Source organism: Gordonia sp. NPDC057258 (assembly GCF_042668985.1).
Classification (GTDB): Bacteria; Actinomycetota; Actinomycetes; order Mycobacteriales; family Mycobacteriaceae; genus Gordonia; species Gordonia hongkongensis.
Genome location: NZ_JBHUXZ010000023.1, coordinates 1 through 57,671, shown reverse-complemented (window position 1 = coordinate 57,671; position 57,671 = coordinate 1). Strand labels below are relative to the sequence as shown.

At 67.8% G+C, this 57,671-nt stretch carries 49 protein-coding genes (1 of these 49 running past the window's edge); 19 read left to right on the top strand and 30 right to left on the bottom strand.

Annotation, left to right across the window (positions count from 1 at the left end; genetic code table 11):
- Positions 1-65 carry the end of an arabinosyltransferase domain-containing protein gene (locus ACFUEJ_RS16345; RefSeq protein ID WP_247450931.1) on the top strand. 3,418 nt of this gene lie to the left of the window's left edge, so the window shows 65 of its 3,483 coding nt (coding positions 3,419-3,483); its start codon lies beyond the left edge, outside the window; the stop codon is at positions 63-65.
- A 263-nt stretch (positions 66-328) separates the two neighbouring features.
- Here ACFUEJ_RS16345 and ACFUEJ_RS16340 read toward each other — a convergent pair whose 3' ends face one another.
- The 13 genes from ACFUEJ_RS16340 to glf form a co-directional block, all read right to left on the bottom strand.
- Positions 329-1,879: an acyl-CoA carboxylase subunit beta gene (locus tag ACFUEJ_RS16340; protein WP_068970990.1), complete on the bottom strand. Its 1,551-nt coding sequence runs from the start codon at positions 1,877-1,879 to the stop codon at positions 329-331.
- A gap of 50 nt (positions 1,880-1,929) precedes the next feature.
- Positions 1,930-7,263: a polyketide synthase Pks13 gene (gene pks13, locus ACFUEJ_RS16335; protein WP_247450929.1), complete on the bottom strand. Its 5,334-nt coding sequence runs from the start codon at positions 7,261-7,263 to the stop codon at positions 1,930-1,932.
- A gap of 116 nt (positions 7,264-7,379) precedes the next feature.
- Positions 7,380-9,281: a long-chain-fatty-acid--AMP ligase FadD32 gene (fadD32, locus tag ACFUEJ_RS16330; RefSeq protein WP_058250938.1), complete on the bottom strand. Its 1,902-nt coding sequence runs from the start codon at positions 9,279-9,281 to the stop codon at positions 7,380-7,382.
- Between the two features lie 257 nt (positions 9,282-9,538).
- Entirely contained in the window at positions 9,539-10,549 is a 1,011-nt protein-coding gene (locus tag ACFUEJ_RS16325) for an LLM class F420-dependent oxidoreductase (protein WP_058250937.1), read from the bottom strand.
- A gap of 234 nt (positions 10,550-10,783) precedes the next feature.
- Positions 10,784-11,797, bottom strand: a complete 1,014-nt coding sequence (locus ACFUEJ_RS16320; protein ID WP_058250936.1) for a cutinase family protein — start codon at positions 11,795-11,797, stop codon at positions 10,784-10,786.
- A gap of 1 nt (position 11,798) precedes the next feature.
- Positions 11,799-12,335 (bottom strand): DUF732 domain-containing protein, encoded by a 537-nt coding sequence (locus ACFUEJ_RS16315; protein WP_058251122.1) that lies wholly within the window; start codon positions 12,333-12,335, stop codon positions 11,799-11,801.
- 270 nt (positions 12,336-12,605) lie between these two features.
- Positions 12,606-14,129, bottom strand: coding sequence for an alpha/beta hydrolase-fold protein (locus tag ACFUEJ_RS16310; RefSeq protein WP_265968429.1), 1,524 nt, complete (start codon positions 14,127-14,129; stop codon positions 12,606-12,608).
- 528 nt (positions 14,130-14,657) lie between these two features.
- Entirely contained in the window at positions 14,658-15,647 is a 990-nt protein-coding gene (locus ACFUEJ_RS16305; RefSeq protein ID WP_004021369.1) for an alpha/beta hydrolase family protein, read from the bottom strand.
- A 382-nt stretch (positions 15,648-16,029) separates the two neighbouring features.
- On the bottom strand, positions 16,030-18,117 hold the full coding sequence (zomB, locus tag ACFUEJ_RS16300) for a flagellar motor control protein ZomB (protein ID WP_388030583.1): 2,088 nt from the start codon (positions 18,115-18,117) through the stop codon (positions 16,030-16,032).
- Complete coding sequence (locus tag ACFUEJ_RS16295; RefSeq protein ID WP_058250933.1) at positions 18,104-19,024, bottom strand: decaprenyl-phosphate phosphoribosyltransferase; 921 nt, start codon at positions 19,022-19,024, stop codon at positions 18,104-18,106. Before ACFUEJ_RS16295 ends, zomB begins: the two co-directional genes overlap by 14 nt.
- Complete coding sequence (locus ACFUEJ_RS16290; RefSeq protein ID WP_388030581.1) at positions 19,021-19,806, bottom strand: phosphatase PAP2 family protein; 786 nt, start codon at positions 19,804-19,806, stop codon at positions 19,021-19,023. The genes ACFUEJ_RS16295 and ACFUEJ_RS16290 overlap by 4 nt, the downstream gene beginning before the upstream one ends.
- Positions 19,790-21,730: a glycosyltransferase gene (locus ACFUEJ_RS16285; protein WP_388030578.1), complete on the bottom strand. Its 1,941-nt coding sequence runs from the start codon at positions 21,728-21,730 to the stop codon at positions 19,790-19,792. Before ACFUEJ_RS16285 ends, ACFUEJ_RS16290 begins: the two co-directional genes overlap by 17 nt.
- Positions 21,731-22,939 carry a UDP-galactopyranose mutase gene (gene glf / locus ACFUEJ_RS16280; protein ID WP_388030575.1) on the bottom strand — a complete coding sequence of 403 codons (1,209 nt, stop codon included), beginning with the start codon at positions 22,937-22,939 and terminating at the stop codon, positions 21,731-21,733.
- Between the two features lie 170 nt (positions 22,940-23,109).
- Between glf and ACFUEJ_RS16275 the strand changes: the two genes are divergently transcribed.
- The 5 genes from ACFUEJ_RS16275 to ACFUEJ_RS16255 all read left to right on the top strand — a co-directional run bounded on the left by ACFUEJ_RS16275 (position 23,110) and on the right by ACFUEJ_RS16255 (position 27,088).
- Positions 23,110-23,850 carry a glycosyltransferase family 2 protein gene (locus tag ACFUEJ_RS16275; RefSeq protein ID WP_265968435.1) on the top strand — a complete coding sequence of 247 codons (741 nt, stop codon included), beginning with the start codon at positions 23,110-23,112 and terminating at the stop codon, positions 23,848-23,850.
- Entirely contained in the window at positions 23,847-24,797 is a 951-nt protein-coding gene (locus tag ACFUEJ_RS16270) for an acyl-CoA dehydrogenase family protein (protein ID WP_277244279.1), read from the top strand. Before ACFUEJ_RS16275 ends, ACFUEJ_RS16270 begins: the two co-directional genes overlap by 4 nt.
- Positions 24,794-25,576 carry a PIG-L deacetylase family protein gene (locus tag ACFUEJ_RS16265; protein WP_058250929.1) on the top strand — a complete coding sequence of 261 codons (783 nt, stop codon included), beginning with the start codon at positions 24,794-24,796 and terminating at the stop codon, positions 25,574-25,576. The genes ACFUEJ_RS16270 and ACFUEJ_RS16265 overlap by 4 nt, the downstream gene beginning before the upstream one ends.
- A gap of 78 nt (positions 25,577-25,654) precedes the next feature.
- A complete protein-coding gene (locus ACFUEJ_RS16260) occupies positions 25,655-26,311 on the top strand; it encodes a class I SAM-dependent methyltransferase (protein WP_277244278.1) in 657 nt (218 codons plus the stop codon).
- Positions 26,312-26,404: 93 nt separating this feature from the next.
- Positions 26,405-27,088, top strand: a complete 684-nt coding sequence (locus tag ACFUEJ_RS16255) for a GAF and ANTAR domain-containing protein (RefSeq protein ID WP_082652882.1) — start codon at positions 26,405-26,407, stop codon at positions 27,086-27,088.
- A 4-nt stretch (positions 27,089-27,092) separates the two neighbouring features.
- Here the strand turns inward: ACFUEJ_RS16255 and ACFUEJ_RS16250 are convergent, their stop codons facing one another.
- Positions 27,093-28,676, bottom strand: coding sequence for a SpoIID/LytB domain-containing protein (locus tag ACFUEJ_RS16250; protein WP_249145316.1), 1,584 nt, complete (start codon positions 28,674-28,676; stop codon positions 27,093-27,095).
- Positions 28,677-29,142: 466 nt separating this feature from the next.
- Between ACFUEJ_RS16250 and ACFUEJ_RS16245 the strand changes: the two genes are divergently transcribed.
- Positions 29,143-30,876, top strand: a complete 1,734-nt coding sequence (locus tag ACFUEJ_RS16245; RefSeq protein ID WP_265968437.1) for an N-acetylmuramoyl-L-alanine amidase — start codon at positions 29,143-29,145, stop codon at positions 30,874-30,876.
- Positions 30,877-30,904: 28 nt separating this feature from the next.
- Here the strand turns inward: ACFUEJ_RS16245 and ACFUEJ_RS16240 are convergent, their stop codons facing one another.
- The 3 genes from ACFUEJ_RS16240 to ACFUEJ_RS16230 are packed head-to-tail and all read right to left on the bottom strand — an operon-like array spanning position 30,905 to position 33,365.
- The gene (locus tag ACFUEJ_RS16240; RefSeq protein ID WP_211539283.1) at positions 30,905-31,744 is read right to left on the bottom strand and encodes an HAD family hydrolase; all 840 of its coding nucleotides are present in this window, start codon (positions 31,742-31,744) and stop codon (positions 30,905-30,907) included.
- Positions 31,744-32,556: a lysophospholipid acyltransferase family protein gene (locus ACFUEJ_RS16235; RefSeq protein WP_311277569.1), complete on the bottom strand. Its 813-nt coding sequence runs from the start codon at positions 32,554-32,556 to the stop codon at positions 31,744-31,746. Before ACFUEJ_RS16235 ends, ACFUEJ_RS16240 begins: the two co-directional genes overlap by 1 nt.
- A gap of 38 nt (positions 32,557-32,594) precedes the next feature.
- Positions 32,595-33,365 carry a 1-acyl-sn-glycerol-3-phosphate acyltransferase gene (locus tag ACFUEJ_RS16230; RefSeq protein ID WP_265968440.1) on the bottom strand — a complete coding sequence of 257 codons (771 nt, stop codon included), beginning with the start codon at positions 33,363-33,365 and terminating at the stop codon, positions 32,595-32,597.
- Positions 33,366-33,578: 213 nt separating this feature from the next.
- On the opposite strand from ACFUEJ_RS16230, the gene ACFUEJ_RS16225 reads away from it, so the two are divergent.
- From ACFUEJ_RS16225 to ACFUEJ_RS16200, 6 genes are all read left to right on the top strand, one after another.
- Entirely contained in the window at positions 33,579-35,183 is a 1,605-nt protein-coding gene (locus ACFUEJ_RS16225; RefSeq protein WP_388030565.1) for a Rieske 2Fe-2S domain-containing protein, read from the top strand.
- Positions 35,184-35,199: 16 nt separating this feature from the next.
- A complete protein-coding gene (locus tag ACFUEJ_RS16220) occupies positions 35,200-35,814 on the top strand; it encodes a TetR/AcrR family transcriptional regulator (RefSeq protein ID WP_211539280.1) in 615 nt (204 codons plus the stop codon).
- A gap of 101 nt (positions 35,815-35,915) precedes the next feature.
- Positions 35,916-37,388 carry a lipase family protein gene (locus ACFUEJ_RS16215; protein WP_211539279.1) on the top strand — a complete coding sequence of 491 codons (1,473 nt, stop codon included), beginning with the start codon at positions 35,916-35,918 and terminating at the stop codon, positions 37,386-37,388.
- Between the two features lie 99 nt (positions 37,389-37,487).
- Entirely contained in the window at positions 37,488-37,766 is a 279-nt protein-coding gene (locus tag ACFUEJ_RS16210; RefSeq protein ID WP_211539278.1) for a YrhK family protein, read from the top strand.
- A gap of 54 nt (positions 37,767-37,820) precedes the next feature.
- Positions 37,821-40,289, top strand: coding sequence for a molybdopterin oxidoreductase family protein (locus ACFUEJ_RS16205; protein ID WP_211539277.1), 2,469 nt, complete (start codon positions 37,821-37,823; stop codon positions 40,287-40,289).
- On the top strand, positions 40,286-40,774 hold the full coding sequence (locus ACFUEJ_RS16200) for a hypothetical protein (RefSeq protein ID WP_211539276.1): 489 nt from the start codon (positions 40,286-40,288) through the stop codon (positions 40,772-40,774). Before ACFUEJ_RS16205 ends, ACFUEJ_RS16200 begins: the two co-directional genes overlap by 4 nt.
- A 38-nt stretch (positions 40,775-40,812) precedes the next feature.
- On the opposite strand, the gene ACFUEJ_RS16195 is transcribed toward ACFUEJ_RS16200, so the two are convergent.
- Positions 40,813-41,358 (bottom strand): hypothetical protein, encoded by a 546-nt coding sequence (locus tag ACFUEJ_RS16195; RefSeq protein WP_211539275.1) that lies wholly within the window; start codon positions 41,356-41,358, stop codon positions 40,813-40,815.
- Between the two features lie 324 nt (positions 41,359-41,682).
- On the opposite strand from ACFUEJ_RS16195, the gene ACFUEJ_RS16190 reads away from it, so the two are divergent.
- Entirely contained in the window at positions 41,683-42,057 is a 375-nt protein-coding gene (locus ACFUEJ_RS16190) for a DUF1330 domain-containing protein (RefSeq protein ID WP_211539274.1), read from the top strand.
- Positions 42,058-42,164: 107 nt separating this feature from the next.
- On the opposite strand, the gene ACFUEJ_RS16185 is transcribed toward ACFUEJ_RS16190, so the two are convergent.
- Entirely contained in the window at positions 42,165-43,412 is a 1,248-nt protein-coding gene (locus ACFUEJ_RS16185) for a cation:proton antiporter (protein WP_388030599.1), read from the bottom strand.
- A gap of 222 nt (positions 43,413-43,634) precedes the next feature.
- Here ACFUEJ_RS16185 and ACFUEJ_RS16180 point away from each other — a divergent pair, with 222 nt between their 5' ends.
- Positions 43,635-44,156, top strand: coding sequence for a DUF421 domain-containing protein (locus ACFUEJ_RS16180; RefSeq protein ID WP_211539272.1), 522 nt, complete (start codon positions 43,635-43,637; stop codon positions 44,154-44,156).
- A 137-nt stretch (positions 44,157-44,293) separates the two neighbouring features.
- On the opposite strand, the gene ACFUEJ_RS16175 is transcribed toward ACFUEJ_RS16180, so the two are convergent.
- Both ACFUEJ_RS16175 and ACFUEJ_RS16170 read right to left on the bottom strand, forming a co-directional pair.
- Positions 44,294-45,631, bottom strand: a complete 1,338-nt coding sequence (locus ACFUEJ_RS16175) for an APC family permease (protein WP_249145314.1) — start codon at positions 45,629-45,631, stop codon at positions 44,294-44,296.
- A 113-nt stretch (positions 45,632-45,744) separates the two neighbouring features.
- Positions 45,745-46,623 carry a potassium channel family protein gene (locus tag ACFUEJ_RS16170; RefSeq protein ID WP_388030558.1) on the bottom strand — a complete coding sequence of 293 codons (879 nt, stop codon included), beginning with the start codon at positions 46,621-46,623 and terminating at the stop codon, positions 45,745-45,747.
- Between the two features lie 331 nt (positions 46,624-46,954).
- Between ACFUEJ_RS16170 and ACFUEJ_RS16165 the strand changes: the two genes are divergently transcribed.
- On the top strand, positions 46,955-47,359 hold the full coding sequence (locus tag ACFUEJ_RS16165; RefSeq protein ID WP_211539270.1) for a four-helix bundle copper-binding protein: 405 nt from the start codon (positions 46,955-46,957) through the stop codon (positions 47,357-47,359).
- 191 nt (positions 47,360-47,550) lie between these two features.
- Positions 47,551-47,763 (top strand): hypothetical protein, encoded by a 213-nt coding sequence (locus ACFUEJ_RS16160; protein ID WP_211539269.1) that lies wholly within the window; start codon positions 47,551-47,553, stop codon positions 47,761-47,763.
- Positions 47,764-47,835: 72 nt separating this feature from the next.
- Here ACFUEJ_RS16160 and ACFUEJ_RS16155 read toward each other — a convergent pair whose 3' ends face one another.
- The 4 genes from ACFUEJ_RS16155 to ACFUEJ_RS16140 all read right to left on the bottom strand — a co-directional run bounded on the left by ACFUEJ_RS16155 (position 47,836) and on the right by ACFUEJ_RS16140 (position 51,104).
- On the bottom strand, positions 47,836-48,345 hold the full coding sequence (locus ACFUEJ_RS16155) for a GNAT family N-acetyltransferase (protein ID WP_211539268.1): 510 nt from the start codon (positions 48,343-48,345) through the stop codon (positions 47,836-47,838).
- A gap of 43 nt (positions 48,346-48,388) precedes the next feature.
- Entirely contained in the window at positions 48,389-49,642 is a 1,254-nt protein-coding gene (locus tag ACFUEJ_RS16150) for a lipase family protein (RefSeq protein ID WP_211539267.1), read from the bottom strand.
- Between the two features lie 102 nt (positions 49,643-49,744).
- A complete protein-coding gene (locus ACFUEJ_RS16145) occupies positions 49,745-50,632 on the bottom strand; it encodes a DMT family transporter (RefSeq protein WP_058250918.1) in 888 nt (295 codons plus the stop codon).
- Positions 50,633-50,684: 52 nt separating this feature from the next.
- Positions 50,685-51,104 (bottom strand): VOC family protein, encoded by a 420-nt coding sequence (locus ACFUEJ_RS16140; RefSeq protein WP_078111885.1) that lies wholly within the window; start codon positions 51,102-51,104, stop codon positions 50,685-50,687.
- A gap of 73 nt (positions 51,105-51,177) precedes the next feature.
- On the opposite strand from ACFUEJ_RS16140, the gene ACFUEJ_RS16135 reads away from it, so the two are divergent.
- Positions 51,178-51,753, top strand: a complete 576-nt coding sequence (locus ACFUEJ_RS16135) for a helix-turn-helix domain-containing protein (RefSeq protein WP_078111886.1) — start codon at positions 51,178-51,180, stop codon at positions 51,751-51,753.
- A gap of 76 nt (positions 51,754-51,829) precedes the next feature.
- Here the strand turns inward: ACFUEJ_RS16135 and ACFUEJ_RS16130 are convergent, their stop codons facing one another.
- The 3 genes from ACFUEJ_RS16130 to ACFUEJ_RS16120 form a co-directional block, all read right to left on the bottom strand.
- Entirely contained in the window at positions 51,830-52,765 is a 936-nt protein-coding gene (locus tag ACFUEJ_RS16130; protein ID WP_388030551.1) for an EamA/RhaT family transporter, read from the bottom strand.
- Between the two features lie 14 nt (positions 52,766-52,779).
- Positions 52,780-54,039 carry a serine--tRNA ligase gene (gene serS, locus ACFUEJ_RS16125; RefSeq protein WP_338856512.1) on the bottom strand — a complete coding sequence of 420 codons (1,260 nt, stop codon included), beginning with the start codon at positions 54,037-54,039 and terminating at the stop codon, positions 52,780-52,782.
- A 66-nt stretch (positions 54,040-54,105) separates the two neighbouring features.
- Entirely contained in the window at positions 54,106-54,531 is a 426-nt protein-coding gene (locus ACFUEJ_RS16120) for an ankyrin repeat domain-containing protein (protein WP_388030547.1), read from the bottom strand.
- 81 nt (positions 54,532-54,612) lie between these two features.
- On the opposite strand from ACFUEJ_RS16120, the gene ACFUEJ_RS16115 reads away from it, so the two are divergent.
- Complete coding sequence (locus ACFUEJ_RS16115; RefSeq protein WP_388030545.1) at positions 54,613-55,581, top strand: cation diffusion facilitator family transporter; 969 nt, start codon at positions 54,613-54,615, stop codon at positions 55,579-55,581.
- A gap of 143 nt (positions 55,582-55,724) precedes the next feature.
- Here ACFUEJ_RS16115 and ACFUEJ_RS16110 read toward each other — a convergent pair whose 3' ends face one another.
- Both ACFUEJ_RS16110 and ACFUEJ_RS16105 read right to left on the bottom strand, forming a co-directional pair.
- The gene (locus tag ACFUEJ_RS16110; RefSeq protein WP_259936414.1) at positions 55,725-56,969 is read right to left on the bottom strand and encodes an HNH endonuclease signature motif containing protein; all 1,245 of its coding nucleotides are present in this window, start codon (positions 56,967-56,969) and stop codon (positions 55,725-55,727) included.
- A 416-nt stretch (positions 56,970-57,385) separates the two neighbouring features.
- Positions 57,386-57,671, bottom strand: a 286-nt coding sequence (locus ACFUEJ_RS16105; protein ID WP_388030543.1) for a transposase, incomplete at its 5' end; no start/stop codon positions are given.

Genomic DNA, 57,671 nt, shown 5'->3' with positions numbered 1-57,671 from the left:
CCATCACCACCGACACCCACCACGGACTCTGGACCCCGGGACCCATGCGGGCGGTGAAGAACTAGGCAGTCCTGCTACCCGCGCACTACCACGCACTCTGCTCCCCGAGGAGCGCCCGGACCTTGCGGAGGGCGCGTCGTCACGAAGGGGTCTTCGCGACCCGAGTCACCAAGACCCTTCGTGACGCTCGCAAGCTCGCTCCTCAGGGAGCAGGAGGTTAGCTCGCAAGCTCGCTCCTCAGGGAGCAGGGGATCTGCGACTTTCTCGATCAGGGAGCGGAGGGCGGTACAGGTAGCGCTCGCACCTCAGAGCGGAGCGAGGCCCGTCGCTAGATCGGCATCAGGAAGTGCTTGCGCGGGGTCTTGAGGACCTGCTTGTCGCGCAACTGCGCCAACGCCTTTCGCAACTGGAGCCGGGTCTCGGACGGCTCGATGACCGCGTCGACGTAACCCCGCTCGGCGGCGAGGTACGGGGTCGCCATCATCGTGTTGTAGAAGTCGATGAACTCACGCCGGATCTTGTCGGCTTCGGCGGCCGAGAGACCTTCAGTCTGACGTCGGGTCAGCACCGCGGCCGCCGACTCGGCGCCCATCACCGCGATCTTCGCTGTCGGCCAGGCGAAGTTGACGTCGGCACCGAGGTGCTTGCTGCCCATCACCGCGTAGGCGCCGCCGTAAGCCTTGCGCAGCACGACGGTCACCTTGGGGACATCGGCTTCGACGTAGGCGTACAGGAAGCGGCCGGAGCGTCGGATGGTGCCCTTCTGCTCCTCCGCGAGACCCGGGAGGATGCCCGGGGTGTCTACCAGGAACACCAACGGGATGCTGAAGGCGTTGCAGATGCGCACGAAACGCGTCGCCTTCTCCGACGAGTCGGTGTCGAGCACACCCGACATCACGCTCGGCTGATTGGCGACCACACCCACCGACCGGCCGTCGACCCGTGCGTACCCGGTGATGATGTTGGGCGCGAACAACTCTCCCACCTCGTGGAAGGCGCCGTCGTCGAACAGCTTGATGATGATGTCGTGCATGTCGTACCCGGCGTTGTCGTTGTCGGGCATGAAGTCGTTGAGCGACAGGTCGGACTCGGTGATCTCCGGCTCGAGACCCGGGTTGACGACGGGCGGCCGCTCGTAGGCACTCGACGGCATGTACTGCAGGTACTCACGGACCCAGTCGAACGCGGACTTCTCGTCGGGGGCGACGTGATGGATGTTGCCCCACCGCGCCTGATTGTGCGCGCTGCCGAGGTCCTCGGCCGAGATCTCCTCGCCGTTCACCTGTTTCAGCACATCGGGTCCGGTCACGAACATGTACGACTTGTCCTCGACGGCCACCAGGATGTCGGTGTTGGCGGGGGTGTAGACCGCGCCGCCGGCGCACTTGCCCAGGATCACCGAGATCTGCGGCGCGAGACCGGAGAGCAGATCGTTGCGGCGACCCATCTCGGCGTACCACGCGAGTGAGGTGACGGCATCCTGGATCCGCGCACCGGCCGAGTCGTTGATACCGACCATCGGGCATCCGATCTTGCCCGCCCACTCCATCAGCGAGGCGACCTTGCGGCCGAACATCTCACCGACGGTTCCACCGAAGACCGACTGGTCGTGGGAGAACGCCGCCACCGGACGCCCGTGCACCAGCCCGTGTCCGGTGACCACGCCGTCGCCGTAACCACTCTCGGCCGCACCCGGCATCTTCGCCAGCGCACCGATCTCGACGAAGGTCCCGGGATCGAAGAGCATGCTCAGACGCTCACGCGGAGAACAGATCCCCTTCGCCGCGCGTTTCGCGAGCGCCTTCTCGCCTCCCGGCTCGCGAGCGGCCTCCAACTTCTGACGGAGGTCGGCGAGCTTGCCTGCGGTGGTGTCAGCCACGGTGTCTCACTTTCTACGCGACCACTGATTGACGATGAGCAGCCGTGCCGCTACTGCTCATCGAGCCGTCCGACCCGCGCGGCCAGGTCGTTACCGATCTTGGCTATGTACGGCTCGTCGACGATCGAGAGGTGGTCACCGCCGACATGGATGATCTCCAGATCGTCGACGACCTCACCCCAGCGGCCGTCCTCGTCGATCTCGGCCCACTGCGGTTCGAGTTCGACGGCGCCGGCGTGCATCTTGTCGGCCCGGTACAGCACGACCTTGCCGTCGTAGGGTTCCGGCGCGATGCTGCTCAGCACGCGGTTCTCGATGAACGAGGTCCGCTGGTGTTCGATGATGCCGCCGGGGATCTTGGTGCCCGACATCGACATCATCTCCATGATGATCGCGAACTGCCCCTCGTCGTCGGCCTCCACAAGCCGATCCATCGGGATCGGTACATCGGGGTCGAGGTCGTAGTTGCGGATCGCGAACTCCTTCCACCGCTCGAGCCGCGCCCGCTTGCTGTCCGGCGTCTCGGTCATGTCCGCGCGAGGGCGCACCACGTCGATGAGGCCCACGAAGGCAACTTCTTCCCCGGCCTCACGCAGGAGTTGCGCGACGCCATAGGCGAGCGCACCGCCGAAGGACCAGCCGACCAGCACGTACGGGCCGTTCGGCTGCAGCTCACGCAGGCGCGGAAGGTATTCGCGCACACGGTCTTCGATCGATCCCTCGACTCCACGGTCGAAGCCGATGACGGGCCGGTCCGCCGGCAGACGCTTCAGCAGCGCCTCATAGGCGGAGGTGTTCCCGCCCGCGGGATGGAACAGCAGGATCGGCGTCGGATCGCCGGCGGACGGGTCATAGACCTTCTTGCCGTCCGGGACGAGGCGCAGGTAGCGCAGGAACCCGTCGGTCGACGCGCCGGCATTGAGATGCTCGCGCACGTAGTTCGACATCTCCTCGATCGTCTCGGAGTCGAGGATGTCCTCGACGTCGAGATCCCCGCCGGTGCGCTCGTTGAGGCGATCGGTGAGCTGCTGGGCCACGTCCTCCGACAGCACCGGCAGCTTGTTGAAGATGCCGCCGGCCGAGGCCTTGGTGACCACCGCGTACGTGCCGAAGGTCAAGCGCTCGGCGGCATCCCGCGGCGGCACGTCCGAGCCGGCCGCCTCGGCGACGGCCCGCTGCGAGGTGATGTCGGTGGCCGGCTTCGGGGTTGCCGCGGGAGCGGCCGACTCCTCGACCGCCTCCTCGCGTGACGACACCTCCGGTTCGGGCGAGTTCGCGACCGCCTGCTCGACGTCGGCCAGATCCTCGGCGATGTGCCGCTTCGGCTCCGGCGACTGCTCGCCGGGCTCGTCGGACTGACCGGCCGGTGCGGAGGCTGCCGACTCACCACCGCCGGCGTTCTGCTCGTCGATGTAGGCATTGAGCGCCGCGGTGTCGAGTTCGCCACCGCCGGCGGCATTCTGGGCGAGATCGTCGAGCTGATCGCGATGCGTCACCGCGAAGTCGACGAACTTCTCGACGTCGGCGAGGTTCGCCTGGCGCATCGCCTGCAGTTGCAGCTGCGGGATGTCGAACTCGTACTCGACGCGGTTCTTGATCCGCACCGCCATCAGCGAGTCGAGACCGAGCTCGATCAGCGGAATCTCGCGCGGCAGGTCCTCGGGGTCGTAGCCCATGGACTCGCCGACGATGATCGCGAGCCGATCACCCACCGTCTCACCGGATTCGGGGTTCCATCGGTTGCCGATGTCGTCTACGACGTCGTCCTCGACGACCACCGTGTCATCGGCGAACACCTCGGCACCGGACCGTGCCGGGGCTGCCGGCGCGGCCGTGACCTCACCTGCGGTGTCGTCGAGGTCGCCGGTCACCGCCGCCTCGAACAGCAGCTGGAAGTTCTTGTCCGCCTTGGCGTGCACGGTCACCGCCGCACCGCCGGGATGCGGGCTCAGCGTCGTCGTGAGGGTTCCCGATGCCGGGATGGCGCTGTGCGCGACCGACGCCCCGACAGCCGCATTCGCCAGGACCTGGGCCGCCGCGGCACGCACCAGTTCACGCGGATCGGTGACCGCGGCCGCGTTGACCTCCCAGGCGTGACGGCCGTCGGGCAGTGCCACGTGCGATCCCGGGACCGTGCCGGCCGAGCCGCCCGAGGAGATCTTCGCGGTGAGCCAGAACTCCTTGCGCTCGAAGCGGGTACGCGGAATGGCCGCGTGACCACCGCGACCGAACAGCGACGCGACGTCGACCGGATGTCCGTGCACGTAGAGCTTCATCAGCGCGTTGACGAGTCCGTAGCTCTCGTCCTCCTTACGCCGCAGCGTCTCGATGAGCTCGGCGTCGTGCAGCCCAGCCGAGAAGGTCACCGCGGCAACGGAGATCAGAACGGCCGGGTTCGGCGAGAGCTCCAGGAAGGTGCGGTGGCCGTTCTCCACCGACTTCGCGATCGCCTGGCTGAACCACACGCTGTGGCGCAGGCCCTTGGTGAAGTAGTCGATCGTGTGGACGGGTTCGTGACCGGCGCGGTAGAAGACCTCGCGGTCGACCGAGCTGTAGAACCCGGTGGTGGGCCGCAACGGCGTGATACCGGTGAGTTCGTAGGCCAGCTCACCCAGGAGCGGGTCCATCTGCGAGGTGTGACTGGCGCCCTTGGTCGCCAGTTTGCGTCCGAGCTTGCCCTCCTTCTCGGCACGCTCGACGATGGCGTCGACCTGCGACTCCGGTCCGCCGATGACGGTGTGCGTCGGAGCGGCGTAGACACAGATCTCGAGGTCGGGGTAGTCGGTGAGGACGTCGGTGATGTCCTCGGCGCTGTACTCGACGAGCGCCATCAGGCGGATGTCGTCGCCCTGGAGCATCGACTCGCCCTCGCCCATCAGGCGCGAGCGCTGGCAGATCACCCGGGTCGCGTCTTCGAGCGAGAGACCGCCGCTGATGTACGCGGCCGAGGCCTCGCCCATCGAATGCGGCACGAGCACACCGGGTTCGGCGCCGTGGTGCCGCAGGGTGTCGGCGAGCGCGACCTGGATCGTGTAGATGCCGACCTGGCTCTGCTCGATGCCGTAGGTCTGCTCGTCGTCGACGAACATCTCCGCGATCGAGTACCCGAGCTCGTTCTGCACCAGCTCGTCGACCCGGTCGACGTACTTGGCGAAGATCGGGTTCTCGGTGTAGAGCTGCTTGGCCATCTTGCGGTGCTGCGAACCGAAGCCGGAGAGCAGCCAGACCGCGGACGCGGCGTCGGGCGAATCCGACGAGTAGACAAGCGGATTGCTCTTGCCCTCGGCCACCGCGCGGACACCGGTGATCGCGTCGTCGTGCGTACGGGCCATGACGACGGCGCGCGAGCGTCCGTGGTTGCGGTGTGCCAGCGCGCGGCCGATGTCGGCGAGCGGCGTCGACCGTCCCTCGTCGGACTCGAGCCACTCGAGCAGGTCCGCGGCGGTCTTGCGCCGACGCGATGGCAGGAAGCCCGAGATGACCAGCGGCACAACCGAACCCTCGACCGCGCACGGGGCGAATCCGGCGGCCGGATCCGGCGCGGTCTCCTCGATCACCGGATCGATGTTCTTCGCCTGCGCGGCGAGCACGGCGCGCTCGGCCTCGGTGAGGTAGACGTCGTCGTCGTCGAGATCGGGTTCGTCGACGAGCGACGCCGACGCGGGCAACTCGGATGCGCCCGCATCGCCTGCGGGCGCGGACGCCGGCGCGAGATCCTCGGGCCGCACCTCGCGGACGACGACGTGCGCGTTGGTGCCGCCGAAACCGAATCCGGAGACACCGGCGACGGCATGACCGGAATAGCGCGGCCACTCGGTGGCCTCCGGGATGACCCTGAGATTGTTGGCGTCGAACTGGATGTACGGGTTGGGGCCGCTGTAGTTCAGCGACGCCGGGATGGTGCCGTGCTGCATCGCGAGCACGACCTTGGCCAGAGCACCCGCGCCCGCGGCCGATTCCATGTGGCCGTAGTTCGTCTTGACCGATCCGAGCAGCATCGGCGAGCCGGGCAGACGCCCGCGACCGACGACGCGGCCCAGGGCGTCGGCCTCGATCGGATCGCCGAGGATGGTCCCGGTGCCGTGGGCCTCCACGTAGTCGACGGTGCGCGGATCGATCGCGGCGTCGGCGTAGGCGTCCCGCAGGACGTCGACCTGCGCCTCCGGGTTGGGTGCCGGTAGACCGTTCGAGCGACCGTCGCTGTTGACCGCCGAGCCCGCGATGACCGCCAGGACGTCGTCACCGTCACGGCGCGCGTCGGACAGTCGCTTCAGGACGAACAGGCCGCCACCCTCGGCGCGGATGAATCCGTCCGCGTCGGCGGAGAACGCCTTCACGTGCCCGTCCGCCGCCTGGGCGCCGATCTTGTCGAAACCGAGGGTGGCCGCCGGGTTGATGATCATGTTGACGCCGCCGGCCAGCGCGAGGTCGGATTCGCCGGTCCGCAGGCTGCGGACGGCCTGATGAACGGCCACCAGCGACGACGAGCACGCGGTGTCGAGGGCGATCGACGGCCCGCGGAAGTCGTAGAAGTAGGACACCCGGTTCGCGACGATCGCGGTGGAGGTGCCGGTCAGCGCATACGCGGCGGTGTCCTCGGCGCCCTCACTCAGGCCGAGGGTCGCCAGCAGCTGGTAGTCGTTCGTGGAGGAGCCGATGAACACACCGACCGGCGCACCCTTGAGATCGCTCGGCGGGATGTGCGCGTGCTCGAGTGCCTCCCAGGTCAGCTCGAGCGCGAGACGCTGCTGCGGGTCGACCATCTCGACCTCGCGCGGACTCATCTGGAAGAAGTCGGCGTCGAACGTGCGGACGTCGTCGAGATAACCGCCCTTGGTGTTGGCCGCGTCGAGGATCTCGACGAGCCGGGGATCGGACCGGAACTCCGACCACCGATCCGCGGGCAGGTCCGAGACACCGTCGACGCCGGCGATGAGCGCGTCCCACGTCGACTCGGGCGTCGTGCCCGACTTCGGGAACCGGGTCGAGAGCCCGACGATCGCGATGTCGTCGTCCGCGGTGCGCTCGCGCCGCCAGAAGGTGTCCGCATCGCCGTCGGCGCCCTCGTCGGGATCGCCCTCGATGATGCGCTGCGCGAGCGTGGCGATCGTCGGATGGTTGTAGACGACCGTCGCGGTGAGGATCACCCCGGTCTTGTCCTCGACGTCGGCGGCGAGCGCCACGGCGTCGCGAGACGAGAGACCGAGCTCCTCCATGGGACGGTCGACGGCGATCTGCTCGACGGGGAGCCCGGTCGCCTGTGACACCCACTCGCGCAGCCAATCACGAAGCTGGTCGACAGTGAGGTCACCGGCGGTCTCGCCGTCGGTGCCGGCCGCGGCGGAATCGATACTGCGGGCCTCGTCGGTATTCAGTTCAGACATCGCTTCCAGACTACTGATCTCGGGGCACCTGAACTGGTGCCGGGTGCATTATCAGCCCGCGGGGTGTCCGGGCGCGGCAACTCGACGCACTCACCCCGCCCGGGTCCGCAGATTCGCTACTCGGCGTCCGGGAACGCCGTCTGCTTGTAGCCGCCCCGGAGACTGCCGTCGATGTAGGCCGCACGGGTCGCGCGCCGCGCGATCTTGCCCGACGACGTGCGCGGGATCGAGCCGGCCGGAACCAGCAGGACGTCGCGGACCATCACGCCATGACGCTGGGCCACCGCGGCACGCACGGTGTCGGCGACCTCCTGCGGGTCGGCCTTGCGGCCGGGTCCGCGCTCGGCGACGATGACCAGTTGCTCGGACGCGTCGTCGGCGTCGGGCTTCAAACCGCTGCCGGCGAACTCGAACACCTCGCCCGGCAACTGATTGGCCGGCACCGAGAACGCGGCGACGAAGCCGGGGCGCAGCGCGTCGCTGGCTTCCTGCGCGCTGTACTCGAGGTCCTGCGGGTAGTGGTTGCGGCCGTCGACGATCACCAGGTCCTTGACTCGCCCGGTGATGTAGAGCTCACCGTCGAGCCAGACCCCGAAGTCGCCGGTGCGCATCCAGATCGCGTCCGCGGGCGCACCCTCGGCGTGACTGTTCTCCGGGAGCGGGGTGACGAGCTTGTTGTGGAATGTCTCCTCGGTCTCCTCCGGCTTGTTCCAGTAGCCGGCGCCGATGTTCAGACCATGCAACCAGATCTCCCCGACATGGCCGTCGGGCTGTTCGGTCGCCGTCTCGGTGTCGACGATGGTGGCCCACTGGCTCACCGCGACCTGACCACACGACACCTGCGCGACCGCGTTGGGCGCGTCGGAGTCGACGAGGGTGAAACTGCCGGCGTTGAGGTCGTCGCGGTCGACGTAGACGACCTTCGCCTCGTTCTCGCGCTGCGTCGCGGACACGAACAGCGTGGCCTCGGCCATGCCGTAACAGGGCTTGATCGCCGTCTTCGGCAGCCCGTACGGCGCGAACGCCTCGTTGAACTTCTTCATCGAGCTGACCGTGACCGGCTCCGACCCGTTGATCAGACCGATGACGTTGGAGAGGTCGAGCTCCTCGCCCTCCTTCGGCAGACCGCGCGCGGCGGCGTGCTCGAAGGCGAAGTTGGGAGCCGCGGCGAAGGTCTCCGCGCCGTCGGCGGCGGCGGCGAGCTCCTTGATCCAGCGACCGGGACGGCGAACGAAGGCCTGCGGGCTCATGATCGTGATGTAGCGGCCGCCGAGCGCAGGCAGGATCACGGTGAGCAGACCCATGTCGTGGAACATCGGCAGCCAGGTGACGCCGCGGGCCTTGCGATCGATGCCGATGGTGTCGGAGATCTGCAGCACGTTCGCGGCGACCGCCTGATAGGTGATCTCCACACCGGCCGGGACGCGCGTCGAACCCGAGGTGTACTGCAGGTAGGCGACGGTGTCCTTGTTTTTGTCCTGACCGGCGACCGGTGCCACCCAGCTCGACCCGACCGAGTCGGGGACGGCGTCGACGGCGATGACGCGCGGTCGCTCCTTGGCCGGCAGCGGCGCGAAGAAGTCACGCACCGCCTCGGCGGACTTCGTCGAGGTGAGGATCGCGGTCGGCTTGCAGTCGTCGAGGACCGCGTGCAGTCGGTCGGTGTGTCCGGGCTCGTCGGGGGAGAACAGCGGGACGGCGACGTTGCTGGCGTAGAGCGCCGCGAAGAACCCGATCACGTACTCCAGCGACTGGGGCGCGAGGATCGCCACGCGGTCGCCCGGCTTGGTGACCTGCTGCAGACGTGCTGCGACGGCGCGGAGTCGCTTGCCGAACTGCGCCCACGTCAGATCCTGGGGCTCGCCATCGCGTTCGCGGCTGTAGTCGATGAACCGGTAGGCCAGTGTGTCGGCCTGTTCGCGGACGTTCTGCTCGACGTAGTCGACCAGGGTCGCTTCCTCGGTGAAAGAGATGTTCCCGGTCTCATCGAGAAAGTCTTCGAGTTCAGTACTCAGCATTCATTACTCCTGTGCCCCCTCGTGGACTCCCCCACGCGGGCGCAGTTCTCCGGCGAGGTCTTGGCGACACCACCACGCAGTCCTGCTGTCCACGTCCTGTGCCGACCGCGGGATACGGTAGCGCACGTCCAGTTACCCAACGAAAAACTCGCGTTCGTCATGCTCGGCTTCGCATGAGCGCGCGTCGCCCTTCGACGCGCGCCCCCGGGTTCACCGACCCGTCACCTCGCTGTTGACTCGCGAGACCGTCGGCCATCCTACTCCCCCTTCAATTGCGCCAGCACGGGCGCAAAAGCATCCATCTGCGTGGGGAACACCCCTACGTAGGACATGGTGGTGCGGCGGCGCACCTCCCGGATCTGGTCGGCGATCTCGTCGAAGCTCCCGATCGCGATGTACGGCGAGGTCAGCACGTCGTCGACGGTGAACTCGGTGTCGTGCGCGATGTTGGGCGGATAGCCCTGTTCGAGCGCCTTCAGCGCCATCTCGGCGGTGGCGACCCGATCGTCGGTGATGACGATGACAGCGATCGTCCAGTTCAGTTCGAGCTCGTCGAACCGGTCGCCGGCGACCTGCCGGATCCGGTCGACACGCTCGGCGGTCTTCTCGATGGTCATGTCGGACAGCTTCATCTTGCCGTCGGTGGTGGTGCCGGGCGCGACGGAGATGATGTCGGCGTGCTTGGCGGCCAGGGCGAGCATCTTGGGTCCACCGCCGCCGACGGCGATCGGCGGACGCGGTCCCTGCCGCGGCCGTGGACTCCCCTCGAGGCCGTTGATCTGATAGAACTCGCCGTCGAAGTTCACCGTCTCCCCGCGCATCAGGCCGTCGAGGACGGTCAGCGCCTCGTCGAGGCGACGGATGCGGACGCCGGGCGACTCGAATTCGATGCCGGCCTTGTCGAACTCCTCTTTCATCCACCCCGCGCCGATGCCCAACTCGAGTCGTCCCCTGCTCAGGACGTCGATCGTGTTGGCCTCCTTGGCGAGGAGGGCGGGATGACGCCAGCCGTTGGCCAGCACCGAGGTCGCGAGGCGGATCGTGCTGGTGGCCTGCGTCAGCGCGCCGAGGGCCGCGAGCGGACCGACCTGGTTGCCGAGGTGGTCGGGCACCGCGAAGGTGTCGTAACCGTATTCCTCGGCCGTCTGCGCCAGCTTGACGAACTTGCGGGCACCGCCCTCGTCCTTGTTGCCCTCACCACCCGCGCCGAAGCGGAACCTCCGCAATCCGGCCGAGGTGGCACCGGCATCGCTCGGGGGTTGCGTCATCGCTGTCCTCTCATCGTGATCGCCGGCTGGTGAGGTCGCGTGCGGCGTCTGCGGCGCACTGCGGTGTTCCTCGGGCCAGCCCAACACGTTAATGCAGCGTGACGGCGCCGCCAAACGAATCGGCCGCAGCCGCGACAAGAGGTTACCGGCCGGTTAGTTCGACGATGCGGGCGGTCGGGTGAGTCGCGTCTGAAGACGCTTCTATCCGGTCAGCCGTGACCGGCAGGCTGCCGGTCAGTTGTGCTTCGGCTGGGGTGCGTCCTCGATGAGATCCTTGGACCAGTCGTACATCCACTGGGTCGCGGTCTGACCGTCGTTCTCCCAGTAGCGGGTGGTCGCGTACATCGCGTGGACGGGGTTCGACGCCGCGTTCGCCAGCTTCGACACCGCCGCCAGCGGGTTGACGATCGTCGGCGAGTCACAGATGAGATCGCCCGGGGCGCAGATGGATTGAACCCGGTCACGGAGGTCGCCGAAACCGCCGGTGCGCGGGCCGGTCATGGAGATGCCGGGAACGAGGTTGCCCATGCCGCCGAGCGCGATCTCGGCACCCACGCCGTTCGGGCTCGGCTCGATGTCGTTCTGCTCACCCGGTTGGCGCCGACCGTCGGCGATCAGCCCGACGCCCAGCACGAGATCCTGGTCACCGTCCTCGAGGACGCCCCGGCCGTTGCCGATGTTGCTGGCCAGATCGCCGGCGATGACCGCACCCTGACTGAATCCCATGATCACGTAGCTCGTCAGCGGGCAGCGTTCGTTGGTGGAGATGATCTTGCCCGCCGCGCGCTTGTACCCCTGCGTGCGTGACACGTTGTAGTCGGCCTGCCGGTCGGCGAGGTTGGTCGGATTCCGGAACTGCGCCGTGTAGGGAACGGTGTAGATCTCGCTGCGGGACGAGTCGAAGTCATTCGAGAGGGCACGCGACACGCGCAGCATCAACGAGTTCGGATTCGCCGACGGCGCGTACGGATCGTCGTCGGCGCTGGACTCCCAGGTCCCGGGCACGACGACGGTCAGGACGTCCGGGCAGTCCGCCGGCTGTGCATCCGGCCGTTCTTTCGACGGCGGGGTCGTCGACGGCCCGCCGGGGCCGATCGGCGCGGGTCCCGGAGCCAGCCACACCAGGACCAGCACGACGATGAGCACGATCGCGATGACCGCGAGCGCGAGGAGGAGCAGCGCGAAAGCGCCGAGCCGCCGGACGGGACCCTTCCGGGTGCGGCCCGCGGCGTTGCGTCGAGCGGCCACGTCAGCAGTAGTGCTGTTCGGCCGCGCGGATGACCTTGTCGGCCTTCGAGTTCGCTTCCTCGACGTTGTCCGCCCCCGGACCCACGGAGGCGGTGACGAAGGCCTTCACCATGCTCGGGTCGGTGCCCTTCTGCTTGGCACCACAGACGTACTTCGCCATCGTCAGGGCCACTGAATTGTCGTTGTCACCCATGAACGTGACGTCCTGCTGCTTCAACGCGGCGAGATACGCGCGGGCCTTGTCGTCGAGCGGCTGGCCGCTGGGTCCGGGGAAGCTGGCCGGGACCTTCGTGCTGGGGTTCGGTTCGGTCGCCGGCAGCTCCGACGTGCCGCCGGGCGTGGACGGGGTGGTCTCCTCGGATGTAGAACCCGGCGACGCGCTCGTCGAGGGAGCGGCCGAGTACAGCGATGTCGTCGTGACCGGGTTGTTGGTGATCGGCGCACTGGCCGTCGAGTCATCGGCGCAGGCCGACACGGACCCGAGCGCGAGAGCGAGGCCCGTCACGGCCAGCACCAGCCGCACACACTTCGTTGTCATCGCCACTTCCTGCCGAACCTTTCGGGTCGAGATCAACGCACCGCCGGACGGTCTCGTCCGGCGACACTCACGTCCGGCCTGCGGCCGATCGCAACGCAGGGGCACCCTGCATCGCACACCACGTCAGGCTACCGTCCGCGCGGGGCCGTTCCGGCCGCCGCACCAGCACCACCTGCGGTAACGGTCCGATTCCTCAGCGAAGTTTCAGGCCGTACACACGTGGGGTCGAGGTTGGGGCACCGTCGGCGCCCCGCCCCCTCCATCTGACCGTCACTTCAGGACCTTGGTGCCGTCCTTCGCCGTCCAGGTGATCCGGCCGTGCTCGAAGTGGTTGACGCGGCCCTTGCCGTCGCGGGTCGGGAGTTCGTCGGTCGTCGGCTTGCCGAGACGTCCGCTCGGTCCACCGGCAGCGACGTAGGCGCCACCGATCGCGCCGGTGACGATCTTCGGACCCTTCGGGCCGGTGAACATGCGTCCGCCGGCGAAGTCCTGTGCCTTGCCACCGGCAACCGCGTACGACGGGGTGAGGCAGCCCCCGAGCGTCGCCTTGTTGGCGTCCCAGACCTTGCGGAAGGCGCCGTCGACGCGGCATGCGACCGCGTCGCGCGACAGTCCGAGTGCCGCGGCGGCCTGCGGCCACGCCTGCATCATCTCGAACTCCCAGTACGGCCAGGTGTGGGTGCCCGACGGCCGGTAGTTCGCCTGGCCCGGAATCCCCTTGCGGTTCAACTGGATCGCGAACTGTTGCGAGGTCACGCGGCTCAGCATCTCGAGTCCGACGCCGGAATAGTTGGTCGCGAGCATCGGGATGTCCGACGGCTTGTCGTGCGGCCCGACCATGCCGTTGCCCGAGGAGACGTACAGGCTCGTGCCCTGCAGTTTGTCGACCATCAGATAGGGGTCGTGCTCTTTCCACGCCGGATCGGAGGGCGGGCCGAACATCTTCATCGAGTCGTAGCCGCCACCGTCGCGCACCGCGAACTGGATGGCCTGCGGCATGCCGAACGAACTCAGCTGCAGGATCCCCGAGAACGACGCCGCGAACTTGTAGAAGCCGGGATTGCGCGCGGCCAGCATCATGGCCGCGGAGCCACCCATCGACAGGCCCTCGATGCCGCGGACGTCCGTGGAGCGCCAGTCGTTCTCCAGGATGGGCGGCAGTTCCCGCATGAGGAACGTCTCCCACTTGTAGTTCTTGCCGCGGTCAGGTTCCTTCCAGTCGGTGTAGAAGCTCGACTCACCACCGATCGGCAGGATGACGTTGACGTTCTTGTCCTTGTAGAAGTCGACGATCTTGGTGTTGATGATCCAGCCGCTCTGATCGTCCTGCGCACGCAGGCCGTCGAGCATCGTCAGCTGCGGGAACTTCTCCTTCGGCTTCGCGTGCCAGTCACGGGCCAGCAGGATCTGCACCTGGATGTTGGTGTTCATCGCCGGCGAGTAGACCCACAGGGCCACCCGCCGGTCGGTGTACCAGTAGGTGTTCGTCACCTTTGCCGGCTGGGCGGCCGGCACCGACGCCGGGGCGACCGGGGCGCGCGAGCTCGGTGGCGCGGGCGCGGGAGCGCTCGGCGACGCCGGGGGCGCGGGCGGGGCCGCGGGGGCAGGCGGGGCCGGAGCGGGCTCGGCGCCGGCGAGACCGTTGCCGATGACCAACACCGCGGCGGTTGCCAGCGCGACCACGGCCGCCGTCACCGGGCGAAGGGTCGCCCGACGACCGGCCGGGCGCGCGTCACCCTGTCCTGCGTCAGCCGGTCGCGCGTCGACCCTGCCTATACCACTGTTTCGCCGCATCACTCTCCAGAACTCCTTCGCCCCTGTACGCCGGCGCCCGCAGCGTCGTGACCGATTCCCCGTCAGTCACACGTGCCTCATGAGTATCAAACGCCTCAGGAGTTTCTTACACGGCGCAGCGAGGCATGTCCGCACGCCACGCTGTGACACGTGGGATTTGTGTGACAGTTGATATCCCGGCCTGCTCCCTGAGGAGCGCCCGGAGCCTGCGGAGGGCGCGGCTGCTTCTGCTCCCTGAGGAGCGCCGGAGCCTGCGGAGGGCACGGCTGCTTCTGCTCCCTGAGGAGCGCCGGAGCCTGCGGAGGGCACGGCTGCTTCTGCTCCCTGAGGAGCGCCCGGAGCCTGCGGAGGGCGCGTCACGAAGGGTTTGGCGACGTCATCTCACCAGGACCCTTCGTGACGGCCTCCGCAAGCTCCGGCCTCCTCAGGGAGCAGTGGTTGGGCTGTCGTGGTGCGAGCTGACACGACGACGCCCCGCCCGGAAACCCGGGCGGGGCGTCGTGTGGCCGGCGGACCGGCGATGTCAGATCAGCGGAAGAACCCGCGGTTCTTGGCGTTCCAGATCATGTCCTGCCAGTAGCCCCAGGCGTGGGTGCCGTTGGCGTAGTAGGTCATCAGCGGGACGCCCTGGACGAAGGCCGCGGCCTCGAAGGCCTTGGACTGTGTGAAGGCGAGCAGCTCGAGGGTCGAACCCTTGAACAGGTCGTCGAAGACGTTGGGCAGTGCGTTGTAGCGGCCGAACAGACCGTTACCGGAACCGACGAACACCTTCATGCCGCGCATCAGGCCGATGTTCCAGAAGGGATCGTTCTGGAACCAGCGGATGCTCCACGGCGGGCCCCACATCGCGTCGATGTTCCACGGCTTCGGGTCGACGTCGAGCATCGCCAGGCGCAGCGCGGTACGCATGCCGGGCGCGCTCAGGAAGTTGTAACCCGAGAGCGAGCCGGCGCGGTCGAAGTGCTGACGGTTCTGGGCACCGAGGACCAGTGCGGCGTTACCACCCATGGACAGGCCCATGATGGCGTAGCGCTTCGACGGTCCGACGCGGAAGCCGCGGGCGTCGAGCGCGCTGATCAGGGTCCGGCTGATGACGCAGTTCCAGCGGTACCGGTAGGGCTGCCGGTTGAAGTTGCTGGGTGCGTCCCAGTCCGTGTAGAAGCTTGCCGGTCCACCGATGGGCTCGACGACGTTGACGCCGGACTTCACCATCTCCTGGACGTTGGTGTTGATCTCCCAGCCGCTGTAGTCGTACTGGGCGCGCATGCCGTCGAGGAGGATGACGGTCTTGTAGTTGCCGGGCTTCTTCCAGGCGCGGACCTTGACGTTCGGCATCCCGCAGCCGTTGACCCAGAACTCTTGCTTGCCGACCTGCGTTCCGCCGATCCGGGCGTTGGCCTGGCCGGCGACGACACCGGTCAGTCCCACAACTGTCAGGATGGCGACGAAAGCGGCGATCAACCGGTTGCTCATCCGGTTGCGCGCAGGCCTCGGCGCCTCGGTGGCAGCTTCACGCATGTACAGAATCTCCCTCTTCAGCCGATCGGCCGGAACTCATGGTCCCCGGTGGCCTACCGGTCCTTGTGCGTCACACATTTTTCGTCCCCCGGCTCATTGCGCGGCGCGACGTCGTTCACGAGTCGTTCTCGCATGCGATTCACCGTCGGCGAGCCTATTCGATGCCCCCGAACGTGACAAACCATGTGATCGCGATCACAACCCCCGTCACTTCGGCGTCCCAGCAGTTCAGAACGCCTCAGTCACAACCTTTCTATCGGCCGCGCCCACGGGGACGTTACCGATCCGAGATGTTCGACGGCAACTCCACAGGTTCGACCCCGCGTTTTCTCGGGATTCTCTTGGTGTCGTGTGGTTAAGTGCCGCGCCCGGGCGCGCGTCACTAGCGCGGGTTCACCGGCGGTGGCATCTCCAGGCCGCAGCGCTGGATCTCGTACTCCGGCTCACGCTGGATGCGGTAGCTGTTGAAGGTGAACGCCTGACGCAGGTTGTGCTTGAAGCGGTCGAAGGACCACGGTGCCTCGAACGAGGCGAACCGGTCCTTGGTCTCCGGGCACTGCAGCGCCACCTGGGCCTGACGGACCAGGTCCTCGTCGAGATAACCGGGCAGCACGGGGCGGCGCGGGTATGCCCCGGCCTCGGCGACGACCCACTCGCTCGGCAGGATCTTGTCGTGGCCGATACGGCCGTCCTCGAGACGCTCGGTGTGTGCGGCCAGCGGGTACGCCAGACCCATCTGGTCGATGACGCGCACATCCAGCGGCGCGTTCATGCTCGTCATGCCCAGGTTCAGGAAGTAGACGGTGACCTGCCGCTCCGCGCCCTTCGGCATCACGCCGGGCAACTGGGCCACGTACCACTCGTCGTAGTTGAACGACGGCAGGATGACACCGCCGTCCTCGCGGTACTCGTCGATCTTCTCGACCATCGCGCTCATGCGCGGATAGTCGAGGTAGTCCTCGGCCGTCACCGGGTTCTCGTTGCCCATGTTGGTGACGTAGAAGCGACGCTCGTCGACGATGCCGCTGCGTCCGATGTCGATCCCCGCGTTCGGCAGCACGTTGGCGTGGGTGGAGACCGCCCACACGACGACGGTGATCCACATGGCGCTCATGGCGACCGCGCCGACCAGTTGGGCCCGCGCGCGCCGGCGGTCGGCGGGGTCGGGTGCGGTCACCGGTGGAGCGGCGTCGTCCACCGGGTCGGAGATCACGGACTCGGAGTCCGTCGACGGCCGGCGACGGAACGCCGCACCGACGTGGGCGGGAATCGTCACCGGCACGACCATCAAGGGCAACAGGGTGATGAAGATCGGAACGAGCAGCACCCGGCCGTGCATGAAGTCGCCGCCCTGACGCATCCAGTAGACGATCAGCACGATGCCGGCGAGGACCACGACGGTCACGACCGCGGTCGAGGACTGCAGCCGGCGCGACCATCCGGCGAGTCGCGACGACCGGGTGTCCGTCGTCGAGTCGGCCGTTGCGTCAACCGAATCCGCGGTCGCGTCGGCACCCGTGGCATCGGCCCTCTTCGACCGCATGCGGCCGCCGACGACCAGCAGCACCCCGGCCACCGCCGCCAGGACGACCGGCAGCACGAGCACGTAGGGGCCGAAGAGATTGGTCAGATAGGCGAAGCCCTGGTCCCACTTGGCACCGCTGGCGTCCTTGGCGACCGCGGGATTGGGAACCAGCAGGGCGTAGTAGCCCATCCGGAAGATCTGGTAGCCGACCGGCAGGGTCCCCGCGACCACGACGACGCCCAGACGCATCTTCCAGCCGAGGGGCGCGAAGAACACCAGCAGCAGCACGAGGCCGCCGAGGATCGCCAGTTCGGGCCGGATCAGCGGCGCCAGACCGGCGGTGAAGGCGAGTACGAGCGTGGCCGCCGCGCTCCTGCGGCTCGTGTGCGCGCCGCGCCGCGCCCAGGCGACGAGCTGGCACCACAGGACGGCCGCCCAGAAGATGCAGAGTCCGTTCTCGAGCCCGCTCGTGGCGAAGTCGCGCGCGGGCGGAATGGCGATGTAGATGACCGCGCCGAACGGCAGCAGCAGGGTCCAGCCGTCGCCGGTGAGCCCGCCGATGCGTGTCCCGAACAGTCGCGCGCTGCCGTACATCGCGATCGGGATCGCGGCGACCGAGCACACCAGCGCCACCCAGAGCGCGACGTACTCGAGTTGACCGTCGGTGATCCACGCCCAGAACCACAGCAGGTAGGTCCAGGCGGTCGAGGTGTTTGCCTCGACCCGCTCCCCGGCGTTGAAGACCGGACCGTTGCCGGCGAAGAGGTTGCGCAGCGTCCGCAGGACGATGAGTCCGTCGTCGGCGATCCACCGGCGCTGCCACGCACCGATCGCGAAGAACGTCGTGACGACGGCGGCCCCGACGACGAAACTGACGGCCGCGACCTTGGTGCGGCCGGTCGTCAGCGCCCGGAATCCGGTTGGCGATCCGTCAATTGACTGCATAGACCGCGACACCCACACACACCAGCCACGCCACGGCGAGCAGCTGCAGGACACGATCGCCGAGCGCGATCTCCTCGGGCTCGCCCGCGGCACCACCGTCGACGTCGACGGCGTAGCGCAGGATCGCCACGGTGAACGGCACCATCGAGATGGCGTACGCGACGTTGGTGTCGTGGTCGGAGCCCTTGTCGAAGGCCCACAGGCCGTAGAAGATCACGACCGCGGTCGCCGACAGGGTCCACACGAAGCGCAGGTAGGTGGTCGTGTAGTACTCGAGGGCCTTGCGGATCTTGGCGCCCGTGCGTTCGGCGAGCTGGAGTTCGGCGTAGCGCTTACCGGCCGCCATGAAGAGCGACCCGAAGGCCATCACGAGCAGGAACCACTGCGACAGCACGATCTCGGCGGCCACACCACCGGCGATGGCGCGCAGCAGGAAGCCCGACGACACGATGCAGATGTCGATGACGGCCTGGTTCTTCAGGCCGAAGCAGTAGCCGAGCTGGATCACCAGGTAGATGGCGATGACGACGGCCGTCTGCCAGTTGGCGAGGAACGCGATGCCGATCGAGCCGACGAGGAGGACGACGGCGAGGACATAGGCCAGGGTCACCGGGACGACGCCGGCCGCGATCGGCCGGAACCGCTTGGTCGGGTGGTTGCGGTCGGACTCGACGTCCATCGCGTCGTTGACCAGGTAGATGCTCGACGCGGCGAGGCAGAAGGCGACGAAGGCGATACCGGCGGAGCCCAGCACCGAGACGTCGGTGATGTTGCCCGCGGCGAGCGGAGCGGCGAGCACCAGGACGTTCTTGACCCACTGCCGCGGCCGGACGGCCTTGATCAGCCCGGACGTCAGGTTCTTCGGCGGTCCGAGAACCTTCCCGTGCTCGATCGGCTCCTCGCTCATGCACTCTCCCTGTGTCGTGTCACCCGCGCGATGACGGGGGACGCGGCAAGACGCAGCGTCCCGCCGGGGACCGCGGCCGTCAGGCCGAGCCGGGCCAGGACGCGCGCCGCGCGGCGGGCACGTCCGGACTCCTGGTCATTCCGGGTGGGTTCGAGCAGCACCTTATCGCCCGCGATGACCGCCGCTGCGCTCGCGGCACCGATCGCGGCACCCGCGGTGACGTCGGTCGGGTAGTGAACGCCCAGCACCAGTCGGGACAGCAGCATCGGGGGGACCAGCACAGCGGGCAGCACCTTCGGGTCCCAGCCGGCGGCGCGGCCGATGAGGATCGCTGCCGCGGTGGTCGAGGTGGCGTGTGAGGACGGGAAACTCAGTTTGCTCGGCGTCGACACCCCGATGGCGATCGCCGGGTGTGCGGGCCGCGGGCGGCGCACGATCCGCTTGATGATCACCGACGCAGCGTGCGCGCCGAAGGCGCCCACTCCCGCCTCGAGCCAGAGCTGTTGTGCCCGTACGTCACCGCGGCGGCGGGCCAGGGCCCACCCGGCCCCCGAGATCGCGAGCCAGCCCAGCGCGTGCTCGCCCACGTGCGACAGCCCGCGCGCGGCCGGGCGCACGCCCGGGCGGGCGCCGATCCCGGCCTGGATGGCGACCAGCGCCTTCTCCTCGCCGTTCAGGGGACGCGGGGTGTCGTCGGCCGGAACCTTCCCCGTCTCCGCACGGTCCTCCAGGACCGTGTCGCCTCCGCTGCCGATCACCGGACCATCAGATTCCGAAGACACCCGCCCAGCTCTCCTTCGACGTCAGGTCGCGGTGTGCGGACCTGTACTGCTGCTTCATCTCCGGGAACTTGTCCTGCAGTTCCTTCACGAGGGCAAAATGTTCCCGGGCGAGTTCGATCATCTTCTCGCGGTCGCGCTGCCGGTAGACGACGCCGCGGCCGTCGGCGGTGGTGACGGTGACACCGTCGACCCGTCCGAGGGAGAACCATCGCGCCTCGATCGGTGGGAAGTTGGCCTGCGGCACCTCGTGATGCCGGGGATCGGCCGGGCGGACATTGTTCACCACCGCGGCGGTCAGCGCCTTGATCTTGCTGATCGGGTTCAGCGGTATCGAGGTCCCGAGATGCGTTGCCTCGCCCGAGGTCCGCGGCAGCTCGGTCGCCGAGGGGAGGACGACCGCGTCCGGATACTGCTTGCGCATCTGCGCGACCTTCGGCAGCGCGGTGGGCAGCAGACTGCGGATGTGATCGGGTCCGGCGAGGAAGTCCCGGATCGCCTCGTTCTGGATCGCGACCGTCGAATACTCCAGGCAGAGGAGGTGTTTCGCGGTCGCCTTGGTCATCGACCGGATGATCCCCTTGATGGGACCGTCGTGGTGGATCGATGCGACGACGAGCCGGTTGCGCAGGTGGAAGTACGCCTGCCAGTCGATCGCGTCGTCTTTGTCGCTCCAGGCCATGTGCCAGATCGCAATACCCGGCACGGTGGCGGTTGGGTAACCGGCCTTCGACGCGCGGAGTGCGAACTCCCAGTCGTCCCACTTGATGAACAGGGGCATCGGGAGGCCGATCTGTTCCGCACATTCGCGCGGGATCATGCACATCCACCAACCGTTGCCCTCGACGTCGATCCGCCGGTGCAGGTTCTTCGAGTTCTCGCGGTCGCGCAGTGGGTGTTTGGAGAAGTTGTGGTCGTACTCGACGAACGGCGCGGCGGTCCACATGAAGGTGTCGCGCCGGATCACCTCACCCATGCAGTGGAGGTGACTGCGGTCCTGCAGGTTCAGCATCTGACCGCCGACGAGCATGGGCGCCTTGGCGAATCGCGACATGGCCAGCGCCCGCAGGATCGAGTCGGGCTCGATCGCGATGTCGTCGTCCATGTAGAGGACGTAGGGCGAGTCGGTGAGCCGCAGCGCCTCGTACATGATGCGCGCGTATCCGCCGGAGCCGCCGAGGTTGCCCTGGTCGAAGATGTGCAGCCGGTCGCCGAGAGCGGCCGCGGCCTCGGTGTAACCGGGTTCGTCGACGACCTTCTTGGTGCCCTGGTCGGGCATCATCACCGCGTCGATCACCTCGTCGACCATCGGGTCGGAGGTCAACGCGGCCAACGCGTTCACCGCGTCGGTGGGGCGATTGAAGGTCGGGATGCCCACCGTCACGCGCTTGGTTTCCGCGTCCGGGGTCGGCGCCTCGACGGGCGCGTACCAACCGGCGGAGACGATCTCGGTGTCGGTGTCGGTGGTGACGTCGAACCAGATCCAGCCGCCGTCTTCGAAGGGGCCGAGATCCAGCTCGAATTCGACCACGCCGCGGCCGGTTTCGTCGGTGTCCACGAGGTCACCGCCGATGCCGATACGCGACCCGTCGATCTTGGAGCGGTACAGGTCGACACGGCAGGTGCCGATCACCTCGACTCGGAGCACCACGGAGTCGAGGATGCTCCAGCGGCGCCAGTAGGCTGCGGCGAAGGCGTTGAAGTAGGTCTCGAAGCTCACCTCGGACTCGGCACCGAGGAGCACCGATGTCCGGCTGGGGGCGTGCGCCCGGCGGTTGTTGCTCTCGGACTCCACGACGTACAGCGACCGGACGTCGAGGGGTTCGCCTGCGCGCGGGAAGATCACCCGCTGCAGAAGGGCTTTCGCTTTCGACGGCCCCACTCCGGTGTCGGGGATGTCGGATTGGTTCACGGGAGTCACCGTCATCTATTCGGCTCCTGCGGGGTCGGCCACCAGCGGCGCACCATCACGCAGATGCGGTGCCAGGGTGTTGTCGAACATGGTGAGCGCACTCGCGATCGCCATGTGCATGTCGAGGTACTGATAGGTGCCCAGGCGACCACCGAACAACACTCCAGCACTTGCGGTCTCGGTGCGGGCGAGGTCACGGTAGGTGGTCAGCATCGCCCGGTCCTCGGGTGTGTTGATCGGGTAGTACGGCTCGTCGTCGTTCTCGGCGAACCGGCTGAACTCCCGCATGATGACCGTCTTGTCGTCGGGGTAGGAGTCCCGCTCGGGATGGAAATGTCGGAACTCGTGGATACGGGTGAACGGGACGTCGGCGTCGTTGTAGTTCATCACCGGTGTGCCCTGGAAGTCGCCGGTGTCGAGCACCTCGGTCTCGAAGTCGAGTGTGCGCCAGCCGAGTCGGCCGGCCGAGTATTCGAAGTACCGGTCCACGGGGCCGGTGTAGACGACCGGGGCGTCGGGACTGTCCCCGCGCAGTTGCTCACGGACGTCGAACCAGTCGGTGGACAGGCGCACCTCGATGCGGTCGTCGGCTGCCATGTTCTCGAGCCACGCGGTGTAACCGTCGACCGGTAGACCCTCGTAGGTGTCGTTGAAGTATCGGTTGTCGAAGGTGTAGCGGACCGGCAGCCGGGTGATGTTGCCCGCGGGCAGTTCTTTGGGATCGGTCTGCCACTGCTTGGCGGTGTAGTGCTTGATGAACGCCTCGTACAACGGGCGGCCGATCAAGCTGATCGCCTTCTCCTCGAGGTTGCGCGCCTTTGCGGTCTCGATCTCGCTGGCCTGCTCGGCGATCAGCTTCCGCGCCTCGTCGGGACTGAAGTAGCGGCCGAAGAACTGGCTGACCAGCCCGAGGCCCATCGGGAACTGGTAGGCCTGCCCGTTGTGCAGCGCGAACACCCGGTGCTGATAGCCGGTGAAGTCGGTGAACTGGTTGACGTACTCCCACACCCGCTCGTTGGACGTGTGGAACAGGTGTGCCCCGTACTTGTGGATCTCGATGCCGGTCGTCGGCTCGGCTTCGGAGTACGCGTTGCCACCGAGGTGGTCGCGCCGATCGAGCACGAGGACCCGTTTGCCCAGCTGCGTCGCGGCCCGCTCGGCGACGGTGAGGCCGAAGAATCCGGAGCCGACGACGATCAGGTCATAGCTGCTACTGGTTGCCACGGGTCCTCAGGGTAACGGACCCTCCCTGAGTAATCTCCGAGCAACGTGGCCTGGCACGGAAGCCGGGTATTGTTTCGAACGTCGGCCTGTAGCCCCCGGGCCCCATCCTCTCCTGTGACCAGTTCGGGGTTTGAGTGACGCCGCTGTTCGTACGATCGCCCGACGACCGGGTGTCCTCGCAGGCTTCGGGGCATTCCAAGCAACACCAGACAACGGCTCCGATCGAGCGCATCGTCGTCGTGGTGCCCGTCCACAACGAGGCCGAGCGACTGCCCGCGTGCCTCGAAGCCCTGCAGGCCGCGGCCACGGCGGTGCCGATCCCCGTGGAGGTGATCGTGGTGCTCGACGCCTGCGACGACGACTCCGCGACGCTGGTCACGGACGAGTTGTCGACCGTGGTGGTCGATGTCCGCTGTGTCGGCGCGGCGCGCGGAGCCGGTTTCGCGTCCGTGGGTCCGTCGTCGTCGGAACCGGCCACCACGTGGTTCGCGACCACCGACGCCGATTCGACGGTTCCGCGCGACTGGCTCGCCGAGCATGTCGCCGCCGCGGCCGCGGGGGCGGACGCGTACGTGGGCACGGTCACCCCGGACGGTTTCGACGAGTGGCCGGCGGGAACCGACGAGATGTACCTGCGGGAGTACGACCCGTCCCCCGGGCACGGTCACGTCCACGGCGCCAATCTCGGCGTCCGCGCCTCGACCTACGCCGACGTCGGCGGTTTCCGCGAGCTCGACACCGACGAGGACGTCGATCTCGTCGACCGCCTGCATGCCGCGGGCGCGGTCATCGAACGGGGTGCGCACGCGCCGGTCCGCACCTCTACGCGACGCGACGGGCGCGCACGGCACGGCTTCGCGGGCTACCTGCGGCAACTGTCCGGGGCCCGGCCCGACGAGGTCGCCGGGTGACGCCCGCACGGGCACGCGCGATCGTCGGCGACCCGTCCTTCACGCTCCCCCGCCCGGGCGGCGGATGCACCCTCGACCGGTTCGCCGCCCTCGTCCGGGCCTGCTCCGACGACATCAGCACGGGTCGCCTCGTCGAGGCGCACGCCGACGCCGACGCCATCCTCGCCGAGATCTGCGACGGCGGCACCTCCCCGGGCGAGTTCTGGGGTGTATGGGCGGCCGAGACCCGCGGGAGCGGCGTCGACGCCCGCCGCGGCGCATACGGCTGGGAACTGAGCGGGACCAAGGAGTGGTGCTCCGGCGCGACGTCGTGCACCCACGCGCTGGTCACCGCGCGCACCGACACCGGCAACCGGTTGTTCGGCGTCGACCTCGGCCACCCGGGGGTGTCCGCGGACAGCTCCGGGTGGGCCAACGCGGGCATGCGCGACTCCGACACCGGGACCGTCACGTTCGACGCCGTGCCCGCCGACGCGATCGGCGAACCGGGCGCATACCTCGACCGGCCGGGATTCTGGCACGGCGGGATCGGGGTCGCGGCATGCTGGTTCGGCGGGGCCCGCAAGGTCGCGGCGCCGCTCTACCGCGCGGCCGCCCGTTCCGACGACCCGCTGCTGCTGATGCACGCCGGCGCGGTCGACGCCCATCTCGCGTCCGGTTGGGCGCATCTGCAGGCCGCGGCACGCGAGATCGACACCGACCCGGGCGCGCCGTCGAAACGACTCGCCTTCGCCGTGCGCTGGTCGGTCGAACAGGTCGCGACCGCGGTGATCGACCGGGTGGGACGCGCGCTCGGTCCCGGCCCGCTGTCCGCCGACGCCGGTCACGCGCAAGCCGTCGTCGATCTCACCGTCTACATCCGGCAGTCCCACGCCGATCGAGACCTCGCAGTACTCGGCGCTCTGACCGACGGCGTCCCACCCGGACCGGGATCGGCGGGTCCGTGACCGCCGACGGCTCCCCCTCGGCGCACCGCTTCGGCGCCACCCCCACCTCGGCGGAGGGAACTCCGGAATCGGAATGGCAGCGGTGGTTCGCCGCGCGGGGTCCGTGGCCCGACTTCGAGCCGGGCGTCCGGCGGCTCGTGGTCCTGGCCGCCCATCCCGACGACGAGGTACTCGGGGTCGGCGGGCTGATGGCGGCTGCCCACCGACGTGGCATCGAGGTCGTCGCGCTCTGCCTGTCCGACGGCTCGGCGTCGCACCCTGGTTCGCCCACGCTCTCGCCCACCGAGCTGGCGATCCGACGACGCGCCGAAGTGGACTCCGCGACATCGGTTCTGGGCATCGAACCGACGCGATGGTGCGGGCTCGGCGACGGCACGCTCGCCGACCACGAGGACGAGATCGAGGCCATCGTCGAGCACACCCTCGCCGAGCAGCCCGAGACCCCGACGGCCCTGCTGGCGGTGTGGGCGCACGACGGTCATCCCGACCACGAGGCCGTCGGACGGGGTGCCCGACGCGTCGGCGACCGATGTGGCGTCCCCGTCTGGATGTATCCGATCTGGATGTGGCACTGGGCCACACCCGACGATCCCCACATCCCGTGGGAGCGGATGCGGACCTTCGTCCTCGACGACGATCTCGAGGCCGCCAAACGAGAGGCCGTGCAGGCCTTCGACACCCAGATCCGCCCGCTGTCACCCGCCCCCGAAGACGCCACCGTCCTCGGACGGCACATCCTCGACCGCCTGCTCCGCGATCGGGAGTTCGTCTTCGTGTGAACTCAAGACGCTCACGACATCGGCATCGACGAGGGCCCGGGACGGCAACCGACACCGACGATCATCAGGACGGATGACATGGCCGACGACCACACCGCCGGGAGCCGAGAAAAGCTCGCCGACAACTATTTCCACGACATGTACCGAGACAGCGACGACCCCTGGGGCTTCACGTCGCGGTGGTACGAACAACGAAAGTACGCCCTCAGCCTGGCGGCCTTGAGCTCTCCCCGGTACGGGTCGGTGTTCGAGCCCGGCTGCTCGGTCGGCGTGCTCAGCGCGCAGTTGGCGACGCGCGCCGATCATCTGCTCTGCACGGACGTCAGTCCGCGCGCGGTGGAGCTCGCACGCGAGCGACTCGACGGCCACGACTCCGTCGAGGTGCGCGTCGGCGACATCGTCTCCGACTGGCCGCCCGGCCGGTTCGACCTGATCGTCCTCAGTGAGGTCCTCTATTACCTCGGTGACGCGGATCTCGACGAACTGATCACGCGGTTGCCGGAATGTCTGACCCCGACGGGCGAGGTGCTCGCGGTGCACTGGCGGTGGCGGGTCGAGGAGTACCCGCGAACCGGTGACGAGGTGCACGCCGCCCTGCGGTCGTCGGCGTTGCACCCGTCAGCGTCGTACTCGGACACGGACTTCTGCGTCGACGTGATGACTTCGTCACCCATCGGGTCGGTCGCGCAACGAGAAGGACTCGTCACCGTCGCGGACGCGCACCGTACGGCATAATGATCTCTTTGAACACCCGGGGGAGTTCGAAGCCCGCGCTTTGCTGTCGGTCCAGTCGAAGCGCTCTGAACAACGTCTCACGAGGAGGCAGGAGTGACCGAGTTGGCGGACTTCGGGGCTCAGATGACGCGCATCGCCGGCGAGATGCGCCGCGAGAGTGACGACACCGAAGCAGCGCTTCGTTCGATGACCAAATTCGCGGTCGACGCCATTCCGGGAGCCGAGTACGCGACCGTGACCCTCGTCGCGAACGGCACCATCGAGACGCCGGTGATGGTCGGCGACCTCGGCGGCCAGTCCGACAATCTGCAGCGAGAACTGGGCGAGGGCCCGTGCATCCGGGCCGCGGTCTCCGATCGCACCGTCTGGATCGACGACATGCGGACCGAGACGCGCTGGCCGAACTTCGCGGCTGCGGCAGCCGATCTCGGTATCCGGTCGATGGCCTGCTTCTACCTCTACATCGACGGCGATGACTCGGCCGCGCTGAATCTTCACAGCACCGAACCGGCGGCATTCACCGCCGAGGCCCGTCAACTCGGCGAGCTGTTCGCCGCGCACGCCGCGACCGCCTTCGGGGCCATCCAGGAGAAGCAGCAGCTGCGCGCCGCGCTCGGCTCGCGGGACATCATCGGCCAGGCCAAGGGCATGATCATGGAACGCTACAAGCTCGACGCGGGCGAGGCGTTCGCACTGCTCGCGCGCCTGTCACAGGACACCAACACCAAGCTCGTCGATGTCGCCGTCCAGATCGTGGAGGCCGGGCCGGAGCCCTGACCGATCAGCGGAAGGCGTCCCGCTTCGGGAACCCGAGCGCGGGGATGCCGCCGCGATCCTGGTAGCGCTCGAGCCCCTTGCCGACGAGGACCCGCGGTCCGGTGGCCGGGGTGAAGAACATCATCCCCTTCTCGAAGAGCTGGGTGACGCCCGCGGCGTCGGGGGTCAGGGTCGGCACACCGAGCGCCTGGCCCAGCGGTCCGGTGATCCCGCCCAGGTCAGCGAACCGTCCGTTCATCGCCGACGTCGCCATGTCGAGGAACTTCGACGATCCCGGCAGGATCTGTTCGGCGAGCTGGTTGAGGCTGCCGAAATCGATACCCCCAACGCCGGGCGACGCCGGGCCGGTGGGCGGTTTGACGATCCGCGGCGGCGAGGGCTGACCCTGGACCGCGAACCACGACGACTTCAGCTGCAGCTTGGTTCGAGCTTCCTCGCCACTCACCTCCGCGGTCCCGCCGGAGCCGACCGCGCGCACCTTGATCGCGCGTCCGTGTTCGGCGCCCAGGCCGTTGGCCTCGATGACCTCGAAGCTCCGCAGCGCACCGACTCCGAACGCCGATCCGATGCTGCCCGCGCTGACGGTGGCGGTCCAGTTGTGGTTGGGCGAGACCGTGTCGCCCTCGTCGACGACGGCCGGGAAACGTCCGCCGGCCGTGTAGCCGCCGGTCGACGCGGAGAACTCGGTGAAGGCCGGTTGACCGTTCTGCATCAGGATCTGGCCGGCGGTGGCGTCGGCGGCCGCGTTGGTCCGGCGGTCCTCGCCCGAGACACCGCCGTAGACCTGCGAATTCTGGGTGTCGTCGATCTTCTTGCCACCCGCGATCGCCGCAAGTGCGTAGGTGCGGGCCGCCACGGCCTGCGCCTGCAGCGCCGCCGCGCCGCCGGAGTCGCCCCAGGCGGGCAGGCTCTCGCGCGGGATGACGCCCTTGACGTAGTCGTCGATGTGGATGCGGTTCACCACGCGCCCGCCTTCGAGGCCCATGGCCCCGCGGTAGGCCTTGTTCGATCCGCAGAATTTGAGGAATTCACCGGCCGGGCGGTTGGGCGCCATGCTCAGGGGTTCGACGAAGGTGGCCGGCACCGACCGCACCACACCGCCGCCGCACCCGCTGCGGATGGTGGCCGTGCCCCCGGACAGGCTGACCGCCTGCCCGGGAGCCACCGTCTGACCACCGACTCGCATGCCGGCGTCCGCGTGCACATTCACCGAGCCCTGACCCGTGAGGGCCACCAGGATCTCGGGCCTGTCCACCTTCCCCGCGGTGGTGCCACCGTAGTAGTGGCGCAGGATCTGCTGTGCCGTCCAGCCCTTGCGGGCGTAGCCGTACGCTCCCCATTGCCCCATTCCGCGGCCGTGGCCATGACCGTGCCCGATCAGCGTCACCGTCGACCCGACCGAGAGCTCGACCTGTTCGGCCGATTCCGATGAGCTCGCGACAGCGAGTCCACCGGCCAGCAGTGCGGGCGCCAGCCCCGCCGCGGCCCAGGTCAACGCGCGGTTGCGGGCCCGTCCGGGCCGCGCACCGCTCGCCGGCCATCGCGGCAGAAGCCGTGTAGGTCGGGCTTTGGTCACTGCAGAACACATCCTTCGGTCGCGACGACACCAGCCGCGGGCGGCGAACTTCTGCACCGCTCGTAACGCCTGTGACTGATGTGACGATTGGGACTTAAGTGACCCTAGTGAACTCAGATGCCGATCACCAACCCGAGGGGATCACAACCGGATCACGAGTTGTCCGGGCCGCCGTGACCTCTGGCGCGGGGGTCAGGTCCCCGGATTCATTGCCACCTCATCGTCAAGCATCGACACATCAGCAGCCACATCCGTCACACATATAACAAGAACATCACGAGTTACCGATGCGCGGCGTGTGTCGCCGCCGTCGTCGATGCCTGACGGCGACGATGACCGCCGTACCGAGCACAGTCGACGACTTCGAAGTCCTGGTGGCTTCGACGCCGTCGGCTGCGCTGATGTCGACGGCTGAGCGGACCCGACCACACCCCGGAGCACCAGCGCCGCGGTCCGACCAACCTGCGAGGAGACCTGAGTGCGTTACCCCAGACCGAAACCTTCGATCGCGCTCGCCGCGATCGCCGCCGCGGTCGTCGCGAGCCCGTTCGTGGTGATCGCGAGCCAGTCCGAACCACAGTTGGTGGATAACAAGCAGACGGTCTCCAACACCGAGATCGAGCAGGTCCCGTTACGGGAACTGCCCGCCGCCATCGTCGACGTGGCGACGTCCGGCCTCGCCGCGGCGGGGGTCGAACTGCCGCCGATCGATCCGGACGCGTTCCCGCTGCCGGATCTGACGGTCCCGCTGCCGAAGGGTCTCGTACCGGGAGCCGGCTCATCGTCGAGCACCGATCCCTCTGCCCCGTCGGGATCACCGTCGAGGGAGTCATCGGCAGAATCGTCGCCGTCGGAATCCCCCTCGACAGAATCGTCACCGTCGGAAACCGGCTCGGAGACAACAGAACCCGCCGCCACCCCGACGACCGAGGCGCCCAGCAGCAGCGAGCGGTCGGCACCGTCGACGACGCGGGAACAGCCGGCGCCTCGAGATGACCGGGCACCGGGGACCCCGACCCGATCGAACCCGAGCAGCACGACCCCGGCGACACCCACGATGGCCGACGGCCGCGAGGTCGGGGCGGCGGTCACGCACATCGCGCGCGAGGCGCCGATCAAGATGGTGGCGTTCACCTGGGAGCGACCCGTGGACGTCGACCTCAAGCTGCGTGCGAAGAACCCCGACGGCAAGTGGGGACCGTGGACGGTCCTGGAGCAGATCACCCGCGGACAGGCACCCAGCGCGAAGAACCCGGTCGGTACCGAACCGGTCTGGGTGGGCGACGCACGTGAGGTGCAGGTCGCCGCGAGCAAGGACGGCCTCGCGATCCCGGCGGCGGAAACCCAGGGCGGCGATCTCGCCCAGCTGGCCGTCGGCACCGCGAGCACGGTGGTGACGGAGTTGGCCACGGTTGCCCTCAATGCGCTGAAGGCGACACTCATCAGCCCCGAGAGCCTGCTCGGCCTCGGCTCGTCGTTGCTCTCGCCGCTGACCGGCGGACCGCAGGTCGTGGCCCGCCAGGCGTGGGGCGCCGACGAGTCCATCCGCTGTTCGCAGCCGGTGTACTCGCCGCAGATGCGCGGTGCGATCGTGCACCACACGGCCGGCAGCAACGACTACACCCCGCAGCAGTCCGCGGAGATCGTCCGGGGCATCTACGCCTATCACGCACGCAGCTTGAACTGGTGCGACATCGGATACAACGTGCTCATCGACAAGTACGGCCAGATCTTCGAAGGCGCGTTCGGCGGACTCGACCGCAACGTCGAGGGCACGCACACCGGCGGGTTCAACAAGGAGACCCTCGGGGTGTCGATGATCGGCAACCTCGAGGAGGTGCCGCCGACCGCGGCGATGGTGTCGGCGACCGGCAAGTTCCTGCGCTGGCGCCTCGGCAAGGCCGGACTCAACCCGGCGGGCACGGCGACGCTGACCTCAGAGGGGTTCGCGGGCACCAAGTTCGCGGCGGGAACGCAGTCGAACCTGCCGGTCATCTCCGGGCACCGCGACTACAACAGCACCAGCTGTCCGGGAGTCCACGGCTATGCGGCGCTCACCGCGATCCGGGCGCTCGCCGGCGGCGCCCCGCCGGCACCCGAACCGACGCCGCCCGCCGATCCCGCAGCCCCGGCACCTCCGCCGGCCGCACCCGGCGCCCCCGCGCCGCCGGTCGAACCGGGTGCTCCCGCCCCGGTACCGCCGGCGGCCTGAGCCGGGTCCCGCGATTCGCGGGGACGGATCAGGTTCCGGCGAACCAACGCTCGAGCACCTTCGCGACGCCGTCGTCGTTGTTGCCCACGGTGACTTCATCGGCGGCGTCGAGTGCGGTCGGATGACCGTGTCCCATCGCGACCCCGTGGCCCGCCCAGGTGAGCATCTCGGCGTCGTTGGGCATGTCTCCGAACGCGATCACCGCATCGACGGGGAGTCCGGTGAGCTCGGCGAGGCGGGCGAGTCCCGACGCCTTGTGTGTGCCCGGTACGGACAGCTCGACGAGTCCGTTGTCGGTGGAGAAGGTCACCTGGGCGAGGTCGCCGACCATCGGCTCCAGACGACGAGCCATCTCGTCGGAGGCCATGCCCGGCTTACGGACGAGTAGTTTCACGGCCGGATCACCGAACACCTCGTCGTCACCGACCTCGACGTGGTCGGGGTTGAGCCATGCGTGTTCGTAGCCGGCGCTCGCGACGAACGGCGCGGTCGCGGCGTCGTGTGCGGAACGGCCCGCCCGCTCGGCCGCGATGCCGCATCCCGGGATCTGCTGGTAGGCGATCTCGCCGAGTTTGACCAGGGCGTCGGGTTCGAGAGTGGCCGACCACAGCACGCGGTCGTGCTCGGCGTCGTAGATGATGGCGCCGTTGGCGCACACCGCGTACCGGACGTACGCGTCGGTGCCGGCGAACTGGTCGGTGATCTCGGCGATCCAGCGCGGGGGTCGACCGGTGGCCAGCACGAATTCCGTACCGGCGGCGCGGGCGGCGGCGAGCACGGACAACGTGCGCGGGGAGACCCGGTTCTCGTCGTCGATGAGGGTTCCGTCCACGTCGCTGGCGATGAGTGTGGGTGGACCGAATGTCATCAGCGTCTGCTTTCTCTCGACCGTGATCTCTCGGCGGCTCGTCTCGCCCGCGCCTCGGCTTTGCGCAGCGCCTCATCGGCTTCGATCACCGCGGCTTCCTGAGGTGTCGGTGCCGAACCGCCCAGTCGCGACGGAACCCAGAACTCACCCGGCGGGTGGGGACCGTAGGCTTCCTGGACCTCGAGGAGCATCGAGTTCATGGTGTCGCGGAGCCTCAGGGTCTCACGCTCGGGGGACTCACCCGGAGCTGGGGTGAACGGCGGACCGAACCGGACATGCACCGGCAGCCGGCTCCGGCCGATGTTCCGCAGTCCGCCCTTCGTCCACTGGCGGTGGGCACCCCACACGATCGCCGGGATGATGGGCACCCCGGTCTCGGCGGCCATCCGGGCCGCGCCGCTCTTGAACTCCTTGAGCTCGAAGCTGCGGCTGATCGTCGCCTCCGGATAGACCGCGACGATGTGGCCGTCCCGCAGCCGACCGAGCGCGGCTCGATAGGCCTCGGCGCCGCGCGACCGGTCCACCGGGACGGTCTTGGTGTGGTTGACCAGGAACCGCATGATGGCGATATCCATGACCTCGGACTTGATGAGGAAACGGGTCCGGCGTCCGGCCCGTTGCACCCCGAGCGCGAGCGGCAGGAAGTCGACGTAGCCGGTGTGGTTGACGCACAGCACGGCGCCGCCGGAGTCGGGGATGTTCTCGATGCCGGTGAAGTGCAGGTCGAGGGCCTGCGCCCGGACGATCCCGTTGGCGATGAGCTCCAGGATCCGATACACCGGCTCACGGTGTCCGTGCCTGGCTGCGCTCATGCGTCCAGGTTAACGCCGCCTCACCGGCCGACAGTCGATCAGACGACCCCGGGGTCGTCCTTCCGCGGCTCGCGTTTGGCGGCACGTTCGGCCTGCTCCTGGGCGTCCATCCGGTTGGCCTCCTCGAGTGTCGGCGCCGAACCGCCGAGTCGGGCGGGGACCCAGAACTCACCCTTCGGGTGCTCCCCGTAGGCATCCTGCAGTTCGAGGAGTTTCACACTCATGACCTCGTGCAGCTTGGCCGTGAGGGCGTCGGCGCTGCCCGTGGCCTCGAGGGGCTCGCAGACGCCGATGGATATCTTGTACCCGGTGCGACCCAGCTGTTTGGGGTGCCCCTTGGTCCACACGCGCTGCGCCCCCCAGATCACCGTGGGGACGATCGGCGCACCGGACTCGATCGCCATGCGGGCGGCACCGGACTTGAAGGCCTTCAGCTCGAAGCTCCGGCTGATCGTCGCCTCGGGGTAGACCCCGACGAGCTCGCCGCGCCGGAGATACTCAACCGCGTTGCGGTAGCTGTCCGCACCCTGCGCGCGGTCGACGGGAATGTGCTTGAGCGAACGCATGATCGGACCGGAGATCTTGTTGTCGAAGACCTCTTTCTTCGCCATGAAGCGGACCTTGCGACGGCCCTGCAGGTAGGCCGGGATCCCCGCATAGGTGAAGTCCAGGTAGCCGGTGTGGTTGATCGCGACGACGCCGGGGCCGTCGGCCGGTACATGCTCCACACCCGACACCTTGAACTTCAGACCTTCGGCCAGCCACAACAGGCGGGCGGCGGTGATCACGGTGTCGTACACGGGTTCCATGCGAGAGAGCTTAGCCACTATCCCCGGCGCCCTCGCCGCCGTCGGCAGCCTGGTCCCCGTGACCGACGTTCATCACGACGGGACCCGTGAGACTCCTCACGGTGAGCATCCCGCGGGACTCATGGCCCACGCACCAGTCCGGCACGGCTCGATACCCTGGATGCCTGTAGTGCCCTGCCGCGCAGCCCCGCGCACACCATGAAAGGCCCCTTCGTGCAGATCACCAGCATCGGTCATGCCGGTTTCCACATCCAGACCACCGCCGGATCGATCCTCTGCGACCCCTGGGTCAACCCGACGTACTTCGCCGCCTGGGTGCCCTTCCCGGACAATTCCGAACTCGATTGGAAGACGCTCGGCGACTGCGACTACCTCTACGTCTCGCACCTGCACCGGGACCACTTCGACGAGCGCAACCTGCGCGAGAACGTCAGCAAGGACGCCACGGTCCTGCTGCCCGACTATCCGGTGCCGGACCTGCGCCGCGAACTGGAGAAACTCGGCTTCACCAAATTCGTCGAGACCACCGACTCGGTCAAGACGACGGTCACGAACGACAAGGGTTCGCTCGACGTCATGATCATCGCGCTGCGCGCGCCCGCCGACGGGCCGATCGGCGACAGCGGCCTGATCGTCTCCGACGGCGAGACCGTCTGCTTCAACATGAACGACGCCCGCCCGATCGACCTCGACGTCGTCGACGAGGCGTTCGGACACGTCGACGTCCATCTGCTGCAGTACTCGGGCGCCATCTGGTACCCGATGGTCTACGACATCCCGCGGAAGTCCAAGGCCAACTTCGCCTCTCAGAAGCGGCAACGCGGAATGGACCGGGCGCGTTCGTACATCGAGCAGGTCGGCGCGACCTGGGTGGTCCCGTCGGCCGGCCCGCCGATGTTCCTCGACGAGGATCTGTTCTACCTCAACGACTTCGGGTCCGCGGACACCGCCGACGACACCTCGATCTTCCCCGACCAGGAGACCTTCCTGGAGCAGATGCGCATCCACGGCACCGACGACGGTGAGAAGCACCGCGGCCTGATGATGGTGTCGGGTTCCGTCGCAGAGTTCTCCGGTCCGGTCCTGAACGAGGTCACGCATCCCTACGCACCCGCCGACGTCTTCGGCGAGAACAAGCGCGCGTACCTCGAGCGCATGAAGGAGAAGTTCGCGCCGGTCATCGCCGCGGACAAGGCCACGTGGGCACCGGCCGAGGGCGAGCCCCTGCTGCCGGCGCTGCGGGACCTCTTCGAACCGATCATGCGACAGTCGGACCTCATCTGCGACGGCATCGGCTACCCCGTCGGGCTCGTCATGACGCCGGGCGGGGGCGCGGCCAACGACGCCACCGAGACGGTCGTCCTAGACTTCCCGAACCGCATCGTGCGTGAGCCGAAAGAAGGAGAGGGCAAGTACCGCTACGGATTCCGCATCGCCACCGAGCTGGTGCGGACCGTCCTGCGCGACGACGAGCCCGACTGGGTCAACACCATCTTCCTGTCGACGCGCTTCACCACCTGGCGGATCGGCGGGTACAACGAGTTCCTCTACACCTTCTTCAAATGCCTCACCGACGAGCGGATCGCCTACGCGGACGGGTGGTTCGCCGAGGCGCACGACGACTCGGCATCGATCACCAAGGACGGCTGGGAGATCCAGCGGCGGTGTCCGCACCTCAAGGCCGACCTCGGCAAGTTCGGGGTCATCGAGGGCGAGAAGCTGACCTGCAATCTGCACGGATGGCAGTGGGACCTGCCCACCGGACGCTGCCTGACGTCGAAGGGACACGACCTCCGCGCGTCCAGACTCGACTCGTAGCCGGATCGCCACCCCGATGACCTCCGAACGCACGTACGGTGGCCGTTCGGTGAGCGACCGCGCCGCCGAACGGCGGCAGCGTTTCCTCGACGCCGCGCTGGTCGAGTTCACCGGCACCGGCTACGCAAAGTCGTCGGTGACGTCGATCTGCCGGGTGGCCGGACTGTCTCGCCGGCAGTTCTACGCGGAGTTCACCGACCGCGAGGCACTGCTGGTCGCGCTGTACGACACCGTGCAGGGCGCCGCTCGCGTCGCCGTGGCAGAAGCATTGGCCGCCAGCCCTTCTCGGGATCTCCGCGACCTGAGCACGGCGGCGATGCGCGCCTACATGGAATCGGTGGGCACCGATCCCCGGCGCGCGGCGGTGTCGTTCGTCCAGATCGTCGGGGTGAGCCCCCGCGTCGAGCAGCACCGCCTCGACGGCCGTGAGGAATGGGTCGAGTTCTTCGTCGACGCCATGTCGGAGTTCGCCGATCGCCCCGCGACGCCGCGGCAGCGCCACCTCGCGATCGCATTCGTCGGGGCACTCACCGGCCTGGTCCATCGCTGGAGCGAATCGCCCGAACCCGGCACACTCGACGACGTCGTCGCGGTACTCGCCGACATCCTGCTCGCCTTCACCACGCTCTGAGACATTCGCCGCCCACCCCGGACGTTGTGTCCTCGGACACACCGGGTGTATGTTCTGCCGAAGTGTGAGACACCTCCGTCTCACTTTTCGGAAGGGTTGCCATGCGGGGATGGAAACGCCACGGCTCACGGATCGTCGTGCGCCTGACTGTCGGGATCGGACTGGTTGCGCTGATCGCCGGCGGACCACTGGGTTCGGCTGTCGCGAATGCAGCCCCAGCGTCGGTCCCGGTGGCGCCGGTCCTCCCGTTCCCGGTGCCGCCCGCGATCCCGGAGTTCGACACGGACTTCTATCTGCCGCCGCAGGCGGTGGTCGCGGCCAAGAAGCCCGGTGAGCTCATCGCCGCCCGGCGTGTCCATGTCGCCGCCCTGTCGGTGATCCCGATCAACGTCGACGCCTGGCAGATCTCCTACCGATCCACCAACACCCGGGGCGAGCCGATCCCGGCCGTGGCGACGCTGCTCAAACCCAAGGGGCCGGCGAAGCCCGGACCGTCGAAACTGGTGTCGTGGCAGTCCGCGGAGGACTCCACCGCGATGTACTGCGCGCCGTCGTATGCCTTGCAGCAGGCCTCCATCCCGGGGCAGCTGACCGGCTCGGCGGACTCGAGCCTCGAGGTCCTACAGATCACCTCGTTGGTCGGCGCCGGCTGGTCGGTCGTCATCCCCGACCATCAGGGCCCCGAATCCGCCTTCGCAGCCGGGCCTCTCGCGGGACGCATCACCCTCGACGGGATCCGGGGCGCGCGGAACTTCGCACCACTGGGGCTCAGAGACGACGTGCGGGTGGGTCTGATGGGCTACTCCGGCGGCGCGATCGCCACCGGGTGGGCAGCGGAGTTGCACTCGCAGTACGCGCCGGAACTCCCGATCGTCGGCGCTGCCGAAGGTGGGGTGCCCGCGAACATCCGAGCGCTGGTCGATCTCGCCGACAAGAACGCGGCGTCGGGTCTGATCATGGCCGGGATCATCGGCGTCAGCCGCGAGTACCCGGAACTCGACCGTTTCCTCCAGCGACACATGAACCCGCTCGGCAGAGCCCTGCTGGCGGCCAAGAATCCGCTGTGCCTCACCTATCAGGCCGCACTCGCCCCCTTCGTGAACATCAAGGGCCTGGTGAACCTGCCGGGCGATCCGCTGGACCACCCGACACCGCGAAAGGTGCTGGGTCAGCTCGAGATGGGCGCCGGGAGCGGAGCGAGCGGGCCCGGTGGACCGGGTCACACTACGCCCGACTTCCCGATGTTCATCTACCAGTCGAACCCCGACTGGATCGCCCCCGTGGGCCCGGTCAACGAGTTGGTCCGCACCTACTGCGCCGATGGCGCGAGTGTGCGATACGTGCGCGACCATTTCAGCGAACACATCACCCTTGCTGTCGAGGGGTTCGCGCCGGCCATCGTGTGGATGCGGGATCGCCTGAACGGCAAGCCGGCACAGACCGGTTGCACCACAAGCGATCAGGGATCGATGGCGCTCGACCCGACCACCTGGCGCGCGTTCGTCAACCTCGTGGGCAACAATCTGGCCCTGGTGATCAACCAGCGGTTGGGCAATCCGCCGCGGGTGCCGTGAGACGGCCACAACACCGCCGGGCGAGCGTAGATGATGTTTGATGTGCGTCTCGGCCGGCAACGCTTGGCAGTGGTAGATCCACCGCACAACGGGAGTCCCATGACGCGCGATGACTTCACCTTCACCATCGGGGACGAAGAGCTGGTGGTGCGCAAGCGGTGGGAGACCGCCAGCATCGCCAACGACGTCTTGGTCGCGCTGTGGTTCGTCATCGGCAGCGTCCTGTTCTTCTGGGAAGAGACCTCACTCGCCGCAACGTGGTTCTTCCTCGTCGGGAGTCTCCAGTTCCTGGCGCGGCCGGTGATCCGTCTCCGCAGACGTGTCCACCTGCGACGCATCCGAGGCGACCGGTACACCGACGACGCCCAGGACTACTGATTCTTCTCCCGGGTCGCGGTTTTGCGATCGTCGGTCCCGGGTACCGCCACGACCATGGTGTCTACGGATCGGATCGGCAACCCGTGGGGGTCCCGGACCCCGTACGCCTCGGGCGAGGTCTGGCCCACCCGGGTGGATTCCTTCCTGACCGACGGTGTGACCGAAGCCGACGTGGACCGCTGGGTACAGTCCGCGACGATCCTGCACTCCAACGGCGACGGCCTCGACATCGCCGTCAAGGACGGACGCATGGTGGGCGTGCGCGGACGTGCGGTCGACAGGGTCAATCGCGGCCGGCTCGGTGCGAAGGATCTGTTCGGTTGGCAGGCGAATCACTCGACTGACCGGCTCACGACACCGCTGATCCGGAGACGCGGCAAACTGGTCCAAACCGACTGGGACACGGCGATGGAAGCGGTGGCGGGACGAACGAAGCAGTTGCTCGACGAGCGCGGTCCGAGTTCGGTCGGCTTCTACACCACCGGCCAGCTTTTTCTCGAGGAGTACTACACCCTGGCGTTGATCGGTCACGGCGGCATCGGCACCAACCACATCGACGGCAACACCCGCCTGTGCACGGCGACCGCGGCCGCGGCGTTGAAGCAGTCGTTCGCGTGCGACGGTCAGCCCGGGTCCTACACCGACATAGATCACGCCGACGTCATAGCTCTCTACGGGCACAACATGGCCGAGACGCAGACTGTGCTGTGGATGCGCATCCTCGACCGACTGGCCGGGCCGAACCCGCCGTCGGTGATCTGCGTGGACCCGCGACAGACGCCGGTCGCGCGCGCGTCAACGGTACATCTGGCACCGCGGCCCGGCACCAACGTGATGCTCATGAACGCTCTACTGCATGAAGTCGTGCGCAACGGGTGGATCGACCGAGACTACCTCGCGGCGCACGTCGTCGGTTTCGACGAACTACAGAACCAACTCGAGCACTATCCCGTCGAGCGTGCCGCCGAGGTGTGCGACGTTCCGGTCGCGGATCTGCGCGCCGCAGCCCGCCTGCTGGGGTCCGCCGAACGACTCCTGTCGACGGTGCTGCAGGGCTTCTACCAGTCCCATCAGGCCACGTCGGCTGCGGTGCAGGTCAACAACATTCATCTGGTGCGCGGAATGCTCGGCAAACCCGGTTGCGGTGTGCTGCAGATGAACGGGCAACCCACCGCGCAGAACACCCGAGAATGCGGCGCGGATGGCGACCTGCCTGCTTTTCGCAATTGGGCCAACGACTCCCATATCGAAGACCTGGCGCGGGTCTGGAACATCGACCCGATGCGCATCCCCCACTACACCGCGCCGACGCACTTGATGCAGATGATGCGCTACGCCGAGGACGGCTCGATCCGGTTCCTCTACGTCAGCGGCACCAATCCAGCGGTGTCGCTGCCCGAACTCGACCGCATCCGCAAGATCCTCGCTCAGAAGCGGCTGTTCCTGGTGGTCCAAGACATCTTCTTGTCCGAGACAGCCCAGTTGGCCGATGTCGTGCTGCCGGCGGCGACATGGGGTGAGAAGACCGGGACCTTCACCAATGTCGATCGGACGGTGCACCTGTCGGAGAAGGCAGTGGAACCACCCGGTCAGGCGCGGCCCGATCTCGACATCTTCGTCGACTACGCCCACCGGTTGGGGCTGAAGGACAAAGACGGTGCGCCGCTGGTGAAATGGTCGTCGCCCGAAGAGGCCTTCGAGGGCTGGAAGCGATGCACGGCGGGACGCCCGTGCGACTACACGGGCATCACGTACGACAAACTCCGCGGTGGAAGCGGCATCCAGTGGCCCTGCAACGACGACCACCCCGAGGGCACCGAGCGCCTCTACGCCGACGGCCGGTTCTGGTCCTCGCCGGACTATTGCGAGAGCTATGGCAAGGACATGGTCACCGGTGCGCCGCTCGAACCCACCGAATACAAGGCCATGAACCCCTACGGCAAAGCCGTCATCAAAGCCGGTGAGTATCTGCCGCCCCATGAAGCGGTGAGCGACGAGTACCCTTACTTCCTGACGACCGGTCGCACGCTGTATCACTTCCACACCCGCACCAAGACCGGGCGATCTCCACAACTGCAGAAGGCCGCACCAGAGGTGTGGGTGGAGATGTCCGAAACCGACGCGGTCTGGCACGGATGGACCGAGGGAGACCTGCTCCGCATCAGCACTCCGCGCGGCCGGGTGGAAGCGAGGTTACGGGTGAGCGGCATCCGTCCCGGCGTGGTCTTTCTGCCTTTCCACTACGGCTACTGGGACACCGGTTCCGGGCACAAGCCGCACGGTGGACACGGCCGGGCCGCCAATGAACTCACCCTCACCGACTGGGACCCCGCATCGAAACAGCCGCTGTTCAAAGGCGGCGCGGCCCGCCTCGAACGAATCCGGACGGGCGACGGCGCGTCATCCCCGGCTCCGACGACCACCGCGTCGAAGCCCGTCGCCGCACGGGTTCCCGATACGGTCGGCGGCCCCGATGCGACCGCAGTCGAGGAATTCCCAGACCGGCCAGGAGGTGCACGGTGAACAAACTGGCACTGGCGATCGCCGAACTGCACCGCTCGGAGAACGACCTGGCCGGTGAGTTGCTGCGAATGTCCGACCGGCACAAGGTCGATCACGAGGTGTTCCACGTTGCCCGCGACATCGCCGGGTGGTCGCGGCAACACGTACGTGAACTCGCCGCCGTGGGCACAGACTACGGCCTCGACCTAGGTCCCGACCCTGTCCACGATCCGACAATGCTGGCGAAGGTGCGGCAGAAGGGCAGCGAGCTGCTCGGCCGGCACCACAAACCGGCACTGTTGCTCCTTCGGGACCTGCGTGAGGTCCACCGGAAGGCCGCCGGCGTCTCGTTGGATTGGGAGATCCTGGCGCAGACCGCCCAAGCGCTCGGCGATCGGGAACTGCTGGCCGCCACGAAACGCTGTCACCCCCGAACACTGCGTCAATTGCGATGGGCCAACGCCAAGTTGAAGGAAATCGCCGCGCAGGCCATGGTCACCGACTGAGTGCATGAGGGCGCGACGCAGTAATCGGCACCGGCGAATCACAGTTGCCGACGGACCCCCGGCTCCTGGGAGAGGTCGCCGAACTGCTCGGATGCCCTGCCGCTGAGAGCCCTGGCAGCGTTCCCGCGGCGCGCCAACGGCAGCACTGCCCGGTGATGTACCCCTTCGAGCTCGAAAGCCAGTGCCGCATACAAACTCACCACCGCGAGGAGCAGGCCGACCCATCCGGCCACGGTCTGCCAGGCATGTGATCCGGTCAAGTAAGCGAGCGCGGTGACGGTGAAACGTACAGCGCTCAGCATCATGACAGCGGCCGCGACAGGTTTGTCCAGAGCCGCGACTGCCGGCACGAGCAATGCCGCCGCCGATGCCAGCAGCACCACCCCCAGAGCGTCACTGTCGACGCCCGGCGGCAGATGCAGAGTCATCAGACCCACGGCCGCCCACGTGCCGGAGAGAACCCCCATCCCGGTGCCGGCTACCGGGTCTCGGGCCATGAATCCGACCACCGCCGCCAACAGCTGCGCAGGCACGGTCACACCCAGGACCGCCCACGCGATCAGACTTCCTTGTTGTGCAGGCACCCATCCCAGTTGCAGACCGGCGAAAGCGAATGTAGCGACACACAGACCGAGGAAGCCCAACGGCAGCGGTGTTCCGACTGGACGAACAACGATGCGAGTCGGCCCACTACTGCCCACCTCGTCAGCCGAGTGTTGATCGTCTCGATCGGAAGAAGCGGCATCGGAGCCGGCGGCATGTGAAGCCTTCATGTCTCTGCCGTACCCGTGACCACCATCCGTGAACCCCGAAGCGTCAGCGCGCCACAGCGGCCGCGTGACGGTCCTGTCAACGTCACCGATGAACGCGTGCGTTGCACGGACTACGGAATGTGCCAGACTGCCGGTATGGCTGTTGATCCGCGCGGTGCCGACCTCAAACGCTACCTCGCCGAGGACCCCGGGGGGCCGGTGGTGATGCTGAACCTCCTGAGGTTCGCCGAGGGTGGCCGAGAACTCTACGAGCGCTACGCTGCATCGCTGCACGAAACGTTCCTGCCGCGCTATGGCGGAGAGGTTCTCTATGCCGGGGACGGCTCCACCGCGTTGGTGGCCGAAGAAGCTCAGCAATGGGATGCGGTGCTTCTGGTGCGTTATCCGTCCCGCAAGGCGTTCTCCCAAATGGTTGCGGACCCCGACTATCAACAGGTGACCACATGGCGCACCGAGGCATTGACCGAAGCAGTCTTGCAGGCCACCGTGCCCTGGCCCGATCGCCTCTGAAGCGCAGTAGCCATCCACGCGGCCGGTGCGGCCCACCGGATACGTGGGGTCCGCCGCGGTTCGGGTATCGGGTACGCCACTGGTCGAGGGACAGTGCGGCCGGAACGTCATCCTCTGTCCTGGTGCGCGTCGGCAGACTGTGACCCGCCTGCACGGCGATCGGCGAGAACATAGAGCCTGCGCCCGGCCGCGGCACTCAGGCCGAACGCCACGGTGCTTGCCGCCAGCACCAATGTGCCGGCCCCGAGTACCGCGTCATCGACACCGAGCCGTTGCGCCTCCAATGTCAGATAGAACAGCGCCGATACCCCAACGGGTCCGAACCAACCGAGGTAGAGCGCGTCCGGAAGGGGTAGGCGCAACGGCCGACGCAGCAGTAGCACGATCGGGATCCTGCGTAGCGCCAGAACGGTGAGCACCAGGACCGGAGCTCTCCACCCCAGTTCGCTCCATTGCTGCCAGGGCAGGGCTGCGCCGAGCAGGACGAACAGTGGTAGCACTGCGAAACGGTTGACTGCTTCGTCGATTTCGACTTCGGAGGCCCGTTCGCTGCCGGTACCGACACTATTGAAAGCCAGGCCGCCGACGAAGACCGCGAGCACACCGTCGATGTGCAGCAAGCCGGCGACGCCAAGAATGCCCAACGCCAGTATGACGGTGAACAACAGGACCGGCCCATGGGCGGTGGCGCCGTGTCTGTCGCCCAGACGCAGCGCTTTACCAGCGACCACGCCGAGGACCACTCCGATGACGACGGCGCCGAGTACTTGCCACACCACCTCTGCGATCGCTGTGGCAGCTCCCAACGGTCCCGCCAGGGCGACCGCCGCGAGCACCAGCGGCAGCGCCAGACCGTCATTCGCGCCGGACTCGAGCGACAGTAACTGCCGATCCCGGGCTGGGACGTCGCGTTGGGCGAGTTTCCCGGTCGCCACACTCGAGGCGAGTACCGGGTCGGTGGGGCAGATCGCCGCACCGAACAGCAGCGCCGCGGCCAGCGGCAATCCCGCCACCGCCCAGCCCAAACCCATGGAGACCGCTGCCATGACCGGCATCGCAACCAGAAGCAGCACCACCAGCGCGCGGCTGTGCCGACGCATCGCAGCGGTGGGATACCGCAACGCAACCGCCATGACCGAGACCGCCAGCAGTACCCGCGCGAGCTCGTGAAAAAGGCCGTGATCAACCGTCACCGGGGCAATCGGTAAGACGTCGAGCAGCTGCGGTCCGAGCAGAACACCGGCAAGCAGGCCAAGCAGCGGCTCGGACAAGGGCAGGCCACGCATCGCCGACGAGATCGCCGCCACGACCACCCCGAGCGCTCCGACCACGGTCAGAACTACATCGACATACATGAACCCTCGCATTCCCCAACCACCGGACAGCAGTCATGCGAGTCCGCATCAGTCGCTGGTGTCCCCGGTAGAGCGTTGCCGCAATGAAGAACGACCGACGCCGTCTCCTAGTGGTGTCACGACCTGCACGCTGCCGACGGAGATCGACAACGGACCATGCTGGTGCGCCGGTCGGCCATGACGGGACGAGTACCCGCGTGCGAGTGTGGGTATGCCCACCAGATGTGGTTCGGAAGCTGGTCCGATTTGTTGCGTGTGGTGCTTGTGGGTGCAGTCGCCTACATATGGCTGGTCTTGGTGCTTCGTGTCTCCGGGAAGCGGACGTTGGCCAAACTCAACGCCTTCGACCTGGTGGTCACCGTCGCCCTGGGATCCACGCTGGCGACAATCCTGCTCAGCTCCGATGTCTCGTGGGCTGAGGGTGCCGTCGCGTTGGTACTACTGGCTGCGCTGCAATATTCTGCAGCGCTTCTCTCGTCCCGATCGGCTCGTGGCCGCGCGGCGCTCACCGCTGCTCCCACCCTGCTCGTCGTCGACGGAAGGATGGTCGACCGCGCGCTCACGAAGCAGAGAGTCAGCGAAGGTGACGTTCGGCAAGCAGTGCGTGCGTCGGGGATCGGCGACATAGCTCGCGTCGCCGCGGTGGTACTCGAATCCGACGGCAGTCTGAGTGTGGTCGGAGGCGCACAGTACGGAGACGGCTCGGCCCTCACCGATGTGTCCCGACCAGACTCGACAAGCTGAGGGCTCGTCGAAGGCCAGGGATCGGGACCTGTGAGCCTCGGGGTCGGAGATCCGCGAGCCTGTTTCCGGTCGATCCGAGTGCGACCCACTGCGAAGTCGGAGAAGCGTCACGGTCGGCTAGGTGCGCATCGGTGCAGTCAGCGAGGTGAGGACGTTGCGGTGGGCTGTCCGGAAGTGCCGTCGGGGCGGCATCGCACGATGAGGAACTGGGCGATGAGGATCGTCGCCGCCACTGCGGCGGTGATCGCCACGGTGAACCAGTCGCTGCGTGTTTTCATCACGACGAATGGCACCAGCACAAGTACATCCAAGGCAATCGCCACCGCCGGGATCCACACGGCGAACTCGACCTGCGAGCGCAGTCGCGTGATCATTCCCCAATGAATGGCGATGTCCATCGACAGGTAGAGCATCGCTCCGAGGGCGGCGATCCGGCTCAGGTCGAACAGGCTTGTCGTCACGATCGCCAGTCCGGCGGTGAGGAGCAGCGACTGACGGTTCAGTGAGACACCCAGGCCGGGTGCCAGTTTCATCCGCCGCAGCATGTCGTACAGGCGGGACACCGCGAACAGGCTTGCCACCAGGCCCGAGACTGTCGCGACAACGGCTACTGCGACGGTCACCCACACTCCCCACGAGCCGAACAGCGGCTCGGCGGCCCGAGCAAGCGCATAGTCGCGGGCGTCGAGAATCTCTGGGACAGAGAGGCTTCCGACGACAGCGATGGTGAGGAGCACGTAGATGACGGTGCACAGTGCGATCGCGATGACGATCGAGCGAGCGATGTTGTGTTGAGGGTTGCGAATGTCGGCGCCCTGATTGGTGATCGTGGTGAATCCTTTGTACGCCAGGATGCACAGGGTGGTGCCGGCGAGGAAGCCCCACACTCCTTGGTTCGGCGGAGTGGCTCCGTCGCGTCCGGTCAGAGCATCTGCCAACGCTGACGTCCCGGTGGCAGCGATGGCGGCAACGGCGAGGGCGCCGATTCCCGCGATCTTCAGGGCCGCGGTGACCGTTGCCGAGCCCTCTACCCAGCGGTTGCCCACGAGGTTGACCATCGTTGCGGCCACGATCGCTGCCACAGCCAGCGTCGGCACCCATACGGCCGACGATTGCATGCCGAAGGGTTGCAGGAGATAGGTGCCGAAGGTGCGGGCCAGCAGGCTTTCGGCGAGAATCATCGAGACGTACATGAACAGCGAGAACGAGCCGGCTATCACCCCGGGGCCGTAGGCGGCGGTGAGGATCATGGCGATGCCTCCCGACGACGGGTCCGTGCTGGAGTACCGGACATACGAATACGCGCTGAACGCCACGACCACCGCCCCGGCGACAAAGGCCCACGGCATCCAGGAGCCGGCCGACTCGGTGACCTGGCCGACGAGAGCGAAGATGCCAGCGCCGATCATCACGCCGGTGCCCAAGGCGACGGAGCCGATCAGCGACAGACGGGGGGACTCGGAATCAGTCGACAACGCAGCCCCTTCGCGTGGAATTCAGTGGCATGTCTGCCTGCTTACCCGGCCCCACCTGCCTCACACCCCTGCGAGGCGGGCGATTTCTTTCGGTACCGCACTCGGCGCAGCCGTCACCCCGCACTCTGGTGCCGGTGCGCTGCGGCGTAGGCCTCCCAGACCTCCTGCATCGATCCAGCGGTGTGGAGGTAGCGCCCGTCGAGGTACTCCGCGAGCGACGACGACTGTCGTTCGAGCCGCGCCGCAGCGCTGCGCACCTCCATCGACTCGGACTGGGCACCGGCCCGGATGAAAGCCGGGACATGGGTGAGCATCGCGGCGGATGACCGGTCCCGTTCGGCCTCGCGGAAGTAGTAGGTTTCGCCGTATTGGCGGAGGTCGAGTTCGACTGTGATCAGTGCATCGGTGAGACCGTCGAGCAGAGCGCACGCGACGCTGGCCTCCCCCTCCCGAACGACCGTCGTCGCGTCGGTGGCGGCCAGCAGGCTCACCGTCCGTGCTGCGGCACGCCGACGGATCAGCGCTGGATAGATCTGCAGGATCCACGATATCGCCGCGGTGAACAGGACGAACCCGATCAGGGCCTGCGCCGGGATCACCAGTTGCAGTGCGGGATAGGCCGGAGTGATGTCGCCGTACCCGAGCGTCGCCACGGTCACCAACGACAGATAGAGCGCGGCCACGGGATCAGATGACTGCGGCTGTGGGGCCGAGGTGAAGGAGAAGCCGTCCGGCATGTGCGGCGCATAGATCAGGGCGAAGCCGGCGACTATCAGGGCAGCCCACATCAGCACGGTGACGATCATCCCCACCGGCCCGGCGGCGCCCAGCGCGCGGCCGTGCCTCCGGGCCCGCGCGGCGGTCCACCAGGTCGTCCGGAAGATCAGCCGGGCGAGCGTGCCCAGTCCCTGCGGATGCCACAACGTCGCATAGATGTCCCGTAACGCCACCCCGATGAGCGCCACGCCGAGGACACCGAGAATCCACGTCACAGTCGCGTACCCCTGTCCTCGGCGCACAGCGCGACGAAAACGCCTGCGCCCGTCGATGTCGTTCCCTGTCGGTTGTCGGCCCGTGGAGACCGATCTGTGGACATCTGTGCACGGAACATGGCCGATGGCATACCCGGCATGCGTGTCGGATATGCCTCATCGTCGCCGTCGGTCGGCCGTGAGATCCAGGGCCTTCGCACTCGGTCACGCCCCCCGGAGGCGGACGACGGCGCGCCCGGATTACCGCCCCGCGATTGTGGGTAGCCATGCGATACGGTCGCCTCCCGCTGTCGGGTGGGCGATCCGGTGACAGAGGAAGAGAGGAGTTGGAATGTCGAGCGCAACGCAGATGCTCAGAGCCCACCCCGGTGCCGCCGACATCGACGAGGAGCTGTTCGCCGCCGCGATCGACGCCGCCACGGATTGTGCGCAGGTGTGTACCGCGTGTGCCGATGCATGCCTGGCCGAGAAGTCGGTAGGTGATCTCGTCGCTTGTATCCGTACGGACCTCGACTGCGCGGACATCTGCGCGGTCACAGCTCGCGTGCTCACGCGACGGACACGTCCCGACGACGAGGTGGTCCGTGCGGTCCTGCGTGCCTGCATCGACGCCTGCCGTGCCTGCGGCGGCGAGTGCGCCCAGCATGCGGAGATGCACGAGCACTGCCGGCTATGTGCCGAGGCGTGCGGCAGGTGCGAGGAGGCGTGTCGCGAACTGGCCGCCACTCTCGGTTGAAATAGGCGGCGACGGCGACGGCGACGGCGACGATCCATCGTTACCGACCCGTTGCGCGCGACACGATCCGAGCTCGACGACCTCGGCAAGGGGTCCCGGGCGTGAACAGATTCCTACGATGAGGACAGGGGCCGCGGTCGGACGTCACGTCGGACCGCGAGTCGCACACATACGACCGTGAGGAGAACATCATGGCCAAGTACCGCGTCATCGATTCCAGCGAGAACGTCGTCGGAGAGAAAGAGTTCGACGACGCCACCGGCGCATACGACTGGTTCAAGACCGTCGCCGCACCGGACGACAGCCTCGGCACCGTCATGCAGGTGCACGACGACGGCGAGTGGAAGAACTTCGAGGTCTCGGACGGGGGCACCAACGCCAGCCCGTCCGCCGACGCCGACTGAACTGCCTCCCCTCGGCAGGACAAGGTCGGCCCCCCTTCGCGCCCCGGGTCTCCCGGGGCGCGAAGTTCGTTCTCAGACCCCGAACGCAGCCGGGTAGGCGATCGTCCCGCTCGGCACCGGGCGCGCATCGTCGAGAACCAGCGCCATCATCGCCTCGTCCGGGACGTCGAACGGTGCGCGGATTCCGAATCGGGACGCCGGGACGAAACCGAATCTCGGGTAGTACTCGGCATGGCCGAGCACCACCACCAAGTTCTCGCGGTGCGCGCGGGCAACGTCGAGACCCGCGACGATGGCCGCGGAGCCCGCCCCGGACCGTTGACACGACGGCAACACGGCGCAGGGTCCGAGCGTGAGCGCCGGTGCCGCGTCGACGCGGCACCGCGAATACAACGCGTACCCGACGATCGTGCCGTCGGCGTCGGTCGTGACGATGGAGAGCCCGTCGATCCAGGCGTCGCTGTCGGCCCGCAGCTCATCGACGATCCGCGCCTCGTCGGGGGTCGGGAACGCTGCGAGCACCACGTCGCGGATCGCGTCGGCGTCCCCGTCACGCTCGGTGCGGGTCGTCCACCTGCTCACGGGTTTCCCGTGTATCGAAGAGGTCGTGCGGCCACGGCGGTAGTCACCGGCCGCACCCGCCGGCCGGCTGCCCGGAGAAGCGACTGTTGAGGAAGCCGAGCGCTTCGGCGCTCCACGGGATGAACGCCCGGGTGTGGTTCGAGCCGCGGTACTCGGTGAACGTCGTCGGCACCCCGCGATTGCAGAACGAGCCGGCGAGGCGCGCGACATCGGCGGCGATCATCACACCGTCGCCGGTGCCGTCGACATTGCCGACCCCGAGCATCATGGGGCTGCGCGGAGTGCCGAGCGTCCCCATCACATTCTGCGAGATCGCCTGTCGGACACCGGGAACGTCCAGCAGGCCGCCGACCGTCGACACGAGGAGCTGGTGATCGGTCAGACCCGGGTACTTGTCGGCGAACGCCTCGATGCACTCCCCCGCGACCTGTCCGAGGACCCGCTTGCCCTTCGGGGACAGGTAGGACTGCATGTCGATGCCATAGGTCTCGGCGTACACCGCCATCAGCGCCGGGATCACGCCGGCCCAGTTCTGACTGCCGTTGACGTACCCCAGATTGTTCGCCGGGTTCACCAGCACACCACCCGCGGCGGCCCCGACGATGTTCAGCTCCGGCGCGTAGCGCGGCGCCAGCTCCGCACCGAAGCCGGTGGGGATCGATCCGCCGGAGTAGCCGAACAGTCCGACCGGCGTCCGGGCCGGCGCCCGCAGGTGACCGAGTGCGGCCCGCACGCCGTCCAGCGCGGCGTACCCCGATTCGCGCGCCATCGTCCAGCGCAGCCCGCGGCCCTCGTAGTCGGGGGCGGCGACGGTGTAACCGGCGGCGAGGAGCCCGGAGATGAGCGTGATGTCGATCGGCGCCTCCGCGGCATTACCGCCGCGCAGCGTGTACGACGGGTCGCACTGCGAGCCGAGGGCGTCGTAGAACGAGTGGTAGGAGACGACGCGGCGCGGCGTCCCGGCGGCAGCGCCCGGCGGCGAGATGACCGTGGTGACCGTCGCCGTCGGCCTGCCGAACTGGTTCGTCGTCCGGTAGAGGATCTGGGTGGCCGAGATCGGGATACTGGTTCCGCGCCAACCCAACTCGATCTGACGCGTCCGCAGCGCTGCGCCTGGTGACCGCGATTCGTAGCCTGCGGGCGGATCGTAGAACGGGTCCTGCGACGGCAACTGCGCCGGCGCTGCCGCTGGTACCGGAACGGGCGCCGCCGACACCGTGGGCGCGAGGAGGGACAGGGTCGTCGTCAGCCCGAGGATCGCGGTCAGCGTTCCGAGGCCGCGGGAGAGAAGCCGCATGGATCGTCATCCTGCCCGATATGCGGCGTCTGCTGTGTCGTTCGGTTCCGACTCGGCACGAGACCGCGCCCGGATGTCACACCGAAGGTCACACCCGGGGCGTCAGCCAGGGGTGGCGTCCGGCACCGGGTTCTCGCCGGCCCGCTCGACCGCCTCGACCACCGGCGACATCGCCACCACCACTGCGCCGGCCACGGCAGCGACGAAGGCGATCACGGCGACGGCGCCCCAACCGGCACGCGTGGTGTCGCCGAGCACCAGGATGCCGATGACACCGGGGACGACCGTCTCGCCGACGACCAGAGCGGCCGACGCCGCGCTGACCGACCCCTTCTGCAGGGCGACGGTGAACATGTAGAAGCCACCCGGGCCACACAGGATGATCGCGTAGAGCGCCGGGTCGGTGAGCAGTTCACCGAGATCGAACGGGTCGAGGCCGTCGAGGATGCGCACCGCGACCGCGAGGACCCCGAACAGCACGCCGGCGGAGAGGCCCGCCAGTACCGCGACACGACTCTGCATCCGTGGCAGGATCGCGGCGCCGAGTCCCAGGATCGCTGCTCCCACGACGAGCACCGCCCAGTGCAGCCACCATTCGTGCTCGTGACCCTCGTCGCCGGCCGAGAAGCCCAGCAGGACCAGCGATACGACGACGACCGCGATCGCCGTCCAGTCGCGGACCGACAACCGCGCGTGCAGGAACAGCGTGGCGAGCACGACGGTCACGACGAGGTTCGCACTGACGATCGGTTGTGCCAGGAACAGCGGGATCATGCGGGCGGCGACCATGTTGCCGAGGAATCCGATGCCGTCGAGCGCCGTGCCCGCGAGGAACGACACCGTCAGCATCGCGGTGATCGTCGACCGCAGCGACGGCGCCTCACCCGGCGCGCCGGTGTCCTCGACACTCTGCGCGCCACGCGCCTGCAACACCGACGCGGTGCCGTACGCCAGCGCCGCGAACACCGCCGCGAGGATCCCGATCAGCATGGTCGAACAGTAACCACCGTCGAGCGGTCGTGCGGGACGATGACGATCGCGATCAGTTCGTCGACGCGTCGGCGACGTAGGCGTCGGCGAACTCGCCGATCGCGGGGATCGGCTGGACGCAGTCGAGGAGTACGCCGTCGGGACCTTCGACGATGAAATGCCGCTGACCGAAGTCCTCGTCGCGCAACTCGAGCACCGGACGGAGTCCGTGTTCGTCCGTGAGACGCCGGTAGAGCACGTCGACGTCGTCGACCTCGATGTTGACCAGCAGTCCGGCGGCCGGTCGGCGGTGGCCCTCGGGGATCGTCGGATGAGTCGCGTCCACGAGCGCCAGCTCGAACACGCCCGTGCGCATGCTGACGTACCAGTCCGCAGAGAAGGTGACCTCGAAGCCGAGAACCCGCTGGTAGAAGTCTGCGGCCGCGGCCACGTCGGTGGACATGAGGACCGGGTAGACGCTGGTGACGTTCATGTCGGAGCTCCTTTACGTACGATGTGTTTGTATAGCCGACTATACATACGCAGCGTACGTAAAGGAACCTTCCGTGCCGAGAGCCTCCGCCGCGGCCGCAGCCGAGACGGCCCGTGCCGTCCTAGCCGCCGCCACCCGCCAGTTCGCTGATCGTGGATTCTCCGAGGTGTCCCTCGACGACGTCGCCGAAGCCGCGGGCGTCACCCGCGGCGCCGTCTATCACCACTTCCGCAACAAAGGCGCGCTGTTCGCGGCGGTCGCCGCGGCCTGCCATCAGCAGGTCGCCGATGCGGTCGTCGCGGCGGCCGAAGCCGCCGGCACCGACCCGGCCGGTCAGTTGAGTGCCGGGTCGCACGCGTTCGTGGACGCGATCACCAGCGGAGCGGCCGTGCGCATCCTGCTGATCGACGGACCTGCGGTGGTCGGCTGGGACGAGTGGCGCCGACTCGACGAGGCCGGGTCGGCGACCCATCTGCGCGAGGCCCTCGTGGCGGTCGGCGTCGACGGCGAGTTGGTCGACGTGATGACGATGCTGTTGTCGGGTGCGATGAACGAAGCCGCCCTCTGGCTCGCCCGGCATCCCGACGACGACACCGCACGCGAACGCGCCCACCGCGCGCTGGATCGGCTGCTGGCCGCGATCGTGTGAGGAATCCAATAGAATCTCAATGCGATTCGTCCCGGAAGGCGGCTCGAATCGCAACGCGAACGGTGGGCCTTGCGGCCTATCGCCGTTCGACCTCGCGCGGCGGATGGCCGTACCCGCGAGGCGCATTCGTCGCGTCGGCCGTCTCGACCGCGGTGACGGCACCCGACGACGCCAGTACGACGCCGCCGAGAACTGCGCCGAGGAAGGCCACGATCGCGACCGGACCCCATCCGGCACGTGTGACGTCGCCGAGGAACGCGATGCCGACCGCCCCGGGCAGGACCGTCTGCCCGACGACCAAGGCGGCGGCCGCACCGTTGACCGAGCCGGTCTGCAGCGCCACCGTGAACAGGTAGAAACCGCCGATCCCGCTGAGCAGCAACGCATACAGCGCGGGGTCGGTGAACAACACCGACAGATCGAGTGGGTCGAGACCGTCCAGGATGCGAGAGGCCACCGCCATCACACCGAAGACGGCCCCGGCGATGAGCCCGGTCACCGCCGCGATGTGCTTACGCAAGCGGCGCATCACGATCACGCCCAGCGCGATCAGAGCCGGTCCGGCAACGAGTACCGCCCAGTGCATCCACGCATCGTGCTCCACACCTTCGCGACCCGCCGAGAGCGCGAGCAGCACCAACGACAGCACGATCACCGCCCCGGAGATCCAATCCCGCAGCGTCAGGCCGACTTTCAGGACCACCATCGCCAGCAGCGCGGTGGCCACGAGCCGTGCGGAGATGATCGTCTGCGACAGAAAGAGCGGGATCAGCCGTGCCGACGCGATGGTCGCGACGAAACCGATGATGTCGAAGACGAATCCGACGAGAAACGGCACCGTGAGCATCGTGGCCGCCGTGGAGCGCAACGACGGATGCGCGGCGGCGGACCTACGGCGCTCCTCACGGATCGCCGCGCGCTGCGCGACCTTCTCGGCGCCCAGCGCCTGCAGCACCGCGGCGGCGGCGAACGCCAGCGAACCGATCACCGCGATCACGATGCCGGCGGTCATGACACGAGCTCAGCTCAACGCGGGGTGAGCACGTCGGCGCCCACGAACTTCGCGAGTTCGGCGGGCAGCCGGACCGAACCGTCGGGTTGCTGGTGGTTCTCGAGGATCGCGACCAGCCATCGGGTGGTCGCCAGTGTTCCGTTGAGCGTCGCGGCGGTCTGCGGTTTGCCGTTCTCGTCGCGGTAGCGGATCGAGAGGCGTCGTGCCTGGAACGTGGTGCAGTTCGACGTCGAGGTCAACTCGCGGTAGGTGCCCTGCGTCGGCACCCAGGCCTCGCAGTCGTACTTGCGCGAAGCCGACGAGCCGAGATCGCCGCCCGCGACATCGATCACGCGGTACGGCACGTCGATGGCGGCGAGCATGTCCTTCTCCCAGCCCAGCAGGCGCTGGTGCTCGGCCTCGGCGTCCTCGGGCCGGCAGTAGACGAAGCCCTCGACCTTGTCGAACTGGTGGACGCGGATGATGCCGCGGGTGTCCTTGCCGTAACTGCCCGCCTCACGACGGAAGCATGTCGACCAGCCGGCATAACGCTTCGGACCGTCGGACAGGTCGAGGATCTCGTCCATGTGGTACCCCGCGAGCGGCACCTCCGAGGTACCCACGAGGTACAGGTCGTCGTCCTTGTCGAGGTGGTAGACCTCGTCGGCATGAGCGCCGAGGAACCCGGTTCCCTCCATGACCTCCGGGCGCACCAGCACCGGCGGGATCATGAGGGTGAACCCGTTCGCGGTGGCCTTCGCCGCGGCCATGTTCAGCAGTGCGAGCTGGAGGTGCGCACCCTGGCCGGTGAGGAAGTAGAACCTCGACCCCGACACCTTGGCGCCGCGCTCCATGTCGAGCAGGCCGAGCGACTCACCGAGTTCGAGGTGATCCTTCGGGTTCTCGATGTCGCGGGGCTCGCCGACGTGCTCGAGGACCACGTAGTCGTCCTCACCGCCGGCGGGCGCCCCATCGGCCACGATGTTGGAGATGGCCCGATGGGCCTTCGCCGCGGCCGCATCGGCCTCGGACTGGCGCGCCACCGCGGCCTTGACCTGCTCGGCGAGCTCTTTGCCCTTCGCCAGCAGCGCTTGCTTGTCGTCGCCCTGAGCCTTACCGACCTGCTTGCCGAGAGCCTTCTGCTCGGAACGCAACGCGTCCGCCTCGACGATGGCCGCCCGGCGCTCGGCGTCGGCGGCGAGCAGCGCGTCCACCAGGCCCGGGTCCTCACCGCGGGAGCGCTGTGAGGTGCGGACGAGGTCGGGGTTGTCGCGAACAGTCTTCAGGTCGATCACGACTTCAAACCCTACTTGAGAGCGCGATGCGAACCCGATCACGCCGCCGCGCTCCCCGGGGAGGTCTCAACTCCACAGACGACGCAGGTCCTCACGGCCGAACATCGCTGCCGCAGTATCGGCGGCCGGCGTTCCCGCGTGCGGGTCCGCCCCGGCGTCGACGAGCGCCCGCACCACGTCGTCGAAACCCTTGAACACCGCGCCTGCCAGCGGCGTCTGACCCTTGTCGTTGGCGAGGTCGGCGTCGGCGCCGCGGTCGAGGAGGGCCGACACCGTCGACGGGTGGCCGTGGTAGGCCGCGAGCATCAGGAGCGAGTCACCGGACTGGTTGCGCAGATCGGCCGGGACGCCGGCGTCGAGGTAACCGGCGAGTGTGTCCGTGGCACCGGACCGCGCCATGTCGAAGAGCCGGGTGGCCAGTTCGACGACCTCGGAGCTCGGGGCGTCGATGCCGGGGCGGGCCTCGAATGGATCGTCGGAATCGGCTGCCATTCCCGCGAGTGTAGGCGCAGCCGACACTCCCTCGATCTGGGTGAGGCCGCGGGCACCGCATCGTGTGGGAGACTCGGCGCAGTGACTCCTTCCGACGCGCAGCACGAATCCGGCGGACCCGGCGAGAGTTTCGTGACGGTCGTCATCGCGTTCGTGTCCAACCTCTTGATCGCCGTCGCCAAGACCGGCGCCGCGATGATCACCGGCTCCGCGTCGCTCGTCGCCGAAGCGGCCCACTCGTGGGCCGACACCGGGAACGAGATCCTGCTGCTGGTCGCGGAACGACGTGCCCATCGGCCACGGGATTCCCGTCATCCACAGGGTTACGGACGCGAGGCGTACATCTGGTCGATGTTCGCGGCCTTCGGGTTGTTCGCGGTCGGAGCCGCGGTGTCGGTGCAGCACGGCATCACCGAACTGCTGTCACCGGAGCCGGCGACGGATTACGGCATCGCCTATGCGGTCCTGGCGATCGCCGCGGTACTCGAGGGCATCTCGTTCGTGCGGTCGTATCAACAGGCGAAGCGCGGCGCGGTCAAGCGTCGGATCGGTCTGCTACGACAGGTCTTCCGCACCTCCGACCCGACTCTCCGTGCCGTCTTCGCCGAGGACGCGGCCGCGCTCATCGGTCTGGCCATCGCCTTCGTCGGAGTGCTCCTGCACCAGGTCACCGGGTCGGCCACCTACGACGCGATCGGGTCGATCCTGGTGGGCGTGCTCCTCGGGGTCGTCGCCATCGTCCTGATCAACCAGAACAGACGATTCCTGCTCGGGCAGGCGGTCGACGACGCGGTCCAGCAGCGCGTCCTCCGGGACCTGCTCGCGCACAGCAACATCGAGCGCGTCACCTACCTGCACGTCGAGTACACCGGGCCCGTTCAGCTGTTCCTCGTCGCCGCAGTCGATTTCGAAGGTGACGACGCCGAGTCCTCGGTGGCCGTCGCTCTCCGGCGACTCGAGAACGAGCTGGAGCGCGACCCGCGAATCACGGAGGCGGTACTCACCCTCTCCGCCCCCGGCGACGCGGACCTCGTGCCCGACGCACCCTGATCCTCTCCGGGATCTCGTAGCGCAAAGGCGCGCCATAGGCCGTGTCCTTGCTACGAGATCCCGGTGATTCCGTTTCACACTGTGGAGTTGTCAAAGGTCGTGTGGCGCCGGGTCGACGCCGGAGGGTCTGGTCTGTGGACTGTCTAGACGGGAGCGTCGTCGAGCCGCATGGTGCGTCGGTTGTAGGCCGGCCGGGGTAGGCGTCGCGGGTCGATGTCGGCGGGTGGGATCAGCCACGGGTGCCGGTCGGGACCCATCACCACTTGCCAGCCGTGGTGGTGCACCTGGGTGTGACAGCGCTGGCAGAGTAGGCACCCGTTGTCGAGATCGGTGGGACCACCATCGGCCCAGTGCACGAGGTGGTGTACCTGGGTATGCGCTGCGGGGGCACCGCATTTCACGCAACACTGGTCGCGCACGATGATCGCCTGCCGCAGATGGTGCGGGAACAGGCGTTTCGTGGTTCCCATTTGTAGCGGCACGCCCTCGTCGTCGAGCACGATCTCCGCCACCCCACCATCACACGACAGCCGCCGCGTCGTCGACTCCGAGACCGCCCCGACCCAGGGCAGTCGCGCTGAATCAGTCCCGTCGGCGGGGATGGTCACCAGGAGTTGGGTGCGTGGTGCGCCGGCGGTGGTCATCGCCGCGCCTATCGCGGCTTGATCCAACAACAGCTCCAGCCCATCGGCGCGGCGCTCGGCCGCACCTCGACGATCGGCGGCGCCGTCGGGTTCGGGACGCGGACAGGACCGTTCGTCGATCATGGACACGAACTTCTCCCCGATCACCGCGGTCACATCTGCGGTGATCGCGACCCGACCCTCCTCGGTGATGTGGGTGTGCACGGTGTTCAGCGACGCGTCATCGGCCGCCGGCACGGTGCTGGGGTCGGTGTCGGCGACCCGCTGGGCGATCCCGCGGGCGTGGTCGTCGATCTCGGTCGGGGTGGCGCCGGAGAATGCCTGCGCAAGCAACTCGCTCTCATATCCGCTGCGCTCGTCGTCGGACAGCGGTGACGCGGATCGCTTGTTCACCAGAGTGATTCCACGGATCACCGCGTCGACACACTCGGCAGACAGATAGCCCTCGGCAGCACAGTCGGCGACCTTCGGCACCGACTCCAGCCCGCCGGCGATCCGCACATAGCGGTACGCGGCCGCGGGTGGCATGCCCATCTCGATCAGTGCGTTCCGTGTGGTCGACCCCGCCCGCGCTGCCGCACTCGTGGCGTCGAAAAATGCTGTGTGAAACGCGATCTGGTGGTCGAGCACGTTGCGCAGCATCCGTAGCTCGTCGAGCCGCTCGTGCAGGGCACGACCACTGCCGTCGTCGGGCGGTGGTTGCAGGACGGTGAGGGTGTCGCGGAGTTCGGTGATCGAGGGCATGACACCAAGCTACTCGCAAAATCACGTTCGACGACGAGATTTCTCCACAGCCCTCATTGTCATCGAATCCTGTTGCACAGCAGTCGCTGTCACTCGTGCCCCAGCGGTGAACCGTGGTGGACTGTGGTGAACAGAAACCCCACCAGTCACAGACGTCGGACGGGTACACCCGGGGGGCACCGCCTCGGACGCCGGACCCTTCGTGACGCGCCCTCCGCAAGCTCCGGACGCCCCTCAGCTCAGCCTGAATCTTTCACGGGTGGGTAGGGTTTCGCCGATCGGTTGTCGGTGTCGCCTTTTGATGGTTGGTGCTGGTGTGTGGGCAGGGTGGATCGCCAGCGTTGGGTTCGCTGGTTGTTCGGGTTCTGAGGTGGGGTGGGCGGCGGTGACCGGGCGCGGGTGACGGGTGGGGCTGGTTAGGCGGTGAGGCGTTGCCAGCCGTGGCGTATGTGGTGGTTGTAGGGCCAGTCGGTGGGTAGTCGCAGGGTGGTGGTGCGGGCGTGGGTGATGATCTTGCCGCCGACGGTGAACAGGCGGTGGCGCAAGCGTTTGGGTTCCCAGCGGCGGATGGGGTCGTGGCGGTGGTAGCCGAGGGTTTGAGTCCAGACAATGAGGTCGGAGGCCAGGGCGACGATATCGAGCCACAGTTGGTTTTTGGCGAATGAGTCGAACGGTAGGTTGGCCATGCCGGTGTCTTTGAGG

Bases quoted from the DNA above. Each gene is read 5' to 3' on its own strand.
- fadD32 (WP_058250938.1), bottom strand. From the start codon at position 9,281: ATGCTGAGTACTGAACTCGAAGACTTTCTCGATGAGACCGGGAACATC.
- ACFUEJ_RS16295 (WP_058250933.1), bottom strand. From the start codon at position 19,024: ATGAGCGAGGAGCCGATCGAGCACGGGAAGGTTCTCGGACCGCCGAAG.
- ACFUEJ_RS16150 (WP_211539267.1), bottom strand. From the start codon at position 49,642: ATGCGGCTTCTCTCCCGCGGCCTCGGAACGCTGACCGCGATCCTCGGG.
- zomB (WP_388030583.1), bottom strand. From the start codon at position 18,117: ATGCAGTCAATTGACGGATCGCCAACCGGATTCCGGGCGCTGACGACC.
- ACFUEJ_RS16325 (WP_058250937.1), bottom strand. From the start codon at position 10,549: ATGACGCAACCCCCGAGCGATGCCGGTGCCACCTCGGCCGGATTGCGG.
- ACFUEJ_RS16120 (WP_388030547.1), bottom strand. From the start codon at position 54,531: ATGGCAGCCGATTCCGACGATCCATTCGAGGCCCGCCCCGGCATCGAC.
- ACFUEJ_RS16160 (WP_211539269.1), top strand. From the start codon at position 47,551: ATGGCCAAGTACCGCGTCATCGATTCCAGCGAGAACGTCGTCGGAGAG.
- ACFUEJ_RS16205 (WP_211539277.1), top strand. From the start codon at position 37,821: ATGGTGTCTACGGATCGGATCGGCAACCCGTGGGGGTCCCGGACCCCG.
- ACFUEJ_RS16130 (WP_388030551.1), bottom strand. From the start codon at position 52,765: ATGACCGCCGGCATCGTGATCGCGGTGATCGGTTCGCTGGCGTTCGCC.
- ACFUEJ_RS16190 (WP_211539274.1), top strand. From the start codon at position 41,683: ATGGCTGTTGATCCGCGCGGTGCCGACCTCAAACGCTACCTCGCCGAG.
- ACFUEJ_RS16310 (WP_265968429.1), bottom strand. From the start codon at position 14,129: ATGCGGCGAAACAGTGGTATAGGCAGGGTCGACGCGCGACCGGCTGAC.
- ACFUEJ_RS16285 (WP_388030578.1), bottom strand. From the start codon at position 21,730: ATGACGGTGACTCCCGTGAACCAATCCGACATCCCCGACACCGGAGTG.
- ACFUEJ_RS16250 (WP_249145316.1), bottom strand. From the start codon at position 28,676: ATGTGTTCTGCAGTGACCAAAGCCCGACCTACACGGCTTCTGCCGCGA.
- pks13 (WP_247450929.1), bottom strand. From the start codon at position 7,263: ATGTCTGAACTGAATACCGACGAGGCCCGCAGTATCGATTCCGCCGCG.
- ACFUEJ_RS16165 (WP_211539270.1), top strand. From the start codon at position 46,955: ATGTCGAGCGCAACGCAGATGCTCAGAGCCCACCCCGGTGCCGCCGAC.
- ACFUEJ_RS16260 (WP_277244278.1), top strand. From the start codon at position 25,655: ATGGCCGACGACCACACCGCCGGGAGCCGAGAAAAGCTCGCCGACAAC.
- ACFUEJ_RS16315 (WP_058251122.1), bottom strand. From the start codon at position 12,335: ATGACAACGAAGTGTGTGCGGCTGGTGCTGGCCGTGACGGGCCTCGCT.
- ACFUEJ_RS16110 (WP_259936414.1), bottom strand. From the start codon at position 56,969: ATGCCCTCGATCACCGAACTCCGCGACACCCTCACCGTCCTGCAACCA.
- ACFUEJ_RS16185 (WP_388030599.1), bottom strand. From the start codon at position 43,412: ATGTATGTCGATGTAGTTCTGACCGTGGTCGGAGCGCTCGGGGTGGTC.
- ACFUEJ_RS16220 (WP_211539280.1), top strand. From the start codon at position 35,200: ATGACCTCCGAACGCACGTACGGTGGCCGTTCGGTGAGCGACCGCGCC.
- ACFUEJ_RS16210 (WP_211539278.1), top strand. From the start codon at position 37,488: ATGACGCGCGATGACTTCACCTTCACCATCGGGGACGAAGAGCTGGTG.
- ACFUEJ_RS16180 (WP_211539272.1), top strand. From the start codon at position 43,635: ATGTGGTTCGGAAGCTGGTCCGATTTGTTGCGTGTGGTGCTTGTGGGT.
- ACFUEJ_RS16145 (WP_058250918.1), bottom strand. From the start codon at position 50,632: ATGCTGATCGGGATCCTCGCGGCGGTGTTCGCGGCGCTGGCGTACGGC.
- ACFUEJ_RS16140 (WP_078111885.1), bottom strand. From the start codon at position 51,104: ATGAACGTCACCAGCGTCTACCCGGTCCTCATGTCCACCGACGTGGCC.
- ACFUEJ_RS16215 (WP_211539279.1), top strand. From the start codon at position 35,916: ATGCGGGGATGGAAACGCCACGGCTCACGGATCGTCGTGCGCCTGACT.
- ACFUEJ_RS16305 (WP_004021369.1), bottom strand. From the start codon at position 15,647: ATGCGTGAAGCTGCCACCGAGGCGCCGAGGCCTGCGCGCAACCGGATG.
- ACFUEJ_RS16235 (WP_311277569.1), bottom strand. From the start codon at position 32,556: ATGAGCGCAGCCAGGCACGGACACCGTGAGCCGGTGTATCGGATCCTG.
- ACFUEJ_RS16240 (WP_211539283.1), bottom strand. From the start codon at position 31,744: ATGACATTCGGTCCACCCACACTCATCGCCAGCGACGTGGACGGAACC.
- ACFUEJ_RS16230 (WP_265968440.1), bottom strand. From the start codon at position 33,365: ATGGAACCCGTGTACGACACCGTGATCACCGCCGCCCGCCTGTTGTGG.